This is a genomic window from Bacillus sp. 007/AIA-02/001 (genome assembly GCF_004634455.1).
GTDB classification, from domain to species: Bacteria; Bacillota; Bacilli; order Bacillales; family Bacillaceae_G; genus Bacillus_A; species Bacillus_A cereus.
In genome coordinates, this window is sequence record NZ_SEIY01000001.1 from 803,022 (window position 1) to 860,692 (window position 57,671).

The window sequence follows — 57,671 nt, forward strand, 5'->3', positions numbered from 1 at the left end:
AAAGAAAGACTTACAAACACAACTCGTCGATTTGAAGCTTGATATAAGTGGAGATGGAGAGAAAGTAATTAAACAATCACCAGAAGCGGGAGCTAAAGTAAAAGAAGGCTCAAAAATTAGAATTTACTTCGGGAATTAAAGGTAACATAGTACGTTTTATGGTACAATTGGTGGAAGTGAGTTCTTTATAGAACAGTTACTTAATTTGAGACAGTAAGTGTCTCATTCATAAATAGGTCAGTAGCACTTACCTCCTTATATAGGAGGTAATGTGTTGCTTACTGAAAAAAGATAAATAAACAATGTAGAGAGGGTTTAGTGAAATGAAGTTGCATACACTTGTATCATGTTTGCATGATTTTCCAGTTGTTCCAAAAGAAAATCCAGAAATCACATCTATAGAAGCTGATTCACGTAAAGTGAAAGAGGGAAGCTTATTTGTATGTATGAAAGGATATACGGTTGATAGCCATGATTTTGCTAAGCAAGCAGCGGCACAAGGAGCGGCTGCTATTGTTGCGGAAAGACCAATTGATGTTGACGTTCCAGTTGTACTTGTGAAAAATACTTTTCGTTCGTTAGCGGTTTTAGCTGATTATTTTTATGGTCAACCGACACACAAGTTACATTTAATCGGAATTACAGGTACAAATGGAAAGACAACAACATCGCATATTATGGATGAGATTATGCGAGCACATGGTCATAAAACAGGGCTAATTGGAACGATTAATATGAAAATCGGTGATGAAACATTTGAGGTGAAAAATACAACACCAGATGCACTAACACTTCAACAGACGTTTTCAAAAATGGTTGAACAAGGTGTGGACAGCACGGTAATGGAAGTTTCGTCACATGCGTTAGATCTTGGTCGTGTACACGGATGTGATTACGATGTAGCGGTGTTTACGAATTTAACACAAGATCATTTAGACTATCATAAAACGATGGAAGAATATAAACATGCAAAAGGGTTACTATTTGCACAGCTTGGCAATAGTTATAATCATAATCGTGAAAAGTACGCTGTGCTGAATAGCGATGATAATGTAACAGAAGAGTATATGAGAAGTACTGCAGCAACAGTTGTAACATATGGTATTGATACAACAAGTGACATTATGGCAAAAAATATCGTTATGACGAGTGGCGGGACTACATTTACGCTTGTCACACCATATGAAAGTGTAAATGTTACGATGAAATTAATAGGTAAATTTAATGTATATAACGTACTTGCAGCAACAGCAGCAGGACTTGTTTCGGGTGTGAAATTAGAAACAATCATTGCTGTTATAAAAGAACTAGCTGGGGTTCCAGGGCGTTTTGAAGTTGTTGATGGAGGACAAAATTATACAGTTATTGTTGATTACGCACATACGCCGGATAGTTTAGAAAATGTATTAAAAACTGCAAAACAATTTGCAAAAGGTGATGTGTATTGTATCGTTGGTTGTGGCGGCGATAGGGACCGAACGAAGAGACCGATAATGGCAAGTGTTGCAACAAAATATGCAACTCATGCAATTTACACATCAGATAATCCAAGAAGTGAAGATCCAGCGGCTATTTTAGATGATATGGTACATGGTGCAAGTGGGAAAAATTATGAAGTGATTATTGATAGAAAAGAAGCGATACACCATGCAATCACTAAAGCGAAAGCAGATGATATCATTATTATTGCTGGTAAGGGTCATGAAACGTATCAAATTATTGGTAAAGAAGTTCATCATTTTGATGATCGTGAAGTTGCTAAAGAAGCAATTAAAGGGCGTTTAAGCAACGAAGAGTAACAACGTGAGAGGAGGACTACATGTGCTTGAGCAAGGTTTATTAGTAACGGCTGGGGTAGCATTCTTAATTTCTGTTGCCCTTTCGCCATTGTTTATTCCATTTTTAAGAAAATTAAAGTTCGGACAGAGTATTCGTGATGAGGGACCAAAGTCACATCAAAAAAAATCAGGGACACCGACAATGGGTGGTATCGTCATATACGTATCTATGATGGTAACTTCACTTATTATGGCGATTAAGTTTAATTATTTAGGTGCAGAGGTTTCGTTATTACTATTAGTGACGTTTGGTTACGGCTTGATTGGATTTTTAGATGACTACATAAAGGTAGTTAAGAAGAGAAATCTTGGTTTAACATCAAAACAAAAATTAGTAGGTCAGCTTGTTATTGCTATTGCATTCTTTTTAATTGGAAAAGGGCAAGCGTTCCACACATACATCATGATTCCGGGAACGGATGTTAAGTTTGAATTAGGTTGGGCGTATTTCGTACTTGTACTATTTATGCTTATTGGTGGATCAAATGCAGTTAACTTAACTGACGGTTTAGATGGTTTATTATCAGGAACAGCTGCTATTGCATTTGGAGCATTTAGTATTATTGCTGTGGCACAAGAGCAATTTGGAGTGGCGATATTCTGTATGGCAGTTGTAGGAGCTGTACTTGGATTTTTAGTATTCAATGCGAATCCAGCAAAAGTGTTTATGGGAGATACAGGTTCATTAGCTTTAGGTGGAGCCATTGCAGCTGTAGCGATTTTATTAAAACAAGAATTGCTACTTGTAATTATCGGCGGAGTATTCGTAATGGAAACTTTATCGGTTATCATTCAGGTCATTTCATTTAAAACAACAGGAAAACGTGTCTTTAAAATGAGTCCATTACACCATCATTATGAATTATGTGGTTGGTCAGAGTGGCGTGTTGTTGTGACGTTTTGGTCTGCAGGATTTTTATTAGCTGTGTTAGGAATTTATATCGGGGTGTGGATGTAATTGAAAACTGTAACTGAATTTCAAAATAAGAATATTCTTGTATTAGGCATTGCAAAAAGTGGTTATGCAGCAGCTACATTGTTACAAAAGTTAGGGGCAAATGTTATTGTAAATGACGGAAAGCCTTTAGCAGAGAATGTACTTGCTGCAGAATTACAAGCAAAAGGAATGGACGTTGTATGCGGTGGTCATCCTTTAGAATTATTAGAGAGAAATATTTCTCTTGTAGTAAAAAATCCAGGAATCCCGTATTCTAATCCAATATTAGTTGCTGCGAAAGAAAAGCAAATTCCGATTGTTACGGAAGTTGAATTAGCATATCGTATTTCAGAAGCACCATTTGTTGGGATTACGGGGTCTAACGGTAAAACGACGACGACAATGCTGACATTTGAAATGCTAAAAGAAGGACAAAAGCATCCTGTAATTGCAGGGAACATTGGAACTGTAGCGTGTGAAGTAGCACAGGATGCAAAAGAAAATGAAGTTGTAGTTACAGAACTTTCATCGTTTCAATTGATGGGAGTAGAATTGTTCCAACCTAAAATTGCTGCGTTTTTAAATTTATTTGAGGCCCACTTAGATTATCATGGGACGAAGAAAGAATATGGTTTAGCGAAAGCAAATATTTTTAAAAACCAAACAGAAAATGATTATAGTGTAATAAATGCGGATGATGCAGATGTGATGGCTTTGTCTGCGTATTCTAAAGGTCAAAAAATCCTGTTTTCGACAACGAAAGAAATTGAAGATGGCGCGTGTATAAAAGATAACGCTCTTTATTTCAAAGGTGAAAAAGTTGTTGAAGTAAGCGATATCGTTTTACCTGGTCAACATAATCTAGAAAATATTTTAGCTGCGATGAGTATTGCGAAATTATTAGGTACTTCTAATGAAGCAATTACGGTCGTGTTAAAACGTTTTACGGGTGTAAAACATCGTTTAGAATATGTAACAACGATTAACAACCGTAAGTTTTATAACGATTCAAAAGCAACGAATATGTTAGCGACTGAGAAAGCACTATCTGCGTTTACACAACCGATTGTGTTACTAGCAGGTGGGCTTGATCGCGGAAATGAATTCGATGATTTAATTCCGTATTTCAAAAATGTAAAAGCGATTGTAACATTTGGACAAACAGCTCCCAAACTAGTAAGAGCGGCAGAAAAAGCGGGATTAGATATAATTGAAAGTGTCGATACTTTAGATGAAGCAGTGGTGAAGGCTTATGCTCATTCTAAAGATGGCGATGTCGTTCTTCTTTCTCCAGCGTGTGCAAGCTGGGATCAATTTAAAACATTTGAAGAAAGAGGAGACATTTTTATACAAGCTGTGCATAAACTTATATAAAGTAAATCAAAACATCAGTAGGCTAACACCTACTGATGTTTTGTTACATAGGGCAAAAGGTTCTGCCTAAAGAGGTGGTGTTTGTGGGTAATGAAGAAAACGCCTGATTTTATTCTCATCATCGTAACACTTTCATTGTTGACAATCGGAATGATTATGGTTTATAGTGCGAGTGCAGTTTGGGCCTCTTATAAAATGGGGGACTCATTCTTTTTTGCAAAAAGACAATTACTGTTTGCGGGTCTTGGTGTAGTAGCTATGTTTTTTATTATGAAAATTGATTATTGGGTGTGGCGTACGTATTCAAAAGTGATTTTGCTAGTTTGCTTCATTCTTCTTATTCTCGTTCTTATTCCTGGAGTAGGTCTTGTTCGAGGAGGAGCACGAAGTTGGATTGGAATCGGAGCATTTTCGATTCAACCGTCAGAATTTATGAAGTTTGCGATGATTATTTTCTTGGCAAAGTTTTTAGCAGAACGTCAAAAATTGATTACATCTTTTAAACGTGGTTTATTACCGGCTCTTAGTTTTGTTTTTCTTGCTTTTGGGATGATTATGTTACAGCCAGACCTTGGGACAGGAACGGTAATGGTTGGGACATGTATCATTATGATATTCATTTCGGGAGCGAGGGTCTTTCACTTTGCAATGTTTGGTTTGATTGGTGTAGCAGGATTTGTAGGGTTAATTGCATCAGCACCGTATCGAATGAAACGCATTACATCATATTTAGATCCGTGGTCAGATCCGCTCGGAAGTGGATTTCAAATTATCCAATCATTACTTGCAATTGGACCTGGTGGATTATTTGGGCTTGGACTTGGACAAAGTAGACAAAAATTTCTTTATTTACCTGAACCGCAAACTGACTTTATATTTGCGATCTTATCCGAGGAATTAGGTTTTATTGGTGGTTCATTTGTGTTATTATTATTTAGTCTATTATTATGGCGCGGGATTCGTATCGCATTAGGAGCGCCAGATTTATATGGTACGTTTTTAGCAGTAGGTATTGTGGCGATGATTGCGATTCAAGTAATGATTAATGTTGGTGTTGTAACAGGACTGATGCCTGTTACGGGTATTACCTTGCCGTTTTTAAGTTATGGTGGATCAAGTTTGACATTAATGTTAATGGCAGTAGGTGTATTATTAAATATAAGTCGCCATTCTCGCTACTAAACCCTGTTTATAAGACAGGGTTTTTCGTATGTGTGTAAAAATGCAATATGTATATAGAAATAAATATAATGGAAATAAGAAAAGAGAAGCGGAGGAGTTAGTAGTGCGTGTATTAGTGAGTGGTGGGGGTACTGGTGGTCATATTTATCCAGCTCTTGCTTTAATTAGAGAAATAAAAAAGTTAAATCCAGAAGCAAGATTTTTATATATTGGTACGGAAAATGGACTAGAGAGTACAATCGTTCCAAAAGCAGGTATACCATTTCAATCTATTGTTATAAGTGGATTTAAACGAAAAATATCATTAGATAATGTGAAAACAGTAATGCGTTTTCTAAAAGGTGTACAGGATAGTAAACGATATATTCGTCGTTTTAATCCGGATATTGTAATTGGAACGGGTGGATATGTATGTGGACCAGTTGTATACGCTGCAGCCAAATTAGGTATTCCAACTATTGTACATGAACAAAATAGTGTACCAGGTGTAACGAACAAGTTTTTAAGCCGTTATGTTGATAAAGTTGCTGTTTGTTTTGAAGCAGCTATAGAGCATTTTCCAGAGTCAAAAGTGGTAATGACAGGTAATCCACGAGCATCAGAGGTAATGGATCAAAATGGAATGAAGGGGAAACGTTCAGTTGGGCTTTCTCTTCCTAAAAAGTCTGTACTTATATTTGGTGGAAGTCGTGGGGCTAGACCGATTAACGATGCCTTCGTTGAAGCAATTGAACAGTTTGGGAACAAAAGCTACGAAATACTATATGTAACGGGTGAAGTACATTATGATAAAGTGATGGAAGCCGTGAAGCAAAAAGGGAACCCAAGCAATGTTATTATTAAGCCGTTCATTCATAATATGCCAGAGGTACTAACTGGTGTAGACCTTGTTGTTTCAAGGGCTGGGGCAACAACACTTGCAGAATTAACAGCGTTAGGAAAACCAAGTGTGTTAATACCGAGTCCATATGTAACAAATAATCATCAGGAAAAGAATGCACGTTCAGTTGTTGATAAAGGAGCGGCAAAAATGTTACTTGAAAAAGATTTAACAGCTGAAACGCTTATTCGTGATATTGATGAGATTTTATTGAATGCACAAACATTACAAAATATGAAGCTAGCGGCTAAGCAACTAGGTATTCCAGATGCAGCAAATAAGCTGTATGAAGTAATGAATAAGCTTGTAAAAAAATAAAGTGAGGCTCTAATCAGTGGGGAGTGATTCTCTCTCGTTGATTATTATCTTTCACTAATCGGATGTTTACTGACATCCTGATTCCGCCTAATTTCTTTGTTATCGCCGAATTTTGATTTAAGAGCTGTACTGCCCGTAAATAGCGGGATAACGTTAGATGAACGCCCTGCATATTATTGTCATAAGGAGACTTAATATGGGGGAGATTGTCTATGGAACAATTAGTAAATGAGCTTATAGAAGCAGACGTTGGTCGTGTTTTAGTTAACGAGCCGTTAGCACGTTATACAACTATGAAAATAGGTGGACCAGCGGACATTTTAATTGTGCCAAAGCATGTAGCCGGTATTGAAAAAACATTACAGTTAGTAAAGCAATACAAAACGAAGTGGACTGTAATTGGTCGCGGTTCAAACCTTCTTGTATCTGATCAAGGCATAGAAGGTGTTGTTATTCGTTTAGGAGAAGGATTAGATCACTTAGAGGTCGAAAAACATAAGGTAAGAGTTGGTAGTGGATATCCTCTTATTAAATTGTCAACTTTACTTAGTCGTCAAGGGTTAGCTGGATTGGAGTTTGCGAGCGGTATTCCAGGAAGTGTCGGTGGTGCAGTATATATGAATGCAGGTGCACATAAATCGGATATATCGAGTGTATTATCGAAGGCTCTCATTCTGTTTGAAGACGGTACAATTGCCTGGTTAACGAATAAAGAACTGGAGTTTTCTTATCGGTCATCTGTATTGCAAACGAAACGTCCTGGTATTGTTTTAGAAGCGGAGTTTCAATTACAGGCGGGAAAACGTGAAGAAATTGTACGTAGCATGCAAAATAATAAAGACTACCGCCGTGAAACGCAACCATGGAATCATCCGTGTGCAGGAAGTATATTTCGGAATCCAATCCCACATTTTGCAGGAGATTTAGTAGAAAAAGCAGGGCTTCGTGGTTATAGGATTGGTGGAGCTCAAATTTCTGAAATGCATGGCAATTTTATTGTTAATACCGGGGGAGCTTCAGCGCAAGATGTATTGTCTTTAATTGAATTAATAAAACATACAATTAAGGATAAATTTGATGTAGATATGCACACAGAAGTAGAAATCATTGGAAGATAACGGTTATTCGTTCCGCTCATTATCATTTATGTTATAATAAGAAGATAAGAACGGCATGAGGAACATGCCGTTCTTTATGTTACATAGGGGGATCGTACATGAATAATAGTAAAGTGATTAAACTACAAGATCGTGTACCAAAATTGAAAAATCAAAAGAAAAAAAACAAAAAAAATGTTAATCATCGATTGATTTTATACATATCAATTTTATTTTTATTAGTGCTCTTTTTAATTTATTTTCGGTCTCCGCTTAGTAATATAAAAAAGATTAGTGTGTTTGGAAATCACTATATGACGGATGAGCAAGTAATGAAGGATTCAGGCGTGACATATGATACAAGTTATTTCCGAGTGACAGCACATAAAGCTGAAGAAAACTTAACGAAGCGAAAAGAAATTAAAGCAGTAAATGTAAAAAAACGTTTTCCAAACAAGATTGATATTCATATCGAAGAATATTTAACGATTGGTTATATAAATAAAGAGGGAAAACTACAACCGTTATTAGAAAATGGAAAAACGCTTGATGTACTACCTAATGGAAAACTTCCTGTTGCAGCACCGATTTTCGAACCTTTTAAAGAAGAGAAAATGAAGGAGTTAATCGCTGAACTAGAAAAATTAACACCAGCTATTTTAAAATCTATTTCGGAGATTCGCTATTCACCAACGAATGCGAATGAAGATCATCTTACTTTATATATGAATGAAGGTTATGAAGTGAGCACTACGATTCAAAATTTCGCAAAACGTATGGAAGCCTATCCACTTATTTTAAAAACAATTGAGCCAGGTAAGAAGGTATTAATTGACTTAGAAGTAGGTGCATATACGAAAGAATTAGGTGCGGAAGACAAAAAAGAATAGAATGGTAGTTTTCGTTGCTTATAGCAGAAAAAACGAAACGAATGTTCTATTATATGTATACGAATTTAGAAGAATGGTTCATTTGATGAAAAATATGTAAAAATTCTTAGATTCATACTAGTATTGGTACAAGTTTCACTTTTCTATGAGTACATCTTAGTGTAGACTTATACTTGGCGGTAAACTTTACACTGGAAATAGAATTATTTCAAGATAAGCAGTTATTCATAGTTTACTGCGATATTCTTAATTGAATGCTAAATAAAAATAAGAAAAATATAGGGTTAAAAAAGGGAAACGTATAAAGACGTTGAATATTTTTCTTATAAATAGTAAAGTTGCGATTGTTGTTCCATATATTGAGTTGTATGGTATAAATAAAGAAGGAGGTGCCAAAGAATGAACAGCAATGAAATATATGTTAGTCTTGACATCGGTACATCCAATGTTAAAGTCATCATTGGTGAAATGGTTAATGACAGCTTAAACATTATTGGTGTTGGAAATGTAAAATCAAATGGTTTAAAGAAGGGATCGATAGTTGATATAGACGAGACTGTTCGATCAATTAAAAAAGCAATTGAACAAGCTGAGCGCATGGTGGGAATCCACATTGAGCAAGTTGTAGTAGGTGTCAATGCAAACCAGGTACAGCTACTTCCTTGTCACGGAGTAGTCGCTGTTTCAAATGAAGATCGTGAAATCGGGAATGAAGATGTCTTACGCGTTCTAGATGCAGCACAAGTTGTGTCAATTGCTCCAGAGCGTGAGTTTATTGATGTGGTACCTCGACAGTTCATCGTAGACGGTCTTGACGAGATTAACGATCCACGCGGGATGATCGGTGTAAGATTAGAAATGGAAGGTACACTTATTACAGGCTCGAGAACTTTACTACATAACCTACTTCGTTGTGTAGAAAAAGCAGGTCTTGAAATTGTTGATATTTGTCTTCAACCTTTAGCGGCTGCAACAGTTGCTATATCTTCAGATGAAAAAAATAGAGGAGTAGCCCTTGTTGATATGGGGGGAGGATCTACAACTTTATCTATTTTTAAAGATGGAGAGTTACAAGCGACGAGCGTATTACCATTAGGTGGAGACCATATAACGAAAGATATTGCGATTGGGTTGAAAACTTCAACAGAAAATGCAGATCAAATTAAGTTGAAATATGGACATGCTTTTTATGATACAGCATCTGAAGAAGAGATGTTTACGGTTCCTATTATGGGAAGTGATCAAACAGAACAATATTCTCAGTTGGAATTATCGGATATAATAGAGGCTCGTGTAGAGGAAATTTTAATGTTTGTTCAAGATGAAGTGCGTAAGTTAGGAGTAAAGCAAGTGGCTTCTGGTTATGTACTAACTGGCGGAATTGCTTCTATGCCAGGTGTTCTTGATCTTGCATATGATATTTTACATGAAAATGTTCGTGTAGCAACTCCTGATTATATTGGTGTGCGTGAGCCCCAATATACAAGTGGAGTTGGATTAATTAAACATTCTTATCAAAAAGCTAAATTACGTGGGAAAAATGTGCAGGAAAAGCAAGAGCATTTTGAACCAGTACCAGCACCAGCACCAACGCCGGTACAACAGCAACCCGCGAAACAAAAAACTCGTAATCAAAACAATAATAATCAAAATGATGACCGCATGATGTCAAAAGTAAAACGTGTATTCCGTTATTTATGGGATTAAAATTGGACACGAAAAATGAGGTTCTAGGGGGATTTCGACATGTTAGAGTTTGATACTACTCAAGATCAATTAGCGAATATAAAAGTTATCGGTGTCGGCGGTGGCGGAAACAATGCTGTAAACCGTATGATTGAACACGGTGTACAAGGTGTAGACTTTATCGCTGTGAACACTGATGCACAAGCATTAAATCTATCAAAAGCTGAAACAAAAATGCAAATTGGTGGAAAATTAACGCGTGGACTTGGTGCAGGCGCAAACCCTGAAGTAGGGAAAAAAGCTGCAGAAGAAAGTAAAGAACAGATCCAAGAAGCACTTCGTGGTGCGGATATGGTCTTCGTAACTGCCGGTATGGGCGGTGGAACTGGAACTGGTGCAGCTCCAGTTGTTGCTCAAGTTGCAAAAGAATTAGGTGCTTTAACAGTTGGTGTTGTAACACGTCCATTTACTTTTGAAGGACGTAAGCGTGCGACGCAAGCAGCATCTGGTATTGCAGCATTTAAAGAAAATGTAGATACTCTTATTGTAATTCCAAACGATCGCTTATTAGAGATTGTTGATAAAAATACGCCAATGTTAGAAGCATTCCGTGAAGCTGATAACGTATTACGTCAAGGTGTTCAAGGTATTTCGGATTTAATTGCAACGCCAGGTTTAATTAACTTAGACTTTGCAGACGTAAAGACAATTATGTCTAATAGAGGTTCTGCTTTAATGGGTATTGGTTCTGGTAACGGGGAAAATCGTGCTGCAGAAGCTGCGAAAAAAGCGATTTCTAGTCCATTACTAGAAACATCTATTGATGGAGCTCAAGGTGTTATCATGAACATTACGGGTGGCGCTAACTTAAGCTTATATGAAGTACAAGAAGCGGCAGATATCGTAGCTTCAGCTTCAGATCCAGAAGTAAATATGATCTTCGGTTCTGTTATTAACGAAGGATTAAAAGATGATATCGTTGTAACTGTAATTGCAACTGGTTTTGATGATAGCATTGCAACTCAACCACCAAAACCAATTATTCGTCCGAATGCGAACCACACGCAACAACCAGTAGCTCAACCTTCAAAACAACGTGAAGTAAAACGTGAAATAAAGCGTGAAGAGCCAGTTGTACATGAGCGTCATTCAGATTCAGATGATATCGATATTCCAGCATTTTTACGTAACCGTCGTAGACGATAAAAAAAGGAGCTTTCATGCTCCTTTTTTGTTTTTTAAATGGAAAAGACCTGCTAAGCAGGTCTTTTTTTTATTTGGTATATTTTGTTGGTGAAAATAAGAGTATATCATTCTATGAATTTGTACTTTTATTTTTTACCGACAGATTATGTCTAGAAATCACAAAATAACAAAAAAACACCTCCGCAAATTGACACACTTTCCTATTGGATATGCATTATACTAGTCTCAACTTGAAAAAAGAGGTGAATTGTTTGGTTGTTTACGCCGACGTTGTTTGGTTGTTAAACGCCTGCATTGATTTTCTTTTGCTTTTATTAACAGCTACCGTGTTAAAAAAGAAAATCAAAAAATGGAGGCTTGTGTTAGGGGCATTTATAGGTTCAACTATTGTTATTTTTGCCTTTACTCCTTTTGCTTCTATGATGACACATCCAATTATGAAACTACTGTACTCGTTACTTATTGTGTATACAGCATTTGGGTTTACAACATTTAGAAATTATGCACAAACTGTTTTTACTTTTTACTTTGTAACCTTTATGGTTGGCGGAGGATTAATTGGAACTCATTTCTTTTTGCAAACGAATGAAATGGTAAATGGATTGGTTCAATCTCAGTCAATTTCTTACGGTGATCCAATTAGTTGGTTATTTGTTATTTTTGGTTTTCCAGTAATTTATTATTTTTCTAAAAAGCGTATTGAAAGCGTAGAGGTCACGAAAATACACTATGATCAAATTGTGAAAGTAAAAATTCAATTAGCAGAAGAAGAACTAGAACTGGCAGGTCTTATTGACAGTGGGAACCAACTTTATGACCCATTAACAAAAACACCCGTTATGATTATGCATGTTTCATCATTAGAACATTGCTTACCATCTTGGTTAACAGAACAAATTTATTCCAAAACAGAAATTCCTCAAATACCAGAAAATGATTCTGGTTGGGCGACAAAATTACGCTTAATTCCTTTCCGTGCAGTAGGAGTAGAGAGTCAATTTTTGTGGGCAATTAAGCCTGACAGTGTGCAAGTTGACCATGAAGGTAGTTCTATTGTTGTAAACAAAGTATTAATTGGATTAAATACACAACAGCTTTCTACTAATGGGGAGTATCAATGTATTGTGCATCCAAAAATGTTGATTTCGCAAAAAATGGTAATCGCTTAATAATGAGAGGCGGGATAATATGATGAAATTAAAATTTTATTTAGTATACCTTTGGTATAAAGTATTGCTGAAATTAGGAATTAAGACCGATGAAATTTATTATATTGGTGGAAGTGAAGCGTTGCCACCACCGTTAACAAAAGAAGAAGAGGAAGTTCTTTTGAATAAATTGCCAAAAGGAGATCAGGCAGCAAGGTCATTACTTATTGAACGTAACTTAAGGCTCGTTGTATATATAGCAAGAAAGTTTGAAAATACAGGGATAAATATTGAAGATTTGATTAGTATAGGAACAATCGGCCTTATTAAAGCGGTAAATACATTTAATCCAGAAAAGAAAATAAAATTAGCAACATATGCATCGCGTTGTATAGAAAATGAAATTTTAATGCATTTACGTCGAAATAACAAAAATCGTTCGGAAGTTTCTTTTGATGAACCACTAAACATTGATTGGGATGGGAATGAACTGTTATTGTCTGACGTGTTAGGTACAGATGATGATATTATTACAAAAGATTTAGAAGCTACTGTAGATCGTCACCTTTTAATGAAAGCATTACACCAATTAAATGATCGTGAAAAACAAATTATGGAACTTCGGTTTGGGCTTGCTGGAGGAGAGGAAAAGACGCAAAAAGATGTGGCTGATATGCTTGGGATTTCACAGTCATACATTTCGCGTTTAGAAAAAAGAATTATAAAAAGATTACGAAAAGAATTTAATAAAATGGTGTAAAGAATAAGACCAGCCGTTATGTAGGCTGGTCTTATTCTATTTAGTTGTATTAGGAAAGATAATTTAAATAACAAATCGTGAAAAAACCACATGCATAAAATCCCCTTCAAAGGAAATACTTTACACTGTACAGCAACTCCCGATAGGAGGGAACACTTTGACGAGAAACAAAGTAGAAATTTGCGGTGTTGATACAGCTAAACTTCCAGTATTAAAAAATGAAGAGATGCGTAAATTATTTCGTGAAATGCAAAGTGGAGAGATAAGCGCAAGAGAAAAATTAGTGAATGGAAACTTACGTCTTGTACTGAGCGTCATCCAAAGATTTAATAACAGAGGAGAATATGTTGACGATTTATTTCAAGTTGGTTGCATCGGACTTATGAAATCAATTGATAATTTTGATTTAGGCCAAAATGTAAAATTTTCAACGTATGCTGTGCCGATGATTATTGGGGAAATACGCAGATATTTGCGTGATAATAATCCGATTCGCGTATCGCGCTCATTGCGAGATATTGCGTATAAAGCTTTGCAAGTAAGAGAAAAGTTGATTGCAGAAAATTCAAAAGAACCAACAGCAATGGATATTGCAAAAGTGCTAGAAGTAACTCATGAAGAGATAGTATTTGCTTTAGATGCAATTCAAGATCCAGTTTCATTATTTGAACCGATTTATAATGATGGGGGAGATCCTATCTTTGTTATGGATCAGTTAAGTGATGAAAAACAAAAGGACGAGCAGTGGGTTGAAGAATTAGCATTGAAAGAAGGAATGAAGCGTTTAAATGATAGAGAGAAAATGATTATTAGAAAACGTTTCTTCCAAGGAAAGACACAGATGGAAGTTGCAGAAGAAATTGGGATTTCCCAAGCGCAAGTATCACGTTTAGAGAAGTCAGCCATTAAACAAATGAATAAAACGATTCAAGGATAAGGTCTCACCAATTATGGTGAGACCTTTTTATATGTAATATGGTTTGTGCTCATAGTAGGGGATTTGTGTTCATATAATGAAACTAGCATGGTGTTTCGTGTAGGTGGCTTCCTGTAAATATGAGAAACAGTTTCCAATTTGTCATATAAGGGAGAGGATAAAAATGGTGATACGAATTTCAGAGTTACAGATGAAGGATGTTATAAATATTTCAGATGGAAAAAGGATTGGGAATATTGGAGATATTGAAATTGATATGAACACAGGGAAAATTTGTTCTGTTATTATTTCCAAACAGACACGTATGCTAGGTATTTTTGGAAAAGATGTTGAGATTGTAATTCCTTGGAAGGAAATTGTGAAAATTGGGGAAGATGTCATACTTGTAAGAGTAAATCCTGTTAATTCTGTAACAGAATCAATACAAACACCGACAATTTCATAAAGAATATTACAAATTCCTCTTTTTTTTCTGTTAGGATTATGAAAAAATAAAAGTATGGTAAAATAGACAGGAAGTACCATGCTTTTTTCTGTTATTTTAATTAAAAGGAGCCGCTTTATTATGAGAGAACCATTTAAATATGTGGACGGTATACTGTATTTACAAGCGTGGAAAGAACTTGGAAACATTACTGCTGGATTTACGACAAAAGATGGTGGGATAAGTACGGGCTCCTTTCATGCGATGAATTTAGGATTACATGTGAATGATATCGTGGAGAACGTTCATGAAAACAGACGCATTTTAGCAAATAAGTTACAAAAACCATTAGAAAATTGGATTTGCTCTGAACAAGTTCATGCTCATCATGTTGAAAAAGTAGGGCAACAGGAAAAGGGAAGTGGTGTCTATTCATATGAGAACGGCATTTCAAAAACAGATGGCATTTATACGAGTAATGAAGATGTTCTGTTAACGTCTTGTTACGCGGATTGTGTTCCGCTCTATTTTTATGCACCATCACATGGTATGATAGGACTTGCGCATGCTGGATGGAAAGGCACTGTACAAGAGATTGCAAAGGAAATGATTCAAAAGTGGAATGCAGAAGGTATTTCAAGTGATGAAATTCATGTTGCAATTGGGCCGTCGATCGGATCTTGTTGTTATGTTGTGGATGATCGTGTATTAACAGCAGCACAGGAAGTAGTTAGGGGTGCTGTTCCTCATCAAAAAATTTCTGACGGGCAGTACGCAATTAATTTAAAAGAAATTAATCGTATATTATGTGTACAAGCAGGCATAAAAGAAGAGCATATTGTAATGTCATCTCTTTGTACAAGCTGTGAAGAGCAACTATTTTTCTCTCATCGTCGTGATCAAGGTAAGACAGGAAGAATGTTGAGTTTCATAGGTTTTAAGGAGGAAGAAAGCAAGTGACAGTACAAGAAAATTTAGTAATTGTAAACGAAGCTATTAAAGAATCTTGCGCTCGAGCTGGACGTTCGTTGCAAGATATTAAACTTGTTGCAGTTACAAAAACTGTAGGGATTGAAAAAACAAACGAAGTAATTGAAGCTGGAGTTATCGATTTAGGTGAAAATAGAAATGAAGGTTTCTTACAGAAATACGAGCATTTCTGTAAGAAAGTTAATTGGCACTTTATTGGCTCATTACAAACGAGAAAAGTAAAAGAAATCATTAATGAAATTGATTATTTACATTCGTTAGATCGTCTTTCACTGGCGAAAGAAATTCAGAAACGTGCTGATAAGAAAGTGAAATGCTTTATTCAAGTGAAAACCTCATCTGAAGAATCGAAGCAAGGATTGGCAATAGAAGAGGTTGTTTCTTTTATTCAAAGTTTGCAAGAATTCGATAAAATTGAAGTGGTTGGACTAATGACGATGGCTCCATTTACAGAAGAAGAGGAAGAAATCAGACGCTGTTTTAAGGAATTACGTATGCTGCAAACAGAGGTGCAGGAGCTAGAGTTATTACATGCGCCATGTAAAGAATTATCAATGGGAATGTCCAACGATTACAAGATTGCAATTGAAGAAGGGGCTACATATATTCGTTTGGGAACGATTTTAGTAGGAAAAGCGTAAAAGGAAGGAGAATCTTATTATGAGTTGGTCAAAAGTAAAATACTTCTTTTTTGATACACCGGAAGAAAAAGAAGCAGCTCAATATGGTTATGAAAAGGAGCAAACAGACATGAAAAAGCAGCAAGATCCACCAGAACAACAAGACGTTACGTTTCCGAAAGCGCAACCGAAGCAAAATGTTGTGAGTATTGAAACAGCAAAACAATCTTCAAAAGTTGTTTTATTAGAACCACGCACATATTCGGAAGCACAAGGGATTGCGGACCACTTAAAAGGTAGACGAGCTGTTGTAATTAATTTGCAGAGAATGTCTACTGATCAAGCGGTACGTATCGTTGACTTTTTAAGTGGTACTGTATACGCTATAGGCGGGGACATTCAAAAAATAGGGCCGAAAACATTTATGTGTACACCTGAAAATGTAGATATTGTTGGTGCGATTTCAGAGTTATTCGGTGAAGAAGAAGAAACAAATATAAAGAGGTGGTAATACGCCATGACAACAGTTTTTATAGTGTTAAGTTATGCTATCGAGATTTACTCGTGGGCACTTATTATTTACATTCTCCTATCATGGTTTCCTGGTGCAAAGGAATCATCTTTTGGAGAGTTCCTGGCACGTATTTGTGAACCGTATTTAGAACCATTCCGCCGCTTTATTCCGCCGCTTGGAATGATTGATATTTCTCCAATCGTTGCAATCTTTGCGTTGAAACTTGCTAAAACTGGTTTGTTCAGTTTATTAAGCTATTTCTTATAGTAAGAAGGTAAATACATGAGCATCTACGAACATTTTAGGCCTGATGAGGAGGTCTTTGTGGATAAAGTGCTAGAGTGGAAGCGAGCGGCGGAGTACCATCAAGTGAAGTTAACGGATTTTCTTGATCCTAGGCAACAACAAATTGTTTCTATGGTAATAGGACAAGGTGATGTTGCTGTGCAATTTGGTGGTGCAACGCCTAATGCAGAGCGTAAAAGAGCACTTATTTATCCAGACTATCTAGAATTAAATGAAGAAGAATTTCAAGTAGAAGTATTAGAAATTGACTATCCTTCCAAGTTTTATACGCTAGAACATAGGCAAATATTAGGTACATTTATGTCTCTTGGTTTAACAAGAGAAAAATGTGGTGATATTTTGCTGCAAGAAAATCGTGCCCAAATTGTAGTTGCGAAAGAAATTGTATCGTATATTGAGATGAACTTACAATCAATAGGGAAAGTAAAAGTCTCTTTAGCGTCAGTGCAAGGAGAACAAATTCTACAGATACATGAAACGTGGGGAGAGAAATCTGGAACGGTTTCTTCACTTCGTTTAGATGTTATGTTAGCTGAAATGTTACATTTATCTAGACAGAAAGTACAACCTTTCATAAAAAATGGTTTAGTAAAAGTCAATTGGAAAACAGTGGAGCAAACTTCTTATGAATGTTATCCAGGAGATGTTTTTTCTGTTAGAGGATATGGCCGAAGTAAATTATTTTCTGTAGAAGGTAGAACAAAACGCGACAAATGGAGAATTTTGTATGGTATACTAAAATGATTGGTTTTTTAGAAGGAAATCCTCCTATTTTGTCGAAGAAAAGATATAATTGAAAGAGGAAATTTAGATAACTACTTGGAGGTGGCGTTGTGCCGTTAACACCATTAGATATTCATAACAAAGAATTTGGTCGCGGATTCCGTGGCTATGATGAAGATCAAGTAAATGAGTTTCTTGATCAAATTATCAAAGATTATGAATTGGTCATTCGTGAGAAAAAAGCTTTAGAAGAAAAAGTTGCGCAGTTAGAAGGGAAGTTAGATCATTTCTCTAATATTGAAGATACGTTAAACAAATCTATCGTTGTTGCACAAGAAGCAGCGGAAGAAGTAAAACGTAATGCGCAAAAAGAAGCGAAATTAATTGTGCGTGAAGCTGAAAAGAATGCTGATCGTATTATTAACGAAGCATTAGTAAAATCAAGAAAAGTTGCTTTTGATATTGAAGAGCTAAAGAAACAAGCGAAAGTATTCCGAACTCGTTTCCGTATGTTATTAGAAACACAGCTTGAGATGTTAAACAACGATGATTGGGATAAACTAATTGAATTAGAAGACGAAGTAGATGAACTGTTGAAAAAAGAAGAAACAGTGTAAGCTTGACGTTTTTCTCATTATTACATATAATTTTAAACAACATATTTATTAAGAAAAACGAAGATAGGGATAAGTACCTTTTCAAACCTTATATAGCGAACTGAGGATGGTGTAAGCTCAGGATAAGGAGATAGTGGGAATATCACCCTGGAGTTCCGCGCTGAACAAATAGAGTAAGCGTAGGCGTGTATTCGCGTTAAGAATATAAAGAGGATTATATACATATGTATATAATCTACTAGGGTGGTACCGCGGGAGACTTTCTCGTCCCTTTTGGGGATGAGAAGGTCTCTTTTTTATTCCGTTTTTTAAGTATTTCTTTTATACATGTAAGGAGGAATTGAGCATGGAGTACAAAAATACATTACTGATGCCAAAAACAGAGTTCCCAATGCGTGGGAATTTACCAAAACGTGAGCCTGCAATGCAAGAAAAATGGGCTGAAATGAATATTTACGAAAAAGTACAAGAACATACAAAAGGTCGTCCTTTATTTGTATTGCATGATGGACCTCCATATGCGAATGGTGACATTCATATGGGACATGCATTAAATAAAGTATTAAAAGACTTTATTGTTCGTTATAAATCAATGACTGGTTTTAGTGCGCCATATGTTCCGGGATGGGATACGCACGGTTTACCAATTGAACAAGCTTTAACAAATAAAGGTGTAAAACGTAAAGAAATGACAGTTGCTGAGTTCCGTAAGTTATGTGCAGAGTATGCATATGAACAAGTAGAACGTCAACGTGAACAATTTAAGCGTCTAGGTGTACGTGCAGATTGGGATAATCCATATATTACTTTAGAGCCAGCTTATGAAGCACAACAAATTAAAGTGTTTGGTGACATGGCGAAAAAAGGTTATATCTATAAAGGTCAAAAACCAGTTTACTGGTCTCCAACGAGTGAATCTGCTTTAGCGGAAGCTGAAATTGAATATCAAGATAAAAAATCAGCATCTATTTACGTAGCATTCCCTGTAAAAGATGGAAAGAACGTATTAGAAGGTGATGAAAAGTACATCATTTGGACAACAACACCTTGGACATTACCTGCAAACTTAGGTATTTCTGTTCATCCAGAGCTTGAATATAGCATTGTAAAAGTAAATGATGAGAAATATATCATTGCTTCTGAGCTGTTTGAGACAGTTGCAAAAACGTTAGAGTGGGAAAATGCTGAAGTTGTGAAAACAGTAAAAGGTAGCGAACTTGAGTATACAGTTGCAAAACATCCATTCTACGATCGTGATTCATTAGTTATGCTAGGAGATCACGTAACAACAGATGCAGGTACAGGTTGTGTTCATACAGCACCAGGACACGGGGAAGATGACTTCGTTGTTGGTAAAAAGTATGGATTAGAAGTACTTTGCCCAGTCGATGATAAAGGTGTATTAACAAATGAGGCACCTGGATTTGAAGGCTTATTCTATGATAAAGCTAACAAACCAATTACAGAAAAATTAGAAGAAGTAGGCGCGTTACTGAAACTAACATTCATTACACATTCATACCCACATGATTGGAGAACGAAAAAACCAATTATTTTCCGTGCGACAGCACAGTGGTTTGCATCTATTGAAGCATTCCGTAAAGAATTAATAGAAGCTGTAGCAGAAACAAAATGGGTACCAGCATGGGGAGAAACTCGTCTTCATAATATGGTTCGTGACCGTGGTGACTGGTGTATTTCTCGTCAGCGTGCATGGGGTGTGCCAATTCCGGTATTCTATGCTGAGAATGGTGATCCAATTATTACGGATGAAACAATTAACCATGTAGCAGATTTATTCCGTGAACACGGTTCTAACGTATGGTTCGAGCGTGAAGCGAAAGATCTATTACCAGAAGGATTTACACATCCAGGTAGCCCAAATGGTGAATTCCGTAAAGAAACAGACATCATGGATGTATGGTTCGATTCAGGTTCTTCTCACCAAGCGGTATTAGAAGAGCGCGAAGATTTACAGCGTCCAGCTGATTTATATTTAGAAGGATCTGACCAGTATCGTGGTTGGTTTAACTCTTCATTATCAACAGCAGTTGCTGTAACAGGTAAAGCTCCATATAAAGGCGTACTAAGCCACGGTTTCGTACTAGATGGTGAAGGACGTAAAATGAGTAAGTCGATTGGAAACATCGTCGTACCGAAGAAAATCATGGATCAATTAGGCGGAGACATTTTACGCTTATGGGTATCTTCTGTTGACTATCAATCTGACGTACGTATTTCAGATGATATTTTAAAACAAGTAGCAGAAGTGTATCGTAAAATCCGTAACACATTCCGTTTCTTATTAGGAAACTTAGACGACTTTAAGCCAAGTGAAAATGCAGTAGCTGTAGCTGAACTTCGTGAAGTAGATCGTTACATGTTAGTAAAATTAAATGACTTAATTACAAAAGTTAAAGAAGCATATGAGACATACGATTTCGCTGCTGTGTATCATGCAATTCATAACTTCTGTACAATTGATTTAAGTTCATTCTACTTAGACTTTGCAAAAGACATCTTATACATTGAAGGTGCAAACCACGAAGATCGTCGTGCAATTCAAACTGTATTATATGATGTTCTTGTTGCGTTAACGAAACTTGTAACACCAATCTTACCGCACACAGCTGATGAAGTATGGCCATATATTCCAGGCGTAACAGAAGAAAGTGTACAATTAACTGATATGCCAGAAGCTGTACAATTAGATGACGCGGAAGCGTTAAAAACAAAATGGGATGCATTTATGACATTACGTGATGACGTGTTAAAAGCACTAGAAGTAGCTCGTAATGAAAAAGTAATCGGTAAGTCATTAAATGCAAGCATTACGCTATATCCAACTGCAGAAATGAAAGCTATGTTAGAGTCTATTAGCGAAGACTTAAAGCAATTATTCATCGTTTCTGAGTATAAACTTGGTGGTATGATGGATGAAGCGCCAGCAGATGCACCGAAGTATGAACATACAGCGGTTGTTGTTGTTCAAGCAACTGGTGAAACATGTGAACGTTGTTGGGTAGTTTCAGAAACAATTGGTAAAGATGCTGAACATGAAACATTATGTGAGCGTTGTGCAACAGTTGTTAAAGAAAACTATGTAAAATAATAAAAAACTGACTGCTATTGATGCGGTCAGTTTTTTTGTTGATGGTATATCAAGATCACTTTCAGACTCTTTCCTGTGAAGGAAAAATGTGTGTGAGGTAAGCAAATAAATTTCGGACACACTAACTGTACATTACAGCTAGGAGGAATGTACACGTGAATGAAATTTACATGGAAATAAAAGAAGAATTGCAATTGATGAGAAAAGAGTTGCAAGAGAGACTAGCTAAAGAAGTAATGCACAAATATGATGTCGAGTTCAGCCAAGAGCTTGGATATGAAATTAAGGAAGAGATAAAGAAAAAATTGCTATTACATGATATAAAAGAGGATTTAAAGGATGTAGAACGCGCATTATTTAAAATGGAAATAGACATGTATGGTATTTGTGAAGAGACGGGGAGATTAATTTCGACAAAGCAAATGAAGACAATGCCGACTGCCCGTACGATTCATGAATTCTTCTACGAAAAGGTAAATGTATGAATACGCACAACGATATTATATTACCTTTTTTTAATTTATTTTATTCTTCTATAAAGGTTCATTGTGAAAAGGTAGCAGCTATGCTAAAATTTTGAGGTACACTGTCTTTGTGGGGGAAATGAAAATGATATATTATGTAATAGCGTTATTCGTCATTGCTATCGATCAAATATCGAAGTGGTTAATTGTAAAGAACATGGAATTGGGTACGAGTATTCCGATTATCGACAATGTATTATACATAACATCACATCGAAATAGAGGCGCTGCTTGGGGTATTTTAGAAAATAAAATGTGGTTCTTCTACATTATTACAGTTGTTTTTGTAGTGTTTATTGTATTTTATATGAAAAAGTATGCGAAAACAGACAAGCTTCTAGGTATTTCGTTAAGCCTAATTTTGGGCGGGGCAATTGGTAACTTTATTGATCGTGTATTTAGACAAGAAGTAGTGGATTTCATTCACGTGTATATTTTCTCGTACAACTATCCAGTATTCAATATAGCTGATTCAGCATTATGTATTGGTGTTGTATTAATTATTATTCAAACATTATTAGAAGGCAAGAAAGCGAAGGAGTAATTGAATGAGTGAAGTAGTACAAGTAACAGTTGCAGCAGAGCAAAAAAACGAGCGAATTGATAAATTCGTTGCAGGGATAAATAACGAATGGTCACGTACGCAAGTGCAGCAATGGATTAAAGATGACGTTGTGACAGTAAACGGAAAAGCGGTAAAAGGGAATTATAAAGTAAAAGAAGAAGATGAAATTACAGTAACAATTCCTGAACCAGAAGAGTTAGATATTCAACCAGAGGATTTAAATTTAGAAATTTATTATGAAGATGCAGATGTGCTTGTTGTAAATAAGCCACGTGGTATGGTTGTACATCCAGCACCAGGGCATACAAGTGGTACACTTGTAAACGGCCTTATGCACCATTGTACAGACTTATCAGGCATTAACGGTGTAATGCGTCCAGGTATCGTGCATCGTATTGATAAAGATACATCTGGACTATTAATGGTTGCTAAAAATGATATGGCACATGAATCGCTTGTAAATCAGCTTGTAGCAAAAACAGTAACGAGACGTTACAAAGCGATTGTACACGGTGTGATTCCGCATGATAAGGGAACGATTGATGCTCCGATTGCTCGTGATAAGAAAGAGCGTCAAAGTATGACAGTTGATGAAAATGGTAAGAACGCTGTTACGCACTTCCAAGTGTTAGAACGCTTTAAAGACTTTACGCTTGTAGAATGTCGCTTAGAAACGGGACGTACGCACCAAATTCGTGTTCATATGAAATATATTGGCTATCCACTTGCAGGAGATCCGAAGTATGGTCCGAAGAAAACGTTAGATATGAATGGACAAGCACTTCATGCGGGTATTTTAGGCTTTGATCATCCTCGTACTGGTGAATATATTCAGTTTGAGGCACCGATTCCAGAAGTGTTTGAAGACGTATTAAATATTTTACGAAAATAGTATTGACAAATCATAAGAAAACTGAGATACTGACAACAGTTAAATAATGATCCTTTAACACAGCCCCGTGAGGTTGAGAAGGTAACGGTTTGAAATACTTAGGGTATGTTGTACCCTTTTTTCAAAAGTCCTCTCGCACACGCTGAGAGGACTTTTTTTATACCATTACTCTCACGCAAGAAAAAAGCTTGGAGGTGTAGAGCATGCAAGAGAAAGCTGTCGTTTTAGATGACCAAATGATTCGCCGCGCTTTAACACGAATTAGTCATGAAATCGTGGAACGAAATAAAGGTGTCGATAATTGTGTTCTTGTCGGAATTAAAACTCGTGGAATTTTTATTGCACAACGTTTGGCAGAACGAATTGGTCAAATTGAAGGAAAAGAAATGGAAGTTGGAGAGTTAGACATTACGTTATATCGTGATGATTTAACACTACAATCGAAAAATAAAGAACCACTTGTAAAAGGTTCTGATATCCCTGTAGATATTACGAAGAAGAAAGTTATCCTTGTGGATGACGTATTATATACAGGAAGAACAGTTCGAGCAGCAATGGATGCTCTTATGGATTTAGGTAGACCATCTCAAATCCAATTGGCGGTTCTTGTTGATAGAGGTCATCGCGAATTACCAATTCGCGCTGATTATGTAGGGAAGAACATTCCAACATCAAGTGAAGAGCGTATCGAAGTTGATTTGCAAGAGACAGATCAACAAGATCGAGTAAGCATATACGATAAGTAAAGCCCTTTTAAATGTAGTCCTGTGAGGCTGCCAAAGGGTCTTGGCTTTCATATGTCAAATTTGGCATACGAAAGTGTAGGACTCTTTGTGCACAGGCACAAAGAGTTTTTTTATTGCAAAGATTTAAACTGAAGGAGGATGTAACAATGGAACAAAAGCCAGTGTTAGACGTTAATGAAGTACCGAAACCGGGAAAATGGTTATTTTTAAGTATACAACATTTGTTCGCGATGTTTGGATCAACAGTGCTTGTTCCGTTTTTAACAGGATTGAATCCATCAGTAGCATTAATATCAAGTGGATTAGGAACGTTAGCGTTCCTTCTTATAACGAAAGGTCAAGTACCTGCCTATCTAGGATCATCATTCGCCTTTATCGCACCGATTATAACAGCGAAAACGGCAGGTGGACCGGGAGCAGCAATGCTTGGTGGTTTGCTAGCAGGACTTGTGTACATCTTAATCTCACTCGGAATTAAGAAATCAGGATCAGAGTGGATTATGAAATTACTACCACCAATCGTAGTTGGTCCAGTAGTAATGGTAATCGGTCTAGCTTTAGCACATACAGCAGTTAACATGGCGATGAACGGTGCGGATGGCAAATATAGCTTTACACACTTTTCAGTAGCATTAGTAACATTAGCAATTACCATTATATGCTCGATATTTGGAAGAGGATTTTTCAGTATAATACCAGTGTTACTTGGCATTATCGGCGGATATATCTTCGCTTACTTCCAAGGGCTAGTAGACTTAAAGCCGGTAGCTGAGGCAAAATGGTTTGTTGTACCAGATTTCACAGTACCATTTGTAACATATACACCAGAGTTTTCATGGAAGATTGTACTCTTGATGGTACCAGTTGCACTAGTAACAATATCAGAACATATCGGACATCAAATTGTTCTTGGAAATGTTATTAAAAGAGATTTAATTGAAAAACCAGGTTTACACCGTTCAATCTTCGGTGACGGAGTAGCAACATTAATTGCGTCACTAATCGGTGGGCCACCGAATACAACGTATGGTGAAAACATCGGTGTGCTAGCAATTACGAGAGCATACAGTGTATACTTATTCATCGGTTCAGCAGTATTCGCAATCATGTTCGGGTTTATCGGTAAGATTTCTGCACTGATTCATTCGATCCCAACACCAGTTATGGGTGGTGTATCAATCTTACTATTCGGTGTAATCGCATCAAGCGGATTACGCATGATGGTAGATGATAAAACAGATTTAAGTGACAAACGAAACTTAATGATTGCATCAGTAATATTAGTAATCGGTATTGGTGGAGCGGTACTTCACGTAGGAGAATCATTCCAAGTAGAAGGAATGGCACTAGCAGCAATTGTAGGTGTACTGTTAAATCTACTACTACCGGAAACGAAACAAATAAAACAATCTAAGCAGATTGCTTCATAATAATAACCTTTTAATTCAGTCCTGTGAGACCGGAAAGGGTGGCTTCTTTCTTGCACCCTAGTCTCACATGACTAGGGTATTTTTATGCAAAGGTTGTTATAAAAATTCAAAAGTGGTAACATAAAAATCAGAAAGATGAGGGATGACGATGAGCCATTTGTTAACGATGAGTGAATTATCGGAAGTAGAAATTTCAGAAATCCTAAAAGATGCAGAAGATTTTGCGAATGGAAAAGAGAGCAAAACGACAGAGCAAACTTTTGTTGCGAACTTGTTCTTTGAGAATAGTACGAGAACGAGATTTAGCTTTGAAGTTGCTGAGAAGAGATTAGGACTTGATGTTTTAAACTTTTCAGCTGATGCATCTAGCGTACAAAAAGGAGAAACTTTATACGATACGATAAGAACACTAGAATCAATCGGAACAAAAGCAGTGGTCATCCGCCACGAGCAAGATCGCTACTTCGATGAACTAAAAGATCAGGTGAATATTCCAATCTTAAACGCTGGAGATGGATGCGGAAACCACCCAACGCAGTGCCTACTCGATCTTCTTACAATTAAACAAGAGTTTGGAAGATTTGAAGGTTTGAAGATTGCAATAGTAGGAGATGTTCGTCATAGCCGAGTAGCACGTTCTAATGCAGAAGCATTAACGAAGCTTGGTGCAACAATTTACTTTGCAAGTCCAGAAGAGTGGAAAGATGAAGACAACACATTTGGAACATACAAACCATTAGATGAACTTGTTCCAGAAGTTGATGTAATGATGTTACTCCGTGTACAACATGAGCGTCATGATCATTATGAAACAGACATTATGAAAGAATATCATGAGAAACACGGATTAACAGTAGAAAGAGAAAAGCGTATGAAAGAAGGAAGCATTATTATGCATCCAGCTCCTGTAAACCGTGATGTTGAAATTGCAAGTGAACTTGTTGAGTGTGAGCGTTCACGCATATTTAAACAAATGGAAAATGGAGTTTACGTAAGAATGGCTGTACTAAAACGCGCCTTACCAAATGTATTAGGAGGAATGAAACATGAATTATTTGTTTAAAAATGGTCGTTATATGAATGAAGAAGGAAAAATCGTAGCAACGGATCTTCTCGTACAAGACGGTAAAATCGCTAAGGTAGCAGAAAATATTACGGCAGATAATGCTGAAGTAATCGATGTGAACGGAAAGTTAATCGCACCTGGATTAGTAGATGTACACGTACATCTTCGTGAACCAGGTGGTGAACATAAAGAAACAATTGAAACAGGTACACTAGCAGCGGCAAAAGGTGGATTCACTACAATTTGCGCAATGCCAAATACACGCCCGGTACCAGATTGCAGAGAACATATGGAAGACTTGCAAAAACGTATTGAAGAAAAAGCTCATGTTAACGTACTACCATACGGAGCAATTACAGTACGTCAAGCTGGTTCTGAAATGACAGATTTCGAAACATTAAAAGAACTTGGAGCATTTGCTTTCACAGATGACGGCGTAGGCGTACAAGATGCGAGCATGATGTTAGCGGCTATGAAACGTGCAGCAAAATTAGATATGGCAGTAGTTGCGCACTGTGAAGAGAATACGCTTATTAATAAAGGTTGTGTACATGAAGGGAAGTTTTCTGAGAAACACGGATTAAACGGTATCCCATCAGTATGTGAATCTGTACATATTGCAAGGGATATACTGCTTGCTGAAGCAGCAGATTGCCACTATCACGTATGTCATGTAAGTACGAAAGGTTCGGTACGTGTAATCCGTGATGCGAAACGCGCTGGAATTAAAGTAACAGCAGAAGTAACACCGCATCACCTAGTGTTATGTGAAGATGATATCCCATCAGCTGATCCTAACTTTAAAATGAACCCACCGCTTCGTGGAAAAGAAGACCATGCAGCATTAATTGAAGGTTTATTAGATGGAACGATCGATATGATTGCAACTGACCATGCACCGCATACAGCGGAAGAGAAAGCACAAGGAATTGAAAGAGCACCGTTTGGAATTACTGGTTTTGAAACAGCATTCCCGCTTCTATACACAAACCTTGTGAAAAAGGGAGTTATTACGCTAGAACAGTTAATTCAATTCTTAACAGAAAAGCCAGCTGATACATTCGGCTTAGAAGCAGGTCGCCTAAAAGAAGGTAGAGCAGCTGATATTACAATCATTGATTTAGAACAAGAAGAAGAGATTGACCCAACAACATTCTTATCAAAAGGAAAAAATACACCATTCGCAGGTTGGAAATGCCAAGGATGGCCGGTAATGACAATCGTTGGTGGTAAGATCGCATGGCAAAAGGAGAGTGCATTAGTATGAAAAGACAACTTATCTTAGAAGATGGAACAGTATTAATTGGAACAGGTTTCGGAGGCGAAATCGAAAAGTCAGGTGAGGTTGTATTTACAACAGGAATGACTGGATATCAAGAAACATTATCTGATCCATCATATTGCGGTCAAATCGTAACATTCACGTACCCATTAATCGGAAACTACGGCATTAACCGTGACGATTTTGAATCCATTCACCCATCTGTAAATGGTTTAATCGTAAACGAAATTTGTGATCATCCATCAAACTTCCGTAATGAAATTTCGTTAAATGATTACTTGAAAGAAAGAAATATCCCAGGATTAGCAGGGATTGATACGAGAAAATTAACGAGAAAAATTCGTCAATACGGTACATTACGTGGACGCCTTTGTAATATGGATGCAGATGTAGAGTACATTGTAAGTCAATTAAAAGCGACAGTATTTACAGATCATGTAAAACGCGTATCAACGAAAGATCCATACCCAAGCCCAGGTCGTGGTCACCGAGTTGTACTAGTAGACTTCGGTATGAAACATGGTATTTTACGAGAATTAAATAAGCGTGACTGTGATGTAATTGTAGTTCCTTACAACACAACAGCAGAAGAAATTTTACGCCTTAGCCCAGATGGAATTATGTTAAGTAATGGACCTGGAGATCCGAAAGATGTATCAGAAGCAATTGAAATGTTAAAAGACATTATCGGTAAAGTTCCTTTATTCGGAATTTGCCTAGGACATCAATTGTTCGCTCTAGCATCAGGTGCAAATACAAGTAAGTTGAAATTTGGTCACCGTGGTTTAAACCATCCAGTAAAAAATCTTGCAACTGGAAAAGTAGCAATTACATCTCAAAACCACGGATACGCAGTAGAAGAAGAATCAGTTGAAAATACAGATCTTGAAATTACACATGTTGCTTTAAACGATGGAACGGTAGAAGGTCTTCGTCATAAGAAGTTCCCAGCATTTACAGTACAATACCATCCAGAAGCTTCAGCGGGACCAGAAGATGCAAATGATTTATTCGAAGATTTCTTAACAATGATTGAAAACTTCAAGAAAGAAGGGGAAGAGTTATGCCAAAACGCCTAGACATTAACACAATTTTAGTAATCGGATCAGGACCAATTGTAATTGGGCAAGCAGCGGAGTTTGACTACTCTGGTACACAAGCTTGTCAATCTCTTAAAGAGGAAGGTTACAAAGTAATCCTTGTTAACTCTAACCCAGCAACAATTATGACGGATACTGCAACAGCAGATAAAGTATACATCGAGCCATTAACATTAGAATTCGTAAGCCGTATTATTCGTAAAGAACGTCCTGATGCAATCCTACCAACATTAGGTGGTCAAACAGGTTTAAACATGGCTGTTGAACTTGCAAAATCAGGCGTACTTGACGAGTGCGGAGTTGAAATTTTAGGAACAAAATTATCAGCAATCGAGCAAGCGGAAGATCGTGATTTATTCCGTACATTAATGCAAGATTTAAATGAACCAACACCACCAAGTGAAATTATTCATAACCTTGATGAAGCATATGGATTTGTAAATGAAATTGGTTATCCAGTAATCGTTCGACCAGCGTTCACATTAGGAGGAACGGGCGGCGGAATTTGCCATAACGAAGAAGAGCTAATTGAAATCGTAACAAGTGGTTTAAAACATAGTCCAGTAACACAATGTTTATTAGAGAAAAGTATTGCTGGCTGTAAGGAAATTGAATATGAAGTAATGCGTGATTCAAATGATAACGCGATTGTAGTATGTAACATGGAAAACATCGATCCAGTTGGTGTTCACACAGGTGATTCGATTGTAGTAGCACCGAGCCAAACGCTAAGCGACCGTGAATATCAAATGTTACGTAACACTTCATTACGAATTATTCGTGCACTAGGAATTGAAGGTGGATGTAACGTTCAGCTTGCGCTTGATCCATATAGCTTCCAATACTATGTAATCGAAGTAAATCCACGTGTAAGTCGTTCATCTGCACTAGCATCTAAAGCAACTGGATATCCAATTGCGAAATTAGCAGCAAAAATTGCAGTCGGCTTAACGTTAGATGAAATTGTAAACCCAGTAACACAAAAAACTTACGCTTGCTTCGAGCCAGCGTTAGACTATGTTGTTTCAAAAATTCCACGTTGGCCGTTTGATAAGTTTGAATCAGCGAACAGAACGCTTGGAACACAAATGAAAGCAACTGGTGAAGTTATGTCAATCGGACGTAACTTAGAAGAATCATTACTAAAAGCAGTTCGTTCTTTAGAGCTTGGCATTTATCACTTAGAATTAGACCACTTAAAAGAACTTGATAAAGAAACGATGAAAAAACGTATCATTAAAGCGGATGATGAACGACTGTTTATTGTAGCAGAAGCAATTCGCCAAGGTGTAACGAAAGAAGAAATCAATGAATGGTGTGAAATGGACTTCTTCTTCTTACAAAAAGTTGAAAACATCGTAAATATGGAACGTGAAGTAAAAGCGAATGTAGGAAATATAGAAGTACTACAAACTGCAAAAGAAATGGGCTTCAGCGATCACTACATTGCAGCAGCTTGGAACAAAACGGAGCGCGAAATTTACGATATGCGTAAAGAAAATAATATGATGCCAGTATTCAAAATGGTAGATACTTGTGCGGCAGAGTTTGAATCTGCAACGCCATATTACTACAGCACATATGCGGACGAAAATGAATCGATTGTAACAGATCGTAAGAGTGTAGTAGTTCTAGGATCTGGTCCGATCCGAATTGGTCAAGGTGTTGAGTTTGATTACGCAACAGTTCACTCAGTATGGGCAATTAAAGAAGCTGGATATGAAGCAATTATCATTAACAACAACCCAGAAACAGTTTCAACAGACTTCAGTATTTCTGACAAATTATACTTTGAACCATTAACGATTGAAGATGTAATGCACATTATCGATTTAGAAAAACCAGAAGGTGTTATCGTTCAGTTCGGTGGACAAACGGCAATTAACTTAGCAGCGAAACTAGAAGAACACGGTGTGAAAATTTTAGGAACATCACTTGAAGACTTAGACCGTGCAGAAGATCGTGATAAATTCGAAGCTGCTTTAACAAAACTTGGCATCCCGCAACCAGTTGGTAAAACAGCAACGACTGTAGAACAAGCGGTAGCAATCGCAGAAGAAATTGGTTACCCAGTATTAGTAAGACCATCTTACGTACTAGGTGGACGTGCAATGGAAATCGTATATCGTCAAGAAGAACTGCTGCACTACATGAAAAATGCAGTTAAAGTTCATGCAGATCACCCAGTATTAATCGACCGTTACATGGTTGGTAAAGAAATTGAAGTAGATGCAATTTCGGATGGTGAGAATGTATTCATTCCAGGTATTATGGAACATATTGAACGCGCTGGAGTTCACTCTGGTGACTCAATTGGAGTATATCCACCACAAAGTTTATCTGAAAAACTAAAAGAACAAATCATTGAACATACAATTGCACTTGGAAAAGGATTAAACATTGTTGGATTACTAAATATCCAGTTTGTAGTATTCAAAGATCAAGTGTACGTAATTGAAGTAAATCCACGTGCAAGCCGTACAGTACCGTTCTTAAGTAAAATTACAGGCGTACCGATGGCGAATGTTGCAACGAAAGTTATTTTAGGGCAAGACCTAGTAGAGCAAGGATACGGAACTGGCTATCACCCAGAAGAGAAAGAAGTATATGTAAAAGCTCCGGTATTCTCATTCGCGAAACTACGCTCAGTTGATACAACATTAGGACCTGAAATGAAATCAACAGGGGAAGTAATGGGTAAAGACTTAACGCTTGAAAAAGCATTATATAAAGGATTAGTTGCTTCTGGAATTAACATCCCAACGCACGGCTCAGTAATCATTACTGTAGCTGATAAAGATAAAGAAGAAGCGATGGAAATTGCAAAACGTTTCCACGAAATCGGCTATAACTTATTAGCAACAGCTGGAACAGCACAATCATTAGAAGAGCAAAATATCCCAGTACAAGTTGTAAACAAAATTGATTCTGAAGACTACAACTTACTAGATATTATCCGTCAAGGAAAAGCACAGTTTGTAATTAACACATTAACAAAAGGTAAACAACCAGCGCGTGATGGTTTCCGCATTCGCCGTGAATCAGTAGAAAATGGTGTGGCTTGCTTAACATCACTTGATACAACGAGAGCAATCTTACGAGTATTAGAATCTATGACATTCTCAGCTCATTCAATGAAAGAAATTACGCAAACAAAGCGTCACGAGGTGGTACATGCATGATGCAAAAGCAAAATATGATCGTCGTTAATCAAAAAGAAATCGCAAAAAATATTTACGAATTAGTGCTTCAAGGAACGTTAGTACAGCAAATGAACGAACCAGGGCAGTTTGTACACATTAAGGTAGCAGAGGGCATTGCGCCCCTTCTGCGCCGCCCAATTAGTATTTGTAATGTAGATCAAGAGAAGAACGAATTTACAATGCTATATCGTGCCGAAGGACAAGGGACAAAAACATTAGCAACTAGAAAACAAGGTGAAATGGTAGATGTACTAGGACCATTAGGACACGGTTTTCCTGTAGAAGAAGCAGAAGCTGGTCAAACAGCTTTACTAGTAGGCGGGGGAATTGGTGTACCACCACTTTATGAATTATCACAGCGCCTCGTTGCAAAAGGTGTACGTGTTATTCACATCTTAGGCTTTCAAACGAAAGATGTAGTTTTCTATGAAGAAAAATTTGCAGAACTTGGTGATACGTACGTTGCAACAGTAGACGGTACACACGGTACAAAAGGATTTGTCACAGATGTAATTGATAATTACGGAATTGACTTTGATATTCTTTATTCATGTGGTCCGTTAGCGATGCTTCGTGCATTAGAAGGACGTTACAAAGAGAAAAAAGCCTATATTTCATTAGAAGAACGTATGGGCTGTGGTATTGGAGCTTGTTTCGCATGTGTATGCCACTTACAAGAAGATCCAAGTGGACATTCTTACAAGAAGGTGTGTAGCGACGGACCAGTATTTCCAATCGGGGAGGTTGTACTATGAACAGATTGCAAGTTGAATTACCAGGATTATCATTAAAAAATCCAATTATACCGGCATCTGGATGCTTTGGGTTTGGTCGTGAATATGCACAGTTTTACGATTTAAGTGTATTAGGATCAATCATGATTAAAGCGACGACAGAACAACCACGTTATGGAAATGCGACGCCTCGTGTTGCTGAAACACCAGGCGGCATGCTAAATGCAATCGGACTTCAAAACCCGGGATTAGACAAAGTAATGAATTCGGAATTACCATGGTTAGAACAATTTGACCTTCCAATTATTGCAAACGTTGCAGGCTCACAAGCTGAGGATTACGTAGCGGTTGCGAAGGAAATTTCTAAAGCGCCTAATGTCCATGCACTAGAATTAAATATTTCTTGTCCGAACGTAAAAACAGGTGGTATCGCCTTTGGTACAAATCCTGAAATTGCTGCTGATTTAACGAAGCGAGTAAAAGAGGTTTCTGAAGTACCTGTATACGTGAAGTTGTCACCGAACGTGGCAAACATTGTGGAAATTGCAAAAGCGATTGAAAATGCAGGTGCAGATGGTTTAACGATGATTAATACATTGCTTGGTATGCGTCTAGATTTAAAAACAGCTAAACCAATTTTAGCAAACCGTACAGGTGGATTATCAGGTCCTGCGATTAAGCCAGTAGCAATTCGTATGGTACATGAAGTAAGCCAAGCGGTAAACATTCCGATTATCGGAATGGGTGGTATTGAGACAGCGGAAGATGTAATTGAATTCTTCTATGCTGGCGCAAGCGCAGTTGCAGTAGGTACAGCGAACTTTATTGATCCGTTCGTATGTCCGACAATTATTGAAGAGTTACCAGCATTACTAGATGAATTAGGATTTGATCACATTTCGGAATGTCAAGGAAGGAGCTGGAAGCAAACATGTCACAGTCGTTAATCGTTGCATTAGATTTTCCAGGGAAACAAGATGTAGAACAATTCTTGCGCCACTTTGAAGGGGAAGAGTTATTTGTCAAAGTTGGTATGGAGTTATTTTACAAAGAAGGCCCTGCGATTATTACGTACTTAAAAGAAAAAGGACATAAGATTTTTCTAGATTTAAAACTTCATGATATTCCGAATACAGTAAAAAGCGCTATGCGTAGCCTAGCTAGTCTAGATGTTGATATGGTAAATGTTCATGCTGCAGGGGGAAGCAGTATGATGAAAGCTGCGATTGAGGGATTAGAGGAAGGTAAGCAAGAAGGAAAAGAGAGACCGATTTGTATTGCAGTTACACAACTAACAAGCACTTCGGAAGCTATGATGAAAAAAGAGATCGGCATTGAGAAAACGTTAGAAGAAGCGGTTGCTCATTATGCAAAACTAACGAAAGAAAGTGGACTTGATGGCGTTGTTTGTTCAACACTTGAAGTTCCAAAATTACGTGAAGTATGCGGAAATGAATTTGTAACAGTAACACCGGGGATTCGTCTTGCAAGCGATGATGTAAATGACCAGGTGCGCGTAGCAACACCGAAACGTGCGAGGGAACTTGGCTCAAGCTACATCGTAGTTGGACGTAGTATTACAAAAGCAGAAAATCCGCTTGAAGCGTATAAAACAGTAAAACAACAGTGGGAAGGTGTAACAGTATGAAAAAAGAAATCGCATCGCATTTATTAGAAATTGGAGCAGTATTTTTACAACCGAACGATCCATTCACATGGTCTTCAGGTATGAAATCACCAATTTATTGTGATAACCGTTTAACTTTATCTTATCCAAAAGTACGTCAAGCGATTGCAGCTGGATTAGAAGAGTTGATTAAAGAGCACTTCCCAACTGTAGAAGTTATTGCAGGAACAGCAACTGCTGGTATTGCGCACGCTGCATGGGTAAGCGATCGTATGGATTTACCAATGTGCTACGTACGTAGTAAAGCAAAAGGTCACGGTAAAGGGAACCAAATCGAAGGAAAAGCTGAAAAAGGTCAAAAAGTAGTAGTAGTAGAGGACCTAATTTCAACTGGCGGTAGTGCAATTACATGTGTAGAAGCACTTCGCGAAGCTGGCTGTGAAGTATTAGGGATCGTATCAATCTTCACATACGAGCTAGAAGCAGGAAAAGAAAAGTTAGAAGCAGCGAACGTAGCATCATATTCTTTAAGTGATTACAGTGCATTAACTGAAGTTGCAGCAGAAAAAGGTATGATTGGACAAGCTGAAACGAAGAAATTACAAGAGTGGCGTAAAAATCCAGCTAACGAAGCTTGGATCACAGCGTAACACGAAAAAAGACGACCGCGGGGGAACGCGGTCGTCTTTTTATATCATTGTTATAATTTCATGTAACGAACAGATAGTAGGAATATCGTACTTGATTTGTGAGTTATCCCGATTCAACCATATCCCTTGCATCCCAGCTGCTGTACTACTAATCGCATCAGTCTCTAATCGATCGCCAATATAATAGCAATCTTTCATTTCAAGATTCGATTGTAATACACTTCTGTGAAAAATTTCAGGATCTGGTTTCGATATCCCAAGTTCACTAGAAGTAAATATATATTTGAAATATTGTAGAATGTTTAGAGTAGTTAACTTTTCGACTTGTTGCTCATATTCACCATTACTAATGATACCTAATGAGTACCCTTTTTCCTGCAAGGTCTGTAATGTATAGTTTACATCTTCAAATGCGGTCCAGTTGTTCTTATATAGTTCTATATATTGATTGAATTTATGCTGAGATTCCTCGGGGGATAAGTTTACTCCATATGCTTTAAATAAATGATACATTCGCATCCTTTGTTGTTCCTGAAAAGATAATTCTTTGGACAAAAATTTGTTGAAATATTCTTCTGATAATTCATGCCAGACTTTCGTTGCCTCTAATTCATTGCCTGAAAAAATAGTATTATATATTTGAAAAAAATCTATAATACCATTTCTTTCTGCAGCCTCATAATCAAGTAAAGTTCCATCAATATCAAAGAAAATCATATTACAATCTCCTTAACTACTTAGCGCTTTCTGCAAGCTCATATCCTCTTACAAACAATAAAGTCATATAAGAAACAATAAATGAGAAGATGCTGTACATGCCAACCCAAAAGAAAAATTTTGGAGTAAAGGCGATAATACCTATTATTAAAAAACTAGCAAACGTTACAATCGGCATTACGTAATACGTTTTCGTCTTGCGCGTTCCAATAACAGAAACGATAAAGATAAGTAATGGACAAATTAATAAGACGAAAATCAATTCATTCATAGGTATGTCCCCTTTTCTAATTGCAGTAATCTGTTTCTCGTAAACGTTTTGAAATAATTACTCTCCTAATATAATTTCGCTAAGTAATAACGAATCCCTCTTGAAAACTGATAATTCATGATGAATTTTACAAGCAAAAAACGTAAGCAAGAGAACACTTGCTTACGTTATAGAATAAACATCGCAACGATCGTGGTGACAATTAAACCGATAACAACCGGTAAAAAGTTTCGGCGTGCAAGTTCAAATGGATCGACTTTACAAATCGCAGCAGCAGGAATAAGTGCCCAAGGAATTAACGTCCCGCCCCCGGTCCATATAGCTGCAATTTGCCCGAGTGCTGTTAATGTAGCTGTTCCATGGCCAAGTGCTGTTCCAAAAAGATTGGCAATGGAACCAGCAAGTGATATACCTGAAAAACCTGATCCATCTAAGCCGGTAATGACACCAACGATGGTTAATGTCCCTGCCGATACATATTGATTTAAAGGAACAGTTTGAGATAAAGCGATGCCTAAGTCGTTAATGATTCCGTGTGAACCTTTCGGTAAATAGTCCCCGATAATTTTTACAAATCCACTATCTCCTAAATAAAAGAGTGCAGCGATAGGAATAACTGGTCCGAAAATTTTAAAGCCAAATTGGAGCCCTTCTATGAAATAATCGGTCGTTTTATTCAGTCCATTTCCTTTGTAGGCGATGAGGGAAATGATGATAATCATAATAACAGTCGTTCCGCCGATAAGTGCAGTTGCGTCGCTTCCTTGTAATTTAAATTGAATCATGCAAAGGATATCAATGATATATATGATAGGGATACAAATAGCGAGCCATTTTTTTATGCGAGGAGATAATGAAGTGAGCGTTTTAGAAGACTCAGTTGATGGAATAGCTTCTTGTATAGATAAGCCTGTATGAAACTCTTTTCGTAAGAAGAAAAAAGCGACAGAAGTTGTCACAATGCCCATAACGATAACGAGTGGAACACTTGCAGATACGACGCTGGAAACAGGGAGACCAGCCGCGTCTGCAGTTAATTTCGGTGCACCTTGAATAACGAAGTCTCCAGATAAGGCGATGCCGTGTCCAAATAAGTTCATAGCAATTGCAACCCCAATTGGAGGAAGGCCGACACGTACAGCAACCGGTAATAAAATAGCTCCCATTAAGGCGACAGCTGGAGAAGGCCAAAAGAAGAAAGAAATGGTCATCATTAAAAGGCCGATAATCCAGTAGGCGAGTGTAGGTGTACGAATCATTTTTGTAAATGGTGAAATCATCGTATCATTTATGCCAGTATGAACGAGTAAATTGCTCATTGATACGATAATGGAGATGATTAATATAGTTGGTAATAGCTCAGTAATGGCGTAAATGAAACTTTGAAAAATTCCGCTAATGGCAAGAGGGATAGAACTTGTTGCAGTTAATGCTAATAAAAAGATAAAAACGATACAAATGATAGTCGTATCTTTTCGGAGAATAAAAAAGGTAATAATAGTGAGTAAACAAATAATGTAGAGAGCGTGTAATAGCGTTAATTCAACTCCCATAACATTCACATCCTTTAGGCATTCGTGTAGTTTATTGTATGAAAGCAGTGAAAGTATGTGAGTATAGGAAAAAGAAAAAATGAAATTTCATGTACTGTAATGGTAAGAACGATAAATGGATGTTGCAATACAAATAATCCTAAAAATGGAATTGAAGGAGAACTTATGCGCAAAAAAATTGGGTTTTGGGGATTTATCATATCTTGTAGTCTATTAATCACTTTAAATTTGTTTACAAACAATGAATGGATCAGTATCATACCTGTTTTCGGCTTTGTTTTTGTACTGTTATATAACTGGGATGATATGAAACAATATAGTAAGAAAAGTATCGGAATTATGATAGGTGTCATTGTTGTTTGCTCATTTTTCGTAGGGTTTATTTTAATAGAAGGGCAGAAACAAATAGAGAAAACGTCTATTTTTCAAGAATGGATGTCGTCTGCAAAAGGTCTTTATATTGTAATTATAGCTGTTATTTTTCTAAGAATTATTATAAGCATAGCAAGTTACGTATTAAAGGAGAAGTAGAATGGGGGAGTACGAATGAGAGAGAAAATAGGATATTATGGTGTGCTCGTTTGTTTACTATTATCAGTTATTTCAGGACAATTCCTTAACAGTGATTGGGTACCAGCTATATTATGTATAGGAGTATTGATTTTTGCATCTATGTATCGTTGGAATGAATGGAAAGCATATAGCCGAAAAAAGAAATTTGTTTTCAGTATCGAGTTTGTCATTATTATTAGCACAATTCCGTTTTTGCTATTGAAAGGAAATGAGATAATAGATGGAATTGTAATGTTTTAAGGGTGGTTATTTATTGCGAAAATGCTGTATTTAATATGTATATTAATGTCGGTAGTGGTAATCGTTAAAAAAGTAAACGAAAAATTATTCGTTAATGAATAAAAGAAAATGCCACCTTATTCGGTGGCATTTTTTTCTATGATTTCAACAAGGAATAACAATTAGTTCCCGATTTGATTTTGTAATAACTTCATAGCCTTCTTTTGTAATGACGATATCGTCTTCAATTCTACAACCGCCCCAGTTCGGTATGTAAATGCCCGGCTCAACTGTAACAACCATACCTTCTTGTAAAGTTATCTTACTTTCTTGGGATAGGCGAAGCGGTTCATGTATTTCTAACCCAAGACCGTGCCCAGTAGAGTGGCCAAAGTATTGACCGTATCCATGTTCTGTAATGTAATCCCTCGTTATATCATCGATACTTTTCGCAGTTTCTCCAGGCTTAATCGCTTCAGTCCCACGTTTTAACGCTTCTCGTACAACATTGTATATTTTTTTGAATTCTTCCGATGGTTCCCCTATTGCTACAGTACGTGTTATATCGGAACAATATCCGTCGTAAAGTGCACCGAAGTCTAATGTAACGATATCCCCTCGTTCGATTATTTTATTTGATGCAACTCCATGGGGAAGTGAAGAACGAACGCCTGAGGCTACAATGATTTGGAATGAAGAAGATGTAGCCCCTTTTTTTCGCATGAAAAATTCTAATTCATCTCGTACAGCATTTTCACTTATTCCTGGTTTTAGAAACGTAAGAATGTGGTGAAATGCTTCGTCCGCGATATTAGCTGCAATTTTCATTGTTTCTATTTCAGGCGTGTCTTTAATAATACGAATATTTTCGATAATTTCGCACACTTGAATCATTTCCGCCTGTACGTATTTTTGCAAGTTTTTATATTGTTGCAATGTCATGTTGTTTTCTTCAATTCCAAGTTTTTGAATGTTTAATTTCGATACTTGATGTGCAATTTCTTTTTCTAAATTTCCTTTATGCATAATAATTTCAGCATCTTTTATTTGTGATTTCGCTTGATCTACATAGCGGAAATCAGTGATAAAAACAGCTTGATCGGCAGAGATTAAGACGACGCCAGCGCTACCTGTAAAGCCTGTTGCATATTGACGGTTTTCTTTCTTTGTAATAAGTAACCCGTCGATTCCGTAATTATGTAGTTGTTTTTGGATGTTAGTTATTCTTATATTCATTTTAATTCCTCCTTTTTACATTAATAAAGCAAGAATTGTGCCAATATATTTATTTAGAATAAAAGAGAAGAGGGTAGCTGTGTGTCAAAAAAACTAGACGGATGTAAAATAAATATATATAAAATTTTTACAGTAAGTTTTTATGTGAATGAACAATAATGTAAACTTGCAAACAAAATCTTTTTAATTTAAATATTATATTTTTTGTATAAATAAATTTAAAATTGGTATAATAAGGGATTGTTACGTTTTTTTGTAGGTAAAGAGATGTAACGAAAAAATTGGGTTAAGGAATGTGAATGTATGAAGAAATTAAGTAAAGTAATGTCATTTTGTTTGGCCGCTAGTATGCTTGTTATAACGGGGTGTGAAACAAGTGAAAACAAAGTTCAAGTGAATAAAATGATTGACCAGCTTGATGAAGCGCCAGAAGTGACAGAAAAAGAAGCAAAAAAGATTGTAAGAAAGAGTGTAGATGGAATAGCAAACGCGTTTAGTGAGATGGAAAAAGAAAATGGATGGAGCCGAAATAATCCTGGGGATTTAGAGACAGTTAAAAAAGGAGTTAAGGGATTAGTTTCAAAAAAGTTTGTAGAGAATCAGCTTCCTGAATTGCTTAATAACTTTAATAGATCGAGAGAGACTGATATGTTACCATTCCCAAATTATTTTCAATCTGAAATAAGATTTTCTTCTTCACAAGATAAAGAAAATTTAACGGTACATACATTAAGTTTAGAAGATGAAATAGGTCATGCGGCCCAAGAATGGGAATTTCATTTGGTGTATAAAGAAGGGGAATGGTTAATGGATAAATGGTCATTCGTTTTTCCTGAAGATTTAAAACTTACAAAAGAAGAAGCAAATAGAATTTTACAAATGCCAGACGATAAGAATGTGTCATTTGTAAGTGAAGAAAATAGTGGCGATAAGAAATATATATTCAAAGATAGTAACGGATTAATTACTGTAAATGCGAAAACATCTCTTATTTCATACAATGTAGATGAAAATAGGTATGAAAAAGTAACGAAAGAAAGAAATATTCAAGAAACAGAACAAGTACAGAGAAAGGATTCCAGTGCGTATACAGGCTCAAAAGACGAGAAACAATCGCAAAAAGAATCTTCTTCAAAGATAGATAGAGCAAATGTTTTAAGTGAATTAGCTGCTATAGATAAACAAGAAAAACATACGAATGCTATGTCAACCAATGATATAGTAAATGAAATAGAAGGAAATTATGAATTGTGGGATAATAAACTAAATGAAATTTACAGTACATTAAAAAGCACGATGTCAGCTGATGCGTTCCAGTCGTTAAAAACGAAACAAATTGCGTGGGTTAAAGAAAAAGAAAGTAAAGTTAAAGCAATTGGTACTGATACAAATAACGGAACGATGAGGCGTATCGAAGCCTCAGAAGAGAAATATAAGATGACAAAAGCAAGGTGTTATGAATTAGTAAATGGGTATATGAATTAGTGTGAACGAATATAAAAAATGCGCTGCATACAAGCAACGCATTTTTTATTTACGCTTTTAATTTCATTACAATATCAGCATCTGGTGTTACATATACGGTTTGTTGATTGTCGTACGTAACAAAACCAAGTTTTGCACCACTCGGTTTTTTGACATGGCGTATTTTGGTGAAATCAACAGGTACAGAGCTAGACTCTTTCGCTTTACTGTAATAGGCAGCAATTTTGGCAGCTTCTAGTAAAGTTTCTTCAGCAGGCTCTAAAGAACGAATGACAACGTGAGAGCCAGGTATGTCTTTCGTATGTAACCAAATTTCATCACGGCGGGCAAACTTCGTTGTTAAATAATCATTTTGTTTATTGTTTTTACCAACGAAAATCTCTGTGCCATCACTTGCTACATATTTATCTAATACTGGTTTAGTAGGCTTTTTCTTTGCGTTTTTCGTTTTGCGATTGCGCACATAACCTTCTTCAGCTAATTCCTCACGAATTTCTTCAATATCTTTTGAAGAAGCAGCTTCCATTTGTTGAAGTAAGCTATCAAAATAAAGAATTTCTTCATTTGTTTTTTCGATTTGTTCTTCTACAACAACAACTGAATTTTTTGCTTTTTGATACTTTTGGAAATAGCGTTGTGCATTTTCAGATGGTGTTTTTAAAGGATCTAATGTGATTTTTACAGTTCCACCATTCTCATCGTAATAATTAACGACCTCAATATCTTTATCGCCCTTTTTTAAAGCGTACATATTGGCTGTAAGTAGCTCTCCAAATAGTTGATATTTATCTGCTTTTCCAGCATCTTGCAGTGTTTTTTCGAGTTTAATGAGTTTTTTCTCGTTTTTATTTTTTTCGTTTTGCATAAAGCGTTCTAAATCATGAGCTTGTTGTTTTACACGATCACGTTCTGCTTTGCCAAAGAAGAAACGATCTAACAATTCGCTCACTGATGAGAATGTTTTTTCTTCTCCTTGCAAGTGTGTAAGAGGGAAAAGATAAAAGAATTCTTTTCCATTTGCAGTAATCATTGTAGGTGTATATGCATGAGATAGTAATGGTGTTTGTATAGAGAAAAATGCTTCTGATAATGCTTTCTCGTTTGCCATACCGGCTTTCTTTACTACTTCTTTTGCAAATAATGGGGATATTCCCATGAAAGCACCGACGAGTTGTTTATCCATATTTCCAGATAGAAAGTCTAGCGGTCTAATAAAATCATCTGCGGTTTCAATTTGCAGAGGATTGATTTTATGTTGGGCTGGTGGCGCGACGTACTCAGCACCAGCATATACAGTTCGGTGACGGTTTACGGCTAATGAAACGTGTTTTAAGCTATCTAAAATCACGTTTGTTTTCGTATCTAATAAGATAATGTTACTATGTCGTCCCATTATTTCAATTACTAATGTTTTTAATGATTCGTCTCCGATTTCATTACGACTGCGAACTGTAATTTGAATAATGCGTTCTAAGTCGATTTGTTCAATTTTTTCAATAAATCCACCTTCTAAATGTTTGCGAAGAAGCATACAGAACATCGGCGGTATTGCTGGCGAATCGTAGTTTTGATTCGTTAAGTGCATACGCGCATATGTAGGATGAGATGAAAGAATTAGTTTTTGGTTCTTTCCATTCGCTCGAATATGTAATAAAATCTCGTATTTTGAAGGTTGATATATTTTGGAAATTCTTCCTGTGTAAAGAGAATTTTCAATTTCATGTGTAATCGCTCTTGTAAATAATCCATCGAATGCCATAAATGAACACTCCTTTCTAACTAAATGTTAATTATAGCATTTTTTTGGACGAGGCTGAATAAGCTTTCAATAGAGTATGTCTGGAATCAGGAGGTCGATAGCAGGATGAACTGGTATGGAATGCGAGCACATGAAGTGGAAGAAAGAACGAATACGAATGTAAAGGTTGGACTTACAGAGAAAGAAGCAGAAGGGCGAGTAAAGAAATTTGGTACTAATGAATTAGAAGAAGCAAAAAGGCCTTCTGCACTAATGGTATTTTTAGCACAGTTTAAAGATTTCATGGTACTCGTTTTGTTTGGAGCAACAATTGTTTCTGCGTTTTTAGGTGAATACATTGATTCTATTGCTATTGTTGCCATTGTTATTATCAATGGTATTCTCGGCTTTTTTCAAGAAAGAAAAGCTGAAAAATCATTGGAAGCTTTAAAGGAACTAGCCGCTCCGCAAGTTACTGTAATGCGGAATGGAAAGTGGGTAAAAGCACCATCTAAAGCACTTGTTTTAGGGGATATTATTAAGTTTTCCAGTGGTGATCGTATTGGGGCTGATGTGCGTCTTGTTGAGGCATCAAGTTTATATATTGAAGAGTCTGCTTTGACAGGGGAGTCCGTACCTGTACAAAAGAAGGTAGAAGCATTGCAAGGGCAAGATGTTGCAATTGGGGATCAAAAAAATATGGCTTTTATGGGGACAATGATTACGCGAGGATCTGGTACAGGAGTTGTTGTAGCAACTGGTATGAATACAGCGATGGGGCAAATTGCAAATATGTTGCAAAATGCAGAGCAAATGGAAACGCCACTGCAAAGAAGGTTAGAACAGCTCGGAAAAATATTAATTATTGTAGCTCTTATTTTGACAGCGCTGGTTGTATTGGCTGGTGTGTATCAAGGGAATGAAGTATATCATATGTTTTTAGCTGGCGTATCGCTAGCTGTTGCGGCTATTCCAGAAGGATTGCCAGCAATTGTTACAGTAGCTTTATCACTTGGTGTACAGCGTATGATAAAAAAGAGAGCAATTGTAAGGAAGTTACCGGCCGTAGAAACGTTAGGCTGCGCTTCTGTTATATGCTCTGATAAAACGGGAACAATGACGCAAAACAAAATGATGGTAACACATATGTGGTCAGGCGGAGAATTGTGGAAAGTGACAGGGCAAGGATATGAACCTAATGGCTCTTTTATGAAAGGTGAAAAAGAAGTGAATCCAGCTAAGACAAAATCACTTTATCAGCTACTTACATTTGGTTCACTATGTAACAATGCAAATATTATTCAAAAGAAAAAGGCGTACGTATTAGATGGAGATCCGACAGAGGGAGCGCTTGTAGCTGCAGCAATGAAAGCTGGGATAACACGTGAGGCATTAAAAGGGAAATTTGAAATTATTCGTGAATTCCCCTTTGATTCAACTCGAAAAATGATGAGTGTTATTGTACGAGATCGAGAGGGGAAAAAGTTTATTGTTACGAAAGGAGCACCGGATGTTCTTTTGCAACTGAGTCAAACAATCTTATGGGGGGATAAGCAGCAGCCGTTAAGTGAGCTATATAGAAAAGAAGTACAGGCGGCTATTCATAGCTTAGGTAGTCAAGCGCTTCGAACAATTGCAGTTGCGTTTAAACCTTTAAAAGTCACGGATTCTATTGAACATGAAAGAGACGTTGAAAAAGATTTTATGTTGGTTGGAATACAAGGTATGATTGACCCGCCAAGGCCAGAAGTGGCGCAGGCGGTAAAAGAGTGTAAAGAAGCTGGTATTCGAACAGTAATGATTACAGGTGATCATAAAGTGACAGCAATGGCGATTGCTGAACAATTAGGAGTTTTACCACCAGATGGACGCGTTGTTGAAGGAGTAGAACTCGCGAATATGGATGTGGAGGAATTAGAAAATGTTGTAGAAGATACGTATGTATTCGCTCGTGTATCACCTGAGCATAAATTGAAAATTGTTAAGGCACTGCAAAATCAAGGACATATAGTAGCGATGACAGGTGATGGAGTGAACGATGCTCCAGCGATAAAAACAGCGGATATTGGGATAGCGATGGGAATTACAGGGACAGATGTTGCGAAAGAAGCCTCTTCACTTGTTTTACTAGACGATAATTTTGCTACAATTAAATCAGCAATTAAAGAAGGAAGAAATATATATGAGAACATACGTAAGTTCATTCGCTACTTATTGGCGTCAAATGTTGGAGAAATTTTAGTTATGTTATTTGCGATGTTACTTGCATTACCACTGCCGATGGTTCCTATTCAAATTTTATGGGTGAACTTAGTTACTGATGGTTTACCAGCGATGGCATTAGGTTTGGATAAGGCTGAAGGAGATGTGATGAAGAGAACACCGCGTCACCCGAAAGAAGGGGTATTCGCTAGAGGGCTTGCGTGGAAAATAATAAGTCGAGGGTTTTTAATTGGAGCAGTGACGTTAGTGGCGTTTATTATTGCGTATAACCAACATCCAAATGAACTGAAATATGCACAAACTGTAGCGTTCGCGACGTTGGTACTTGCTCAGCTTATTCATGTATTTGATTGTCGTAGTGAGCATTCTGTCTTTCACCGTAATCCATTTGGGAACGTGTATTTAGTAGGGGCGGTTATTATTTCGTTACTACTCATGCTAGTGGTTATATATTATCCACCGTTACAACCAATCTTTAGCACAATGCCGATACAAGCAAGAGATTGGTTATTAATTGGAGGTTTGTCATCAATTCCGACTTTCTTACTAGTAGGTTCTTTATTAACTGGGAAAAAGACTAAGAAGAAAAAGCCGATATTATATAAGAAGGGATTAAACTTGAAATAGTCAATGTTATGAAAATGTGATATAATTTACAGAAGGTAGTAGAGCCTTGTCTCTATTACCTTTTTCATTGAGTTATTTTATGGCTTGGATGTGATAAAAATGATTTCTAGTATGACAGGGTTTGGAAGATCGAAAGTAGAAAGTGATACTTTTCAAATTACAGTAGAAATGAAATCGGTGAACCACCGTTTTTTAGAGATGAGTATTCGACTTCCTAAGCAAATGATGGTATTTGAGGACAAAATTCGTAAAATAATTGCACAGCAAGTTCGACGTGGACGCATTGAAGTGTCTATTAGTATAGCGGGTGAAGGACTTGTTGAAAGAAAATTAAGTGTGAATTGGTCACTTCTTGAGCAGTACCAATCGATGATGGAAGATATAAAAGGGAAATTTCAATTACAAGATTCTATTACACTTCAGCAATTAATGGCAATGCCAGAAGTAACAGCAATTGAAGAAATAGAAAATGTAAATGAACATTTTGAGAACAGTTTATATGAGGCTGTTCGTCAAGCTGCTCATATGTTGAAAACGATGAGAGATGGCGAAGGAGAACGATTACATAAAGATATAGCGTATCGTTTACAAGAGATTAGCAATTGTGTAAATGCAATTATTCCACATGCACCAATTGTTACACAAAAATATCGTGAACGATTAGAAAATCGCTTAAAAGAATTACATAATCAAGATCTAGATGAACAAAGATTGCTAACAGAAGTCGCAATCTTTGCAGAGCGTTGTGATATTCATGAAGAGTTAGTTCGTTTGCAAAGTCATTTAGAGCAATTTCGTGAAACATTGCAGATTGAAGAGCCTGTTGGAAGGAAAATGGATTTCATCGTGCAAGAGATGCATAGAGAAATTAATACGATTGGTTCTAAGGCAAATGACTTAACAATTTCAAAATATGTTGTAGAAATGAAAAATAACCTTGAAAAAATTCGTGAACAAGTACAAAATATTGAGTAGCTTTCAAAAAATATATAAAGTTATACGTGGTGGAGAAATCGGATAGACTTACTAGGAGGCGCAAACTATGGCCATGCGGTTTTTAAATATTGGATACGGAAATATTGTATCTGCTCATCGAATTATTGCTATTGTAAGTCCGGAGTCAGCTCCTATTAAACGAACAGTACAAGAAGCACGCGAACATAATGCTTTGCTTGATGCTACGTATGGGAGAAAAACAAGGGCGGTTATTGTTATGGATGATGGGCATGTTGTATTAAGTCCAATTCAACCAGAGACGATTGCACATCGTTTGAATAATAAAGAAGATTTAAGTGAGGAAGGGTAGGTTTTACATATTTATGAGAAGTAGAAGAGGATTGCTCATCGTTCTTTCAGGGCCTTCTGGGGTTGGAAAAGGGACGGTTCGTAAAGAGCTGTTTAGCCATGAGGATACACGTTTTCAGTACTCTATTTCAGTAACGACACGTAAGCCGCGTGAAGGTGAAGTAGATGGTGTGGATTATTTCTTTAAAGAAAGAGAAGAATTCGAGGAAATGATTCGTAATGAAAAATTACTTGAGTGGGCTGAGTTCGTAGGTAATTATTACGGAACACCGATTGACTATGTTGAAAAAACATTACAAGAAGGAAAAGATGTATTCTTAGAAATTGAAGTGCAAGGAGCAATTCAAGTTAAGAAAGCTTTCCCAGAAGGTGTATTTATTTTCTTAGCACCTCCAAGTTTATCTGAACTAAAAAGCCGTATTGTCGGACGTGGTACAGAGACTGAAGATGTTATTGAAAATCGTTTAACTGTAGCGAAAGAAGAAATCGAGATGATGGACGCTTACGACTATGTAGTAGAAAACGATCAAGTTGAATTAGCTTGTGATAGAATTAAAGCAATTGTGGTTGGCGAACATTGCCGCCGCGAAAGGGTAGCAAAATATTATAAAGAAATGACGGAGGGTCTATAATTATGTTAAATCCATCAATTGACTCATTACTACAAAAAATCGATTCTAAGTACACATTAGTAACAGTAGCTGCAAAACGCGCGCGTGAAATGCAACTTGCTAATAACTGTGTTGTAGAAAAACCTGTTTCTCATAAATGTGTAGGTAAAGCATTAGAAGAAATCGATGCAGAAGCATTAAGCTACGTACCAAGTGAAGATAAAGTAGCTGAATAAGCCTTTGCCTTCGACAAAATAAAACATAGACTTTATAATTTTCTATGTAACGGTAACAACCTATTTACAAGTAGGTTGTTATTTTTTTACGAAAGGAATGAAATATTGGTACTGACGAGCTGAGAATTCTATTTCAGTATTATAAGTTTGAAAAAGAAAGAGGACGAGTCATATGCTAAAAGGGAAAAAGATACTTCTATGTGTAACAGGAGGCATTGCGGTTTTTAAAGCAGCTGCGTTAACGAGTAAATTGACACAATCTGGCGCGATTGTAAAAGTAATGATGAGTGAGTCGGCAATGAAGTTTGTTACGCCTCTTACATTCCAAGCGCTTTCTCGCCATGATGTATATACGGATACATTTGATGAGAAAGACTCAGCTGTTATTGCTCATATTGATTTAGCAGATTGGGCGGATGTTGTACTTGTCGCACCTGCTACTGCCAATTGTATTGGAAAGTTAGCTGGTGGTATTGCAGATGATATGATTACAACTACTTTGTTAGCTACTACAGCTCCGGTATGGATTGCGCCTGCTATGAATGTGCATATGTATGAAAATAAAATAGTTCAAAAAAATATGATGACATTGAAAACGCTAGGATATACATTTATTGAGCCTGGGGAAGGCTTTTTAGCATGTGGATATGTAGCGAAGGGACGACTAGAAGAACCTGAAGCAATTATTGCACGGTTAGAGGAAGCTTTCTCAGAACACAAACCATTGCAGGGAAAAAGAATATTAATAACTGCTGGCCCAACACGTGAAAAGGTTGATCCAGTTCGTTTTATGACAAATTTTTCTTCTGGAAAAATGGGGTATGCGATTGCGGAAGTGGCAGCGAATTTAGGCGCTGATGTTATACTCGTTTCAGGACCGACAGCATTAAATCCACCGTTACATGTAACGACAGTGCAAGTGGAATCTGCACAAGATATGTTAGAAGCGGTTCTTCAACATTATCAAAACGTAGACGTTGTCATTAAAACAGCAGCAGTTGCAGATTATCGTCCGAAATATGTTCATGAGAATAAAATGAAAAAGCAAAATGGTGATGCTGTCATTGAACTTGAAAGAACGGTGGATATTTTAAAAACGTTAGGTCAGAAAAAGGATAAACAGTTACTTATCGGTTTTGCTGCTGAAACGACAAATGTAGAGGAATATGCAACGAAAAAACTACGTGAGAAAAATGCAGATATGATTGTCGCGAATGATGTAAAAGCGCAAGGAGCTGGATTTGGCACGGATACGAATATTGTAACAATGTATAGAAAAGATGGAAAAGTTATTGAGTTGCCAATTTTAATGAAAAAAGAGGTAGCTCGTGAAATATTGAAGCAAATTGAAATGATGTTAGAAGATGATCGTTTATGAAATTTGCAAGTGTAATTGTTGATGTACCTGCCCGTCAGACAGATCGACCATTTGATTACATTATCCCTAAAAAATGGGAAGATATTGTACAGACAGGAATGCGTGTAGTAGTTCCGTTTGGCCCAAGAAAATTGCAAGGTTTTATTATTGGGATTAAAGATTCGGTGGATGTAGAAAGTAAGAAGTTAAAGACAATCCATGAAATATTAGATGTAACACCGGTTTTAAATGATGAATTATTAAAGCTTGGATATTGGCTTACAAGTGAAACGTTATGCTACATGATTTCAGCTTTTCAAGTGATGCTTCCAACTGCGATAAAAGCAACGTATAAAAAACGTCTACAACTTTGTAAACAGGAAGAAATAGCACCTGAAATACTATATTTATTTCAGGATAAAGAAGCAATTGATTTTGAAGTAATCGAGCAACAGCCACATTTATACCGAACTATTCAACAAGAAATTAAAAATGGTACGGTTGAAGTCGTTTATCAAGTGAAAGATAAAGTACAAAAGAAGAAGCAAAGAGTGGTTCAGCCGGAGTTGCCAGAAGATAAATTGGAATTAGCGGCATTTGAACTGAAAAGTAAAAAACAACAAGATGTACTTTATTATTTTGTGGAAAATTATAAAAGTGCACCGTTGAAAGTAATTACAGAAGAGTTACAAATAACAGATGCTCCAATAAAAGCACTTGTTAAAAAGGGATTCATTTCAGAAAAGTATGTGGAAGTATACCGAAATCCGTATGACGATGATGATTTTGAACAAACAAAACCATTTCCACTTACGGAGGAACAAAAACAAGTTATTACACCGATTTTATCATCAATTACAAATGAAACTTATAATCCATTTTTACTATATGGTGTTACAGGAAGTGGAAAGACAGAAGTATATTTACAATCTATAGCAGCAGTGCTCAAGAAAGGAAAAGAAGCTATCGTTCTTGTTCCTGAAATTGCACTAACGCCCCAAATGGTGGATCGTTTTAAAGGTAGGTTTGGCTCACAAGTTGCAGTTCTTCATAGTGCGTTGTCTGTTGGAGAAAAGTATGACGAGTGGCGTAAGATTTTAAGAAAAGAAGTGAAAGTTGTAGTTGGTGCGCGTTCAGCTGTTTTTGCGCCTTTTGAGAATTTAGGGATTATTATTATTGATGAAGAGCATGAATCAAGTTACAAACAAGAAGATAATCCGAGGTATCATGCAAGAGATGTAGCTGTCTGGAGAGGACAATATCATAAATGTCCTATCGTTCTTGGTAGTGCGACACCAACACTTGAATCGTTTGCAAGGGCGAAAAAAGGTGTTTATGAACTATTAACAATGGAAAAACGTATGAATGAACAAGCTTTACCAACGGTAGAGATTGTTGACATGCGAGAAGAACTTCGTGACGGGAATCGATCAATGTTTTCTAAGGCGCTGCATGAAAAAATAGCAGATCGATTAGAAAAGAAAGAACAAATGGTACTCTTTTTAAATAGAAGAGGTCATTCTACATTTGTTATGTGCCGTGATTGTGGGTATGTTGTTCAATGTCCGCATTGTGATATTTCATTGACATATCATAAAATGAATCATCGTTTAAAATGTCATTATTGTAGTTACGAAGAGAATATGCCAACTGAGTGTCCAGCTTGTCAAAGTACATACATTCGTTTCTTTGGTACAGGTACACAAAAGGTAGAAGAAGAAATTACAAAACTATTTCCAGAGGCACGAGTCATTCGAATGGATGTAGATACGACAAGTCGAAAAGGAATGCATGAAAAATTATTAAAGGCGTTCGGGGAAGAAAAAGCAGATATATTACTCGGAACACAAATGATTGCTAAAGGATTAGATTTTCCGAAAGTAACACTCGTTGGGGTGTTAACTGCAGATACGATGCTTCACTTACCTGATTTTCGGGCGAGTGAAAAGACATATCAGCTATTGACGCAAGTAAGTGGACGAGCGGGTAGACATGAATTGCCAGGGGAAGTTGTGATTCAAACGTATACGCCAGAACATTACAGTATAGAGTTAGCGAAGAACCAACAATATGATGTGTTTTTTGACCAAGAAATGCAAATGAGACGAACAAGACAATATCCCCCATATTACTATGTTGTACTCGTAACTGTATCTCATCCTGAATTATTAAAAGCGGTACAAGTGACGGAAAAAATTGCCTCGTATTTACGAACGCATTGCTCACAGCAAACAATGGTGCTAGGACCAGTTGCTTCAGCGATTCCAAGGATAAAAGATAGATATCGTTATCAATGCATGATAAAATACAAACGGGAACCAAACTTAAAGAACGTGCTCAAAATGGTAAATGAACATTATCAAGCAGAAATGCAAAAAGAGCTACAAATCTCAATTGATTTTAATCCAACAATGTTAATGTAGCGGAGGGAAATATGGCAGTTTTAGAAATAATAAAGCATCCAAATGAAGTGTTAGAAACACCATGCGAAAGAGTAATTAACTTTGATAAAAAGTTAGTGAAATTGTTGAAAGATATGCATGAAACAATGTTAATTGCGGACGGAGTCGGTTTAGCTGCGCCTCAAGTAGGTGTAAGCTTGCAAGTAGCGGTTGTTGATGTCGATGATGATACTGGGAAAATCGAGTTAATCAATCCATCAATATTAGAAAAACGTGGTGAACAAGTAGGTCCCGAAGGCTGTTTAAGCTTCCCGGGACTTTATGGTGAAGTAGAACGTGCCGATTATATTAAAGTAAGAGCACAAAATCGCCGTGGGAAAGTATTCTTATTAGAAGCGGAAGGATTTTTAGCGCGTGCAATTCAACATGAAATCGATCATTTACACGGTGTTTTATTTACATCGAAAGTGACAAGATATTATGAAGAAAACGAACTAGAATAGGTGTTAAAAGGAGCGGTTTTTAAATGATAAAAGTAGTGTTTATGGGAACACCGGACTTTTCAGTGCCGGTGCTTCGTCGTCTTATTGAAGATGGCTATGAGGTAGTAGGTGTTGTGACGCAACCTGATCGTCCAGTAGGTAGAAAAAAAGTATTAACACCTACACCTGTTAAAGTTGAAGCGGAAAAACATGGTATCCCTGTGTTACAGCCGTTAAAAATTCGTGAAAAAGATGAATATGAAAAAGTATTGGCATTAGAGCCAGATTTAATTGTAACAGCTGCATTTGGGCAGATTGTACCAAATGAAATTTTAGAAGCACCGAAGTATGGATGTATTAATGTTCACGCTTCTTTACTTCCTGAACTTCGTGGTGGTGCACCAATTCATTATGCAATTATGGAAGGTAAAGAAAAAACAGGTATTACAATTATGTATATGGTAGAAAAATTGGATGCTGGTGATATCTTAACGCAAGTGGAAGTTGAAATTGAAGAGCGTGAAACGACAGGCTCATTATTTGATAAATTAAGTGAAGCAGGAGCACACCTTCTATCTAAAACAGTACCTTTATTAATCCAAGGTAAGTTAGAACCGATTAAACAAAACGAAGAAGAAGTAACGTTTGCGTACAATATAAAACGTGAGCAAGAGAAAATTGATTGGACAAAAACAGGTGAAGAAGTATACAATCACATTCGCGGATTGAATCCATGGCCAGTTGCTTATACAACTTTAGCGGGACAAGTTGTTAAAGTATGGTGGGGAGAAAAAGTGCCTATAACTGAACCGGCTGAAGCAGGTACGATTGTTGCAATCGAAGAAGATGGTTTTGTTGTAGCAACGAGTAATGAAACAGGTGTTAAAATTACTGAATTGCAACCTTCTGGTAAAAAGCGTATGAGTTGTTCACAATTTTTACGTGGAACAAAACCTGAAATTGGAACGAAGTTAGGAGAAAATGCATGAGACAAAATGTTCGTGAATTAGCTCTTGATGGTTTAATTCAAGTGGAAAAAAGTGGTGCATATAGCAACTTACTTTTAAATAATCTAATTGAAAAAAGTGCAATTGATAGAAAAGATATTGGTTTATTAACTGAAATTGTATATGGAACGATTCAACGTCGTGACACATTAGATTATTATTTACAGCCTTTTTTAAAAAAGAAGGTTGAGGCGTGGGTAAGAGTATTGCTTCGCTTATCTTTATATCAAATGATTTATTTAGACCGAGTGCCAGAAAGAGCGGCTATTCATGAAGCGGTTGAGATTGCAAAGCGTCGCGGGCATAAAGGAATTGCTGGTATGGTGAACGGTGTATTACGTTCGATTCAGAGAGAAGGTGTACCTTCTGTAGATGAAATCAAGGATCCAGTAGAACGTCTTGCAATTACAACAAGTCATCCAGTTTGGCTTGTCCAAGAGTGGACTTCAGAATACGGTTTAGAAACTGCAGAAAAAATGTGCGAAGTAAACATGTTACCCCCTGTACCAACAGCGCGTGTGAATGTTGATAAGGTAACGGTAGAAGAAGCGATTGAGTTGTTGGCAAGTGAAGGTATAGAAGCAAAAAGTGGTGACTTATCAGATGATGCAATTCAGATTGAAAGAGGAAATGTAGCGCATACAGAAGCGTTTAAAAAAGGATTTCTTTCTATTCAAGATGAAAGTTCTATGCTTGTAGCACGCGCTTTAGAACCGAATACGGGAGATGCAGTTCTTGATAGTTGTGCTGCTCCAGGCGGAAAAACAACGCATATCGCGGAACGATTAAAGGGAACTGGTAAGGTCATGTCCCTTGATTTACATGCACACAAAGTACGTTTAATTAAACAGCAAGCAGAGCGACTTGGTCTAGAAAATGTCGAAACTAAAGCGCTAGATGCTAGAAAAGTGCAAGAGCACTTTGCAAATGAAACGTTTGATAAAATATTGGTAGATGCACCGTGTTCTGGATTTGGTGTAATTAGACGTAAGCCTGATATTAAGTTAGGAAAAGATAAAGGCGATAGTGAAAGATTATCGACGATTCAAATTGCAATACTAGAAAAAATAGCACCATTATTAAAACAAGGCGGTCGTCTTGTTTATAGTACGTGCACAATTGAGAAAATAGAAAATGAACAAGTAATAGAGAAATTTTTACAAGAACATCCTGAATTTGAATGGGATACTACGCTTAAAGAGCGTATGCCAGAAAAATTAACTCCGTATATTGATGAAGGTCAAGTACAAATTTTACCGCATTATTTTGCGACGGATGGCTTTTATATTGCTTGTTTAAGGAAGAAGGTGTAGCATCATGGAAACGACTGTAAGAAAACAAAAGAAAAATTTAGAAACGAAGAAACCATCAATTTACTCTTTACAACTTCATGAAATGCAAGATTGGTTAAAGGAACAAGGAGAACCGAAGTTCCGTGCTGGACAAATTTTTGATTGGTTATATAAAAAACGTGTAAAAAATTATGAGGATATGTCAAACCTTTCTAAAGGATTGCGTGATAAATTGTCGAATTCCTTTGATATTACTACTTTAAACACGTTAGTAAAACAAACGTCTTCGGATGGAACAATTAAATTCTTATTCCAATTATATGACGGATATTCTATTGAAACGGTATTAATGCGACACGAATATGGAAATTCCATTTGTGTAACAACGCAAGTGGGTTGTCGTATTGGGTGTACGTTCTGTGCTTCGACACTTGGTGGATTAAAGCGAAACCTAGAAGCTGGAGAAATCGTAGCGCAAGTAGTAGAAGTTCAGCGTGCGCTTGATGAAACGGAAGAACGTGTAAGTTCTCTTGTTGTTATGGGGATTGGAGAACCATTTGATAACTATGATAATTTAATGGGATTCTTACGCATCATTAACCATGAAAAAGGACTTCATATTGGTGCGAGACATATGACTGTTTCGACGAGTGGAATTATCCCGAAAATTTATAAGTTTGCTGAAGAAGATCTACAAATTAATTTTGCGATTTCATTGCATGCTCCAAACTCAGAATTACGTTCAAAATTAATGCCGATTAACCGTGCTTATAAATTACCAGATTTAATGGAAGCTATTAAATACTATGTAAATAGAACAGGGCGTCGTATTACTTTTGAATATGGATTATTTGGAGGAGAAAATGACCAAGTAGAGCATGCTGAAGAGCTTGCTGCGCTCTTAAAAGGTGTAAAATGTCATGTGAACTTGATTCCGGTAAACTACGTACCTGAACGTGATTATGTACGTACGCCACGTGAACAAATTTTCTTGTTCGAGAAAACGTTAAAAGATCGTGGAGTGAATGTAACGATTCGCCGTGAACAAGGTCATGATATTGATGCAGCCTGCGGTCAGTTGCGTGCGAAGGAGCGCAAAGAAGAGACGAGGTGACGAGATGAAAGCCGTATTTCTATCGGATAAAGGAAAAGTTCGTCAACATAATGAAGATAGTGCAGGAGTTTTTCACAATTTAGATGGAAATGTATTAGCGGTAGTAGCAGATGGAATGGGAGGTCATCGAGCTGGTGATGTAGCTAGCTCGATGGCCATTCAATTATTCCATGATTATTGGAAGCAAACACATAATATGAATGAGCCGAAAAAAGTAGAACAATGGTTACATACTAGTGTTGGGATTATTAATGAGCGTATATATGAATACGCTCAGCAAAATGCAGAATGTAATGGTATGGGAACAACGCTTATAATAGCTGTTTGTACACCAAGCTTTGTGACAATAGGGCATATAGGAGATAGTCGTTGCTATATGGTATCAGAAGGAGAAATGACGCTAGTAACGGAAGATCATTCACTTGTAAATGAGCTTGTGAAACATGGTGAAATTTCAAAGGAAGACGCAGAGTATCATCCGAAAAAGAATGTGTTATTAAGAGCATTAGGAACAGAAGAAAAAGTTGGGTTAGATGTTAAAACGTTGGTGATTGAGGAAGATGATCAATTACTTCTTTGCTCTGATGGGTTATCAAACAAAGTTTCTATTGATGATATGCGACAAATTTTACAGTTAAATGAACAGCTTGAAGGTAAAGGGCAGTGTCTCATTCAATTGGCAAATGATCGCGGTGGAGAAGATAATATCACACTTGTTCTTATTGATTATGCGGGTTCGACAAACGAAAGTAGGTGAAGTGCAACGTGCTGATTGGAAAACGCTTAAATGACCGTTATAAGCTGCTGAAAATGATTGGTGGTGGCGGAATGGCCAATGTATATTTAGCTCATGATGATATACTTGGCCGAGATGTAGCGGTAAAAATATTAAGACTCGACTACTCAAATAACGAAGAGTTTATTAAACGTTTCCATCGAGAAGCGCAGTCTGTTACAACGTTGTCGCATCCAAATATTGTGAATATGTATGATGTCGGAGAAGAAGATGGTATATACTATCTTGTCATGGAATATGTACCAGGGCAAACATTGAAGCAATACATAATTGAGCGAGGGATGTTACCTATAGGAGAAGCTCTTGATATTATGGAGCAGTTAACATCCGCTATGGCACATGCCCATCATTTTGAAATTGTGCATCGTGATATAAAGCCGCACAATATTTTAATTCGAGCTGATGGAATAATAAAAGTAACAGATTTTGGAATTGCGACAGCTACAAGTGCAACAACAATTACACATACAAATTCAGTGCTCGGTTCAGTCCATTATTTATCACCAGAACAGGCACGTGGCGGGATAGCAAATAAACAATCGGATATTTATTCTCTTGGAATAGTTATGTTTGAATTGTTAACAGGAAGACAACCGTTTTCTGGCGAATCTGCTGTTGCTATAGCTTTAAAACATTTACAAAGTGAAATCCCATCACCAAAAAGATGGAATGAAAATATTCCGCAAAGTGTTGAAAATATTATATTAAAGGCAACTGCAAAAGATCCGTTTCACCGATATCAATCTGCCAATGCGATGAAGCGAGATATTGAAACTGCGCTATATCCAGAGAGGATAAATGAGCAACCATTTTACATACCGGAAGATATGGAAGCGACGAAAGCGATTCCGATTATTCAACAAGAACAATTATTTGAAAATGTAAGTGATGAAACGATTGTTTTAAAAGGGAGTAAGGTGGAAGAACCGATAAGAGCAGAAGCAGCTGAGTTAGATAAGAAGAAAAAACGGAGTAACAAGTGGCTTAAAGTTTTAATTTCAACATTTTTATTTTTAGCAATAGGAATAACATTAGCACTTACGGTTATT

General features: G+C 36.8%; 54 protein-coding genes, 1 pseudogene and 1 other annotated feature (2 of these 56 cut by a window edge). Of the genes and pseudogenes, 50 read left to right on the forward strand and 5 right to left on the reverse strand.

Annotated elements, in window-relative coordinates:
• The 34 genes from ES895_RS04405 to pyrE form a co-directional block, all read left to right on the forward strand.
• On the forward strand, positions 1 to 139 hold the end of the coding sequence (locus ES895_RS04405; protein ID WP_001266237.1) for a stage V sporulation protein D. Its footprint begins 1,778 nt before the window's first position; the window shows 139 of its 1,917 coding nt (coding positions 1,779-1,917); its start codon lies off the left edge, out of view; its stop codon occupies positions 137 to 139.
• Positions 140 to 323: 184 nt separating this feature from the next.
• Positions 324 to 1,799, forward strand: a complete 1,476-nt coding sequence (gene murE, locus ES895_RS04410) for a UDP-N-acetylmuramoyl-L-alanyl-D-glutamate--2,6-diaminopimelate ligase (RefSeq protein ID WP_000766316.1) — start codon at positions 324 to 326, stop codon at positions 1,797 to 1,799.
• A gap of 22 nt (positions 1,800 to 1,821) precedes the next feature.
• Entirely contained in the window at positions 1,822 to 2,796 is a 975-nt protein-coding gene (mraY, locus tag ES895_RS04415; protein WP_000893060.1) for a phospho-N-acetylmuramoyl-pentapeptide-transferase, read from the forward strand.
• Positions 2,797 to 4,149: a UDP-N-acetylmuramoyl-L-alanine--D-glutamate ligase gene (gene murD, locus ES895_RS04420; RefSeq protein WP_000860116.1), complete on the forward strand. Its 1,353-nt coding sequence runs from the start codon at positions 2,797 to 2,799 to the stop codon at positions 4,147 to 4,149. It abuts the gene before it with no gap.
• A 90-nt stretch (positions 4,150 to 4,239) separates the two neighbouring features.
• Positions 4,240 to 5,331 carry a stage V sporulation protein E gene (gene spoVE / locus ES895_RS04425; RefSeq protein WP_000753520.1) on the forward strand — a complete coding sequence of 364 codons (1,092 nt, stop codon included), beginning with the start codon at positions 4,240 to 4,242 and terminating at the stop codon, positions 5,329 to 5,331.
• Between the two features lie 103 nt (positions 5,332 to 5,434).
• Positions 5,435 to 6,529, forward strand: coding sequence for an undecaprenyldiphospho-muramoylpentapeptide beta-N-acetylglucosaminyltransferase (gene murG / locus ES895_RS04430; RefSeq protein ID WP_021728036.1), 1,095 nt, complete (start codon positions 5,435 to 5,437; stop codon positions 6,527 to 6,529).
• 212 nt (positions 6,530 to 6,741) lie between these two features.
• Positions 6,742 to 7,647: a UDP-N-acetylmuramate dehydrogenase gene (gene murB / locus ES895_RS04435; RefSeq protein WP_000437021.1), complete on the forward strand. Its 906-nt coding sequence runs from the start codon at positions 6,742 to 6,744 to the stop codon at positions 7,645 to 7,647.
• A gap of 98 nt (positions 7,648 to 7,745) precedes the next feature.
• Positions 7,746 to 8,516, forward strand: a complete 771-nt coding sequence (gene divIB, locus ES895_RS04440) for a cell division protein DivIB (protein ID WP_001065788.1) — start codon at positions 7,746 to 7,748, stop codon at positions 8,514 to 8,516.
• A gap of 399 nt (positions 8,517 to 8,915) precedes the next feature.
• Positions 8,916 to 10,223 carry a cell division protein FtsA gene (ftsA, locus tag ES895_RS04445; RefSeq protein ID WP_001087557.1) on the forward strand — a complete coding sequence of 436 codons (1,308 nt, stop codon included), beginning with the start codon at positions 8,916 to 8,918 and terminating at the stop codon, positions 10,221 to 10,223.
• Positions 10,224 to 10,262: 39 nt separating this feature from the next.
• The gene (ftsZ, locus tag ES895_RS04450; protein WP_135238170.1) at positions 10,263 to 11,408 is read left to right on the forward strand and encodes a cell division protein FtsZ; all 1,146 of its coding nucleotides are present in this window, start codon (positions 10,263 to 10,265) and stop codon (positions 11,406 to 11,408) included.
• 251 nt (positions 11,409 to 11,659) lie between these two features.
• Complete coding sequence (gene spoIIGA, locus ES895_RS04455; protein ID WP_000261970.1) at positions 11,660 to 12,577, forward strand: sigma-E processing peptidase SpoIIGA; 918 nt, start codon at positions 11,660 to 11,662, stop codon at positions 12,575 to 12,577.
• 19 nt (positions 12,578 to 12,596) lie between these two features.
• Positions 12,597 to 13,316 carry an RNA polymerase sporulation sigma factor SigE gene (sigE, locus tag ES895_RS04460; RefSeq protein ID WP_000976948.1) on the forward strand — a complete coding sequence of 240 codons (720 nt, stop codon included), beginning with the start codon at positions 12,597 to 12,599 and terminating at the stop codon, positions 13,314 to 13,316.
• Positions 13,317 to 13,473: 157 nt separating this feature from the next.
• On the forward strand, positions 13,474 to 14,253 hold the full coding sequence (gene sigG / locus ES895_RS04465; RefSeq protein WP_000197755.1) for an RNA polymerase sporulation sigma factor SigG: 780 nt from the start codon (positions 13,474 to 13,476) through the stop codon (positions 14,251 to 14,253).
• Positions 14,254 to 14,416: 163 nt separating this feature from the next.
• Positions 14,417 to 14,698 (forward strand): YlmC/YmxH family sporulation protein, encoded by a 282-nt coding sequence (locus ES895_RS04470; protein ID WP_000236745.1) that lies wholly within the window; start codon positions 14,417 to 14,419, stop codon positions 14,696 to 14,698.
• Positions 14,699 to 14,818: 120 nt separating this feature from the next.
• Positions 14,819 to 15,637, forward strand: a complete 819-nt coding sequence (pgeF, locus tag ES895_RS04475; RefSeq protein WP_001209010.1) for a peptidoglycan editing factor PgeF — start codon at positions 14,819 to 14,821, stop codon at positions 15,635 to 15,637.
• On the forward strand, positions 15,634 to 16,308 hold the full coding sequence (locus ES895_RS04480; protein ID WP_000218006.1) for a YggS family pyridoxal phosphate-dependent enzyme: 675 nt from the start codon (positions 15,634 to 15,636) through the stop codon (positions 16,306 to 16,308). The genes pgeF and ES895_RS04480 overlap by 4 nt, the downstream gene beginning before the upstream one ends.
• Positions 16,309 to 16,327: 19 nt before the next feature.
• The gene (locus ES895_RS04485) at positions 16,328 to 16,798 is read left to right on the forward strand and encodes a cell division protein SepF (RefSeq protein ID WP_000119129.1); all 471 of its coding nucleotides are present in this window, start codon (positions 16,328 to 16,330) and stop codon (positions 16,796 to 16,798) included.
• 6 nt (positions 16,799 to 16,804) lie between these two features.
• Positions 16,805 to 17,068 (forward strand): YggT family protein, encoded by a 264-nt coding sequence (locus ES895_RS04490; protein WP_000214233.1) that lies wholly within the window; start codon positions 16,805 to 16,807, stop codon positions 17,066 to 17,068.
• Positions 17,069 to 17,083: 15 nt separating this feature from the next.
• Positions 17,084 to 17,851, forward strand: a complete 768-nt coding sequence (locus ES895_RS04495) for a YlmH family RNA-binding protein (protein ID WP_002098127.1) — start codon at positions 17,084 to 17,086, stop codon at positions 17,849 to 17,851.
• 89 nt (positions 17,852 to 17,940) lie between these two features.
• Complete coding sequence (divIVA, locus tag ES895_RS04500; RefSeq protein ID WP_001131611.1) at positions 17,941 to 18,447, forward strand: septum site-determining protein DivIVA; 507 nt, start codon at positions 17,941 to 17,943, stop codon at positions 18,445 to 18,447.
• A 51-nt stretch (positions 18,448 to 18,498) separates the two neighbouring features.
• Positions 18,499 to 18,722 (forward strand) — a binding site (T-box leader).
• Between the two features lie 71 nt (positions 18,723 to 18,793).
• Positions 18,794 to 21,559 carry an isoleucine--tRNA ligase gene (gene ileS2 / locus ES895_RS04505; RefSeq protein ID WP_000455952.1) on the forward strand — a complete coding sequence of 922 codons (2,766 nt, stop codon included), beginning with the start codon at positions 18,794 to 18,796 and terminating at the stop codon, positions 21,557 to 21,559.
• A 155-nt stretch (positions 21,560 to 21,714) separates the two neighbouring features.
• Entirely contained in the window at positions 21,715 to 22,044 is a 330-nt protein-coding gene (locus tag ES895_RS04510; protein WP_001002956.1) for a TraR/DksA C4-type zinc finger protein, read from the forward strand.
• Between the two features lie 124 nt (positions 22,045 to 22,168).
• Positions 22,169 to 22,627, forward strand: coding sequence for a lipoprotein signal peptidase LspA (gene lspA / locus ES895_RS04515; RefSeq protein WP_000642184.1), 459 nt, complete (start codon positions 22,169 to 22,171; stop codon positions 22,625 to 22,627).
• A gap of 4 nt (positions 22,628 to 22,631) precedes the next feature.
• A complete protein-coding gene (locus ES895_RS04520) occupies positions 22,632 to 23,540 on the forward strand; it encodes an RluA family pseudouridine synthase (protein ID WP_000005830.1) in 909 nt (302 codons plus the stop codon).
• 203 nt (positions 23,541 to 23,743) lie between these two features.
• A complete protein-coding gene (pyrR, locus tag ES895_RS04525) occupies positions 23,744 to 24,286 on the forward strand; it encodes a bifunctional pyrimidine operon transcriptional regulator/uracil phosphoribosyltransferase (RefSeq protein ID WP_001156491.1) in 543 nt (180 codons plus the stop codon).
• Between the two features lie 146 nt (positions 24,287 to 24,432).
• Positions 24,433 to 25,716, forward strand: coding sequence for a uracil permease (gene uraA, locus ES895_RS04530; RefSeq protein ID WP_000435928.1), 1,284 nt, complete (start codon positions 24,433 to 24,435; stop codon positions 25,714 to 25,716).
• A gap of 148 nt (positions 25,717 to 25,864) precedes the next feature.
• On the forward strand, positions 25,865 to 26,779 hold the full coding sequence (pyrB, locus tag ES895_RS04535) for an aspartate carbamoyltransferase (protein WP_000018849.1): 915 nt from the start codon (positions 25,865 to 25,867) through the stop codon (positions 26,777 to 26,779).
• A complete protein-coding gene (gene pyrC, locus ES895_RS04540; protein ID WP_001108367.1) occupies positions 26,763 to 28,049 on the forward strand; it encodes a dihydroorotase in 1,287 nt (428 codons plus the stop codon). Before pyrB ends, pyrC begins: the two co-directional genes overlap by 17 nt.
• The gene (locus ES895_RS04545; RefSeq protein ID WP_000828684.1) at positions 28,046 to 29,143 is read left to right on the forward strand and encodes a carbamoyl phosphate synthase small subunit; all 1,098 of its coding nucleotides are present in this window, start codon (positions 28,046 to 28,048) and stop codon (positions 29,141 to 29,143) included. The genes pyrC and ES895_RS04545 overlap by 4 nt, the downstream gene beginning before the upstream one ends.
• Positions 29,128 to 32,346 (forward strand): carbamoyl-phosphate synthase large subunit, encoded by a 3,219-nt coding sequence (gene carB, locus ES895_RS04550; RefSeq protein WP_001126097.1) that lies wholly within the window; start codon positions 29,128 to 29,130, stop codon positions 32,344 to 32,346. The genes ES895_RS04545 and carB overlap by 16 nt, the downstream gene beginning before the upstream one ends.
• Positions 32,343 to 33,122, forward strand: a complete 780-nt coding sequence (pyrK, locus tag ES895_RS04555; RefSeq protein ID WP_000983359.1) for a dihydroorotate oxidase B electron transfer subunit — start codon at positions 32,343 to 32,345, stop codon at positions 33,120 to 33,122. Before carB ends, pyrK begins: the two co-directional genes overlap by 4 nt.
• Positions 33,119 to 34,048 carry a dihydroorotate oxidase B catalytic subunit gene (pyrD, locus tag ES895_RS04560; RefSeq protein ID WP_135238171.1) on the forward strand — a complete coding sequence of 310 codons (930 nt, stop codon included), beginning with the start codon at positions 33,119 to 33,121 and terminating at the stop codon, positions 34,046 to 34,048. The genes pyrK and pyrD overlap by 4 nt, the downstream gene beginning before the upstream one ends.
• Entirely contained in the window at positions 34,033 to 34,749 is a 717-nt protein-coding gene (gene pyrF / locus ES895_RS04565) for an orotidine-5'-phosphate decarboxylase (protein ID WP_000083496.1), read from the forward strand. Before pyrD ends, pyrF begins: the two co-directional genes overlap by 16 nt.
• Positions 34,746 to 35,378 carry an orotate phosphoribosyltransferase gene (gene pyrE / locus ES895_RS04570; protein ID WP_000711449.1) on the forward strand — a complete coding sequence of 211 codons (633 nt, stop codon included), beginning with the start codon at positions 34,746 to 34,748 and terminating at the stop codon, positions 35,376 to 35,378. Before pyrF ends, pyrE begins: the two co-directional genes overlap by 4 nt.
• 39 nt (positions 35,379 to 35,417) lie before the next feature.
• Here pyrE and ES895_RS04575 read toward each other — a convergent pair whose 3' ends face one another.
• The 3 genes from ES895_RS04575 to ES895_RS04585 all read right to left on the reverse strand — a co-directional run bounded on the left by ES895_RS04575 (position 35,418) and on the right by ES895_RS04585 (position 37,919).
• Positions 35,418 to 36,095 carry an HAD family hydrolase gene (locus ES895_RS04575; RefSeq protein WP_000575795.1) on the reverse strand — a complete coding sequence of 226 codons (678 nt, stop codon included), beginning with the start codon at positions 36,093 to 36,095 and terminating at the stop codon, positions 35,418 to 35,420.
• Between the two features lie 16 nt (positions 36,096 to 36,111).
• Positions 36,112 to 36,366 carry a YbeF family protein gene (locus ES895_RS04580; RefSeq protein WP_135238172.1) on the reverse strand — a complete coding sequence of 85 codons (255 nt, stop codon included), beginning with the start codon at positions 36,364 to 36,366 and terminating at the stop codon, positions 36,112 to 36,114.
• 167 nt (positions 36,367 to 36,533) lie between these two features.
• A complete protein-coding gene (locus tag ES895_RS04585; protein ID WP_098290132.1) occupies positions 36,534 to 37,919 on the reverse strand; it encodes a hypothetical protein in 1,386 nt (461 codons plus the stop codon).
• 165 nt (positions 37,920 to 38,084) lie between these two features.
• Here ES895_RS04585 and ES895_RS04590 point away from each other — a divergent pair, with 165 nt between their 5' ends.
• Positions 38,085 to 38,450 carry a YoqO family protein gene (locus tag ES895_RS04590; protein ID WP_135238173.1) on the forward strand — a complete coding sequence of 122 codons (366 nt, stop codon included), beginning with the start codon at positions 38,085 to 38,087 and terminating at the stop codon, positions 38,448 to 38,450.
• A gap of 15 nt (positions 38,451 to 38,465) precedes the next feature.
• Positions 38,466 to 38,834: pseudogene (locus ES895_RS04595) on the forward strand (YoqO family protein).
• 42 nt (positions 38,835 to 38,876) lie between these two features.
• Here the strand turns inward: ES895_RS04595 and ES895_RS04600 are convergent.
• Positions 38,877 to 39,947, reverse strand: coding sequence for a M24 family metallopeptidase (locus ES895_RS04600; RefSeq protein ID WP_135238174.1), 1,071 nt, complete (start codon positions 39,945 to 39,947; stop codon positions 38,877 to 38,879).
• Between the two features lie 303 nt (positions 39,948 to 40,250).
• Here ES895_RS04600 and ES895_RS04605 point away from each other — a divergent pair, with 303 nt between their 5' ends.
• Positions 40,251 to 41,432: a lysozyme inhibitor LprI family protein gene (locus ES895_RS04605; protein WP_000736527.1), complete on the forward strand. Its 1,182-nt coding sequence runs from the start codon at positions 40,251 to 40,253 to the stop codon at positions 41,430 to 41,432.
• 49 nt (positions 41,433 to 41,481) lie between these two features.
• On the opposite strand, the gene ES895_RS04610 is transcribed toward ES895_RS04605, so the two are convergent.
• Positions 41,482 to 43,191, reverse strand: a complete 1,710-nt coding sequence (locus ES895_RS04610; protein ID WP_000863279.1) for an Rqc2 family fibronectin-binding protein — start codon at positions 43,189 to 43,191, stop codon at positions 41,482 to 41,484.
• A gap of 105 nt (positions 43,192 to 43,296) precedes the next feature.
• On the opposite strand from ES895_RS04610, the gene ES895_RS04615 reads away from it, so the two are divergent.
• From ES895_RS04615 to pknB, 13 genes are all read left to right on the forward strand, one after another.
• Complete coding sequence (locus ES895_RS04615) at positions 43,297 to 46,020, forward strand: calcium-translocating P-type ATPase, SERCA-type (protein WP_001104777.1); 2,724 nt, start codon at positions 43,297 to 43,299, stop codon at positions 46,018 to 46,020.
• Positions 46,021 to 46,119: 99 nt separating this feature from the next.
• Positions 46,120 to 46,995, forward strand: coding sequence for a YicC/YloC family endoribonuclease (locus ES895_RS04620; RefSeq protein WP_000625869.1), 876 nt, complete (start codon positions 46,120 to 46,122; stop codon positions 46,993 to 46,995).
• A gap of 67 nt (positions 46,996 to 47,062) precedes the next feature.
• Positions 47,063 to 47,326, forward strand: coding sequence for an extracellular matrix/biofilm regulator RemA (gene remA, locus ES895_RS04625; protein WP_001251456.1), 264 nt, complete (start codon positions 47,063 to 47,065; stop codon positions 47,324 to 47,326).
• A gap of 13 nt (positions 47,327 to 47,339) precedes the next feature.
• Positions 47,340 to 47,957 carry a guanylate kinase gene (gene gmk, locus ES895_RS04630; RefSeq protein ID WP_001257741.1) on the forward strand — a complete coding sequence of 206 codons (618 nt, stop codon included), beginning with the start codon at positions 47,340 to 47,342 and terminating at the stop codon, positions 47,955 to 47,957.
• A 2-nt stretch (positions 47,958 to 47,959) separates the two neighbouring features.
• Positions 47,960 to 48,172 carry a DNA-directed RNA polymerase subunit omega gene (gene rpoZ / locus ES895_RS04635; RefSeq protein WP_000933960.1) on the forward strand — a complete coding sequence of 71 codons (213 nt, stop codon included), beginning with the start codon at positions 47,960 to 47,962 and terminating at the stop codon, positions 48,170 to 48,172.
• A gap of 172 nt (positions 48,173 to 48,344) precedes the next feature.
• Positions 48,345 to 49,550, forward strand: coding sequence for a bifunctional phosphopantothenoylcysteine decarboxylase/phosphopantothenate--cysteine ligase CoaBC (gene coaBC / locus ES895_RS04640; protein WP_000911749.1), 1,206 nt, complete (start codon positions 48,345 to 48,347; stop codon positions 49,548 to 49,550).
• A complete protein-coding gene (gene priA / locus ES895_RS04645; protein WP_000666715.1) occupies positions 49,547 to 51,952 on the forward strand; it encodes a primosomal protein N' in 2,406 nt (801 codons plus the stop codon). Before coaBC ends, priA begins: the two co-directional genes overlap by 4 nt.
• A gap of 11 nt (positions 51,953 to 51,963) precedes the next feature.
• Positions 51,964 to 52,434: a peptide deformylase gene (def, locus tag ES895_RS04650; RefSeq protein WP_000279455.1), complete on the forward strand. Its 471-nt coding sequence runs from the start codon at positions 51,964 to 51,966 to the stop codon at positions 52,432 to 52,434.
• Positions 52,435 to 52,457: 23 nt separating this feature from the next.
• Entirely contained in the window at positions 52,458 to 53,402 is a 945-nt protein-coding gene (gene fmt / locus ES895_RS04655; RefSeq protein WP_000598804.1) for a methionyl-tRNA formyltransferase, read from the forward strand.
• Positions 53,399 to 54,733 (forward strand): 16S rRNA (cytosine(967)-C(5))-methyltransferase RsmB, encoded by a 1,335-nt coding sequence (gene rsmB, locus ES895_RS04660; RefSeq protein WP_001249668.1) that lies wholly within the window; start codon positions 53,399 to 53,401, stop codon positions 54,731 to 54,733. Before fmt ends, rsmB begins: the two co-directional genes overlap by 4 nt.
• 4 nt (positions 54,734 to 54,737) lie before the next feature.
• Entirely contained in the window at positions 54,738 to 55,826 is a 1,089-nt protein-coding gene (gene rlmN, locus ES895_RS04665; protein ID WP_000450541.1) for a dual-specificity RNA methyltransferase RlmN, read from the forward strand.
• 4 nt (positions 55,827 to 55,830) lie between these two features.
• Positions 55,831 to 56,583 carry a Stp1/IreP family PP2C-type Ser/Thr phosphatase gene (locus ES895_RS04670; protein ID WP_000648703.1) on the forward strand — a complete coding sequence of 251 codons (753 nt, stop codon included), beginning with the start codon at positions 55,831 to 55,833 and terminating at the stop codon, positions 56,581 to 56,583.
• 8 nt (positions 56,584 to 56,591) lie between these two features.
• Positions 56,592 to 57,671, forward strand: partial view of a Stk1 family PASTA domain-containing Ser/Thr kinase gene (pknB, locus tag ES895_RS04675; protein ID WP_000904748.1) — the 5' portion only. 894 nt of this gene lie beyond the right edge of the window; the window shows 1,080 of its 1,974 coding nt (coding positions 1-1,080); the start codon lies at positions 56,592 to 56,594; its stop codon lies beyond the right edge, outside the window.

Excerpts from the sequence above, each read along its gene's own strand:
- pgeF (WP_001209010.1), top strand. The coding sequence starts at position 14,819 with ATGAGAGAACCATTTAAATATGTGGACGGTATACTGTATTTACAAGCG.
- ES895_RS04470 (WP_000236745.1), top strand. The coding sequence starts at position 14,417 with ATGGTGATACGAATTTCAGAGTTACAGATGAAGGATGTTATAAATATT.
- def (WP_000279455.1), top strand. The coding sequence starts at position 51,964 with ATGGCAGTTTTAGAAATAATAAAGCATCCAAATGAAGTGTTAGAAACA.
- coaBC (WP_000911749.1), top strand. The coding sequence starts at position 48,345 with ATGCTAAAAGGGAAAAAGATACTTCTATGTGTAACAGGAGGCATTGCG.
- sigE (WP_000976948.1), top strand. The coding sequence starts at position 12,597 with ATGATGAAATTAAAATTTTATTTAGTATACCTTTGGTATAAAGTATTG.
- pyrF (WP_000083496.1), top strand. The coding sequence starts at position 34,033 with ATGTCACAGTCGTTAATCGTTGCATTAGATTTTCCAGGGAAACAAGAT.
- pyrD (WP_135238171.1), top strand. The coding sequence starts at position 33,119 with ATGAACAGATTGCAAGTTGAATTACCAGGATTATCATTAAAAAATCCA.
- ES895_RS04590 (WP_135238173.1), top strand. The coding sequence starts at position 38,085 with ATGCGCAAAAAAATTGGGTTTTGGGGATTTATCATATCTTGTAGTCTA.
- ES895_RS04600 (WP_135238174.1), bottom strand. The coding sequence starts at position 39,947 with ATGAATATAAGAATAACTAACATCCAAAAACAACTACATAATTACGGA.
- priA (WP_000666715.1), top strand. The coding sequence starts at position 49,547 with ATGAAATTTGCAAGTGTAATTGTTGATGTACCTGCCCGTCAGACAGAT.
- ES895_RS04605 (WP_000736527.1), top strand. The coding sequence starts at position 40,251 with ATGAAGAAATTAAGTAAAGTAATGTCATTTTGTTTGGCCGCTAGTATG.
- ES895_RS04620 (WP_000625869.1), top strand. The coding sequence starts at position 46,120 with ATGATTTCTAGTATGACAGGGTTTGGAAGATCGAAAGTAGAAAGTGAT.
- ES895_RS04545 (WP_000828684.1), top strand. The coding sequence starts at position 28,046 with ATGAAAAGACAACTTATCTTAGAAGATGGAACAGTATTAATTGGAACA.
- remA (WP_001251456.1), top strand. The coding sequence starts at position 47,063 with ATGGCCATGCGGTTTTTAAATATTGGATACGGAAATATTGTATCTGCT.
- pyrC (WP_001108367.1), top strand. The coding sequence starts at position 26,763 with ATGAATTATTTGTTTAAAAATGGTCGTTATATGAATGAAGAAGGAAAA.
- divIB (WP_001065788.1), top strand. The coding sequence starts at position 7,746 with ATGAATAATAGTAAAGTGATTAAACTACAAGATCGTGTACCAAAATTG.
- murE (WP_000766316.1), top strand. The coding sequence starts at position 324 with ATGAAGTTGCATACACTTGTATCATGTTTGCATGATTTTCCAGTTGTT.
- pyrK (WP_000983359.1), top strand. The coding sequence starts at position 32,343 with ATGATGCAAAAGCAAAATATGATCGTCGTTAATCAAAAAGAAATCGCA.
- pyrB (WP_000018849.1), top strand. The coding sequence starts at position 25,865 with ATGAGCCATTTGTTAACGATGAGTGAATTATCGGAAGTAGAAATTTCA.
- pyrE (WP_000711449.1), top strand. The coding sequence starts at position 34,746 with ATGAAAAAAGAAATCGCATCGCATTTATTAGAAATTGGAGCAGTATTT.
- murB (WP_000437021.1), top strand. The coding sequence starts at position 6,742 with ATGGAACAATTAGTAAATGAGCTTATAGAAGCAGACGTTGGTCGTGTT.
- lspA (WP_000642184.1), top strand. The coding sequence starts at position 22,169 with ATGATATATTATGTAATAGCGTTATTCGTCATTGCTATCGATCAAATA.
- ES895_RS04485 (WP_000119129.1), top strand. The coding sequence starts at position 16,328 with ATGAGTTGGTCAAAAGTAAAATACTTCTTTTTTGATACACCGGAAGAA.
- fmt (WP_000598804.1), top strand. The coding sequence starts at position 52,458 with ATGATAAAAGTAGTGTTTATGGGAACACCGGACTTTTCAGTGCCGGTG.
- uraA (WP_000435928.1), top strand. The coding sequence starts at position 24,433 with ATGGAACAAAAGCCAGTGTTAGACGTTAATGAAGTACCGAAACCGGGA.
- spoVE (WP_000753520.1), top strand. The coding sequence starts at position 4,240 with ATGAAGAAAACGCCTGATTTTATTCTCATCATCGTAACACTTTCATTG.
- rlmN (WP_000450541.1), top strand. The coding sequence starts at position 54,738 with ATGGAAACGACTGTAAGAAAACAAAAGAAAAATTTAGAAACGAAGAAA.
- ES895_RS04610 (WP_000863279.1), bottom strand. The coding sequence starts at position 43,191 with ATGGCATTCGATGGATTATTTACAAGAGCGATTACACATGAAATTGAA.
- ES895_RS04670 (WP_000648703.1), top strand. The coding sequence starts at position 55,831 with ATGAAAGCCGTATTTCTATCGGATAAAGGAAAAGTTCGTCAACATAAT.
- ES895_RS04490 (WP_000214233.1), top strand. The coding sequence starts at position 16,805 with ATGACAACAGTTTTTATAGTGTTAAGTTATGCTATCGAGATTTACTCG.
- ileS2 (WP_000455952.1), top strand. The coding sequence starts at position 18,794 with ATGGAGTACAAAAATACATTACTGATGCCAAAAACAGAGTTCCCAATG.
- ES895_RS04615 (WP_001104777.1), top strand. The coding sequence starts at position 43,297 with ATGAACTGGTATGGAATGCGAGCACATGAAGTGGAAGAAAGAACGAAT.
- gmk (WP_001257741.1), top strand. The coding sequence starts at position 47,340 with ATGAGAAGTAGAAGAGGATTGCTCATCGTTCTTTCAGGGCCTTCTGGG.
- rsmB (WP_001249668.1), top strand. The coding sequence starts at position 53,399 with ATGAGACAAAATGTTCGTGAATTAGCTCTTGATGGTTTAATTCAAGTG.
- ftsA (WP_001087557.1), top strand. The coding sequence starts at position 8,916 with ATGAACAGCAATGAAATATATGTTAGTCTTGACATCGGTACATCCAAT.
- pyrR (WP_001156491.1), top strand. The coding sequence starts at position 23,744 with ATGCAAGAGAAAGCTGTCGTTTTAGATGACCAAATGATTCGCCGCGCT.
- ES895_RS04495 (WP_002098127.1), top strand. The coding sequence starts at position 17,084 with ATGAGCATCTACGAACATTTTAGGCCTGATGAGGAGGTCTTTGTGGAT.
- ES895_RS04585 (WP_098290132.1), bottom strand. The coding sequence starts at position 37,919 with ATGGGAGTTGAATTAACGCTATTACACGCTCTCTACATTATTTGTTTA.
- ES895_RS04520 (WP_000005830.1), top strand. The coding sequence starts at position 22,632 with ATGAGTGAAGTAGTACAAGTAACAGTTGCAGCAGAGCAAAAAAACGAG.
- rpoZ (WP_000933960.1), top strand. The coding sequence starts at position 47,960 with ATGTTAAATCCATCAATTGACTCATTACTACAAAAAATCGATTCTAAG.
- ftsZ (WP_135238170.1), top strand. The coding sequence starts at position 10,263 with ATGTTAGAGTTTGATACTACTCAAGATCAATTAGCGAATATAAAAGTT.
- ES895_RS04575 (WP_000575795.1), bottom strand. The coding sequence starts at position 36,095 with ATGATTTTCTTTGATATTGATGGAACTTTACTTGATTATGAGGCTGCA.
- carB (WP_001126097.1), top strand. The coding sequence starts at position 29,128 with ATGCCAAAACGCCTAGACATTAACACAATTTTAGTAATCGGATCAGGA.
- ES895_RS04580 (WP_135238172.1), bottom strand. The coding sequence starts at position 36,366 with ATGAATGAATTGATTTTCGTCTTATTAATTTGTCCATTACTTATCTTT.